Origin of the sequence: Streptomyces sp. NPDC093111, from assembly GCF_040683955.1 — a bacterium.
Taxonomy (GTDB): domain Bacteria; phylum Actinomycetota; class Actinomycetes; order Streptomycetales; family Streptomycetaceae; genus Streptomyces.
On record NZ_JBFBNW010000009.1, the window covers coordinates 282,412 to 338,206 of the forward strand.

Annotated in this window: 50 protein-coding genes and 2 pseudogenes (2 of these 52 running past the window's edge); 23 read left to right on the top strand and 29 right to left on the bottom strand. The window is 73.9% G+C overall.

Going from position 1 to position 55,795, the window contains the following annotated elements; all coding sequences use genetic code 11:
- Positions 1-456: the 5' portion of a TetR/AcrR family transcriptional regulator gene (locus AB0Q96_RS18180; RefSeq protein ID WP_365326522.1), read on the bottom strand. Its footprint begins 138 nt before the window's first position; 456 of the gene's 594 nt are visible here — the first part of the coding sequence; it begins with the start codon at positions 454-456; its stop codon lies beyond the left edge, outside the window.
- A 48-nt stretch (positions 457-504) separates the two neighbouring features.
- Here AB0Q96_RS18180 and AB0Q96_RS18185 point away from each other — a divergent pair, with 48 nt between their 5' ends.
- Positions 505-1,059, top strand: a complete 555-nt coding sequence (locus AB0Q96_RS18185; RefSeq protein ID WP_365326700.1) for a GNAT family protein — start codon at positions 505-507, stop codon at positions 1,057-1,059.
- A 22-nt stretch (positions 1,060-1,081) separates the two neighbouring features.
- Here AB0Q96_RS18185 and AB0Q96_RS18190 read toward each other — a convergent pair whose 3' ends face one another.
- The 6 genes and pseudogenes from AB0Q96_RS18190 to rpmG form a co-directional block, all read right to left on the bottom strand.
- Complete coding sequence (locus AB0Q96_RS18190) at positions 1,082-1,717, bottom strand: restriction endonuclease (protein ID WP_365326524.1); 636 nt, start codon at positions 1,715-1,717, stop codon at positions 1,082-1,084.
- A 167-nt stretch (positions 1,718-1,884) separates the two neighbouring features.
- Positions 1,885-2,094, bottom strand: a complete 210-nt coding sequence (locus AB0Q96_RS18195) for a hypothetical protein (protein WP_365326527.1) — start codon at positions 2,092-2,094, stop codon at positions 1,885-1,887.
- 269 nt (positions 2,095-2,363) lie between these two features.
- A pseudogene (locus AB0Q96_RS18200) lies at positions 2,364-3,056 on the bottom strand (chitosanase); the annotation flags it as partial.
- Between the two features lie 60 nt (positions 3,057-3,116).
- A pseudogene (locus AB0Q96_RS18205) lies at positions 3,117-3,587 on the bottom strand (discoidin domain-containing protein); the annotation flags it as partial.
- Between the two features lie 260 nt (positions 3,588-3,847).
- Positions 3,848-3,970: a type B 50S ribosomal protein L36 gene (gene ykgO / locus AB0Q96_RS18210; protein WP_365326529.1), complete on the bottom strand. Its 123-nt coding sequence runs from the start codon at positions 3,968-3,970 to the stop codon at positions 3,848-3,850.
- A 2-nt stretch (positions 3,971-3,972) separates the two neighbouring features.
- Positions 3,973-4,137, bottom strand: coding sequence for a 50S ribosomal protein L33 (rpmG, locus tag AB0Q96_RS18215; protein WP_046910080.1), 165 nt, complete (start codon positions 4,135-4,137; stop codon positions 3,973-3,975).
- 207 nt (positions 4,138-4,344) lie between these two features.
- Here rpmG and AB0Q96_RS18220 point away from each other — a divergent pair, with 207 nt between their 5' ends.
- On the top strand, positions 4,345-5,601 hold the full coding sequence (locus AB0Q96_RS18220) for an MFS transporter (RefSeq protein WP_365326531.1): 1,257 nt from the start codon (positions 4,345-4,347) through the stop codon (positions 5,599-5,601).
- Here the strand turns inward: AB0Q96_RS18220 and AB0Q96_RS18225 are convergent.
- Together AB0Q96_RS18225 and AB0Q96_RS18230 are read right to left on the bottom strand one after the other, a co-directional pair.
- Entirely contained in the window at positions 5,546-6,604 is a 1,059-nt protein-coding gene (locus AB0Q96_RS18225; protein ID WP_365326533.1) for a CU044_5270 family protein, read from the bottom strand. The two genes, AB0Q96_RS18220 and AB0Q96_RS18225, sit on opposite strands and share 56 nt — an antisense overlap.
- Positions 6,601-7,689, bottom strand: a complete 1,089-nt coding sequence (locus tag AB0Q96_RS18230) for a sigma-70 family RNA polymerase sigma factor (protein WP_365326534.1) — start codon at positions 7,687-7,689, stop codon at positions 6,601-6,603. The genes AB0Q96_RS18225 and AB0Q96_RS18230 overlap by 4 nt, the downstream gene beginning before the upstream one ends.
- A 133-nt stretch (positions 7,690-7,822) precedes the next feature.
- Here AB0Q96_RS18230 and AB0Q96_RS18235 point away from each other — a divergent pair, with 133 nt between their 5' ends.
- Positions 7,823-9,418, top strand: coding sequence for a serine protease (locus AB0Q96_RS18235; protein WP_365326536.1), 1,596 nt, complete (start codon positions 7,823-7,825; stop codon positions 9,416-9,418).
- A 123-nt stretch (positions 9,419-9,541) separates the two neighbouring features.
- On the opposite strand, the gene AB0Q96_RS18240 is transcribed toward AB0Q96_RS18235, so the two are convergent.
- Together AB0Q96_RS18240 and AB0Q96_RS18245 are read right to left on the bottom strand one after the other, a co-directional pair.
- Positions 9,542-10,450, bottom strand: coding sequence for a sigma-70 family RNA polymerase sigma factor (locus AB0Q96_RS18240; protein ID WP_365326538.1), 909 nt, complete (start codon positions 10,448-10,450; stop codon positions 9,542-9,544).
- Between the two features lie 79 nt (positions 10,451-10,529).
- Positions 10,530-10,964: a DUF4440 domain-containing protein gene (locus tag AB0Q96_RS18245; RefSeq protein ID WP_365326539.1), complete on the bottom strand. Its 435-nt coding sequence runs from the start codon at positions 10,962-10,964 to the stop codon at positions 10,530-10,532.
- A gap of 160 nt (positions 10,965-11,124) precedes the next feature.
- Between AB0Q96_RS18245 and AB0Q96_RS18250 the strand changes: the two genes are divergently transcribed.
- The 4 genes from AB0Q96_RS18250 to AB0Q96_RS18265 all read left to right on the top strand — a co-directional run bounded on the left by AB0Q96_RS18250 (position 11,125) and on the right by AB0Q96_RS18265 (position 15,401).
- Positions 11,125-12,069, top strand: coding sequence for a diiron oxygenase (locus AB0Q96_RS18250; RefSeq protein ID WP_365326541.1), 945 nt, complete (start codon positions 11,125-11,127; stop codon positions 12,067-12,069).
- 36 nt (positions 12,070-12,105) lie between these two features.
- Positions 12,106-13,752, top strand: coding sequence for an FAD-dependent oxidoreductase (locus tag AB0Q96_RS18255; RefSeq protein ID WP_365326543.1), 1,647 nt, complete (start codon positions 12,106-12,108; stop codon positions 13,750-13,752).
- Positions 13,753-13,896: 144 nt separating this feature from the next.
- Entirely contained in the window at positions 13,897-14,817 is a 921-nt protein-coding gene (locus AB0Q96_RS18260; protein WP_365326545.1) for a universal stress protein, read from the top strand.
- 170 nt (positions 14,818-14,987) lie between these two features.
- A complete protein-coding gene (locus AB0Q96_RS18265) occupies positions 14,988-15,401 on the top strand; it encodes an STAS domain-containing protein (protein WP_365326547.1) in 414 nt (137 codons plus the stop codon).
- 28 nt (positions 15,402-15,429) lie between these two features.
- Here AB0Q96_RS18265 and AB0Q96_RS18270 read toward each other — a convergent pair whose 3' ends face one another.
- The 8 genes from AB0Q96_RS18270 to AB0Q96_RS18305 all read right to left on the bottom strand — a co-directional run bounded on the left by AB0Q96_RS18270 (position 15,430) and on the right by AB0Q96_RS18305 (position 24,711).
- Complete coding sequence (locus tag AB0Q96_RS18270; RefSeq protein ID WP_365326549.1) at positions 15,430-16,164, bottom strand: GNAT family protein; 735 nt, start codon at positions 16,162-16,164, stop codon at positions 15,430-15,432.
- Between the two features lie 274 nt (positions 16,165-16,438).
- A complete protein-coding gene (locus AB0Q96_RS18275) occupies positions 16,439-17,131 on the bottom strand; it encodes a ribonuclease H (protein ID WP_365326551.1) in 693 nt (230 codons plus the stop codon).
- 56 nt (positions 17,132-17,187) lie between these two features.
- Positions 17,188-18,141, bottom strand: a complete 954-nt coding sequence (locus tag AB0Q96_RS18280) for a PfkB family carbohydrate kinase (protein WP_365326553.1) — start codon at positions 18,139-18,141, stop codon at positions 17,188-17,190.
- 121 nt (positions 18,142-18,262) lie between these two features.
- Complete coding sequence (locus AB0Q96_RS18285) at positions 18,263-19,600, bottom strand: radical SAM protein (RefSeq protein ID WP_365326555.1); 1,338 nt, start codon at positions 19,598-19,600, stop codon at positions 18,263-18,265.
- Positions 19,601-19,834: 234 nt separating this feature from the next.
- Complete coding sequence (locus AB0Q96_RS18290; RefSeq protein WP_365326557.1) at positions 19,835-20,749, bottom strand: AAA family ATPase; 915 nt, start codon at positions 20,747-20,749, stop codon at positions 19,835-19,837.
- Between the two features lie 2 nt (positions 20,750-20,751).
- The gene (locus tag AB0Q96_RS18295) at positions 20,752-21,969 is read right to left on the bottom strand and encodes an RNA ligase (RefSeq protein ID WP_365326558.1); all 1,218 of its coding nucleotides are present in this window, start codon (positions 21,967-21,969) and stop codon (positions 20,752-20,754) included.
- Between the two features lie 64 nt (positions 21,970-22,033).
- Positions 22,034-23,242, bottom strand: a complete 1,209-nt coding sequence (locus AB0Q96_RS18300; protein ID WP_365326560.1) for a M20 family metallopeptidase — start codon at positions 23,240-23,242, stop codon at positions 22,034-22,036.
- A complete protein-coding gene (locus tag AB0Q96_RS18305) occupies positions 23,239-24,711 on the bottom strand; it encodes an MFS transporter (protein ID WP_365326562.1) in 1,473 nt (490 codons plus the stop codon). The genes AB0Q96_RS18300 and AB0Q96_RS18305 overlap by 4 nt, the downstream gene beginning before the upstream one ends.
- A 373-nt stretch (positions 24,712-25,084) precedes the next feature.
- On the opposite strand from AB0Q96_RS18305, the gene AB0Q96_RS18310 reads away from it, so the two are divergent.
- The 4 genes from AB0Q96_RS18310 (at position 25,085) to AB0Q96_RS18325 (ending at position 28,714) form a co-directional block, all read left to right on the top strand.
- A complete protein-coding gene (locus tag AB0Q96_RS18310; RefSeq protein WP_365326563.1) occupies positions 25,085-26,077 on the top strand; it encodes an Lrp/AsnC family transcriptional regulator in 993 nt (330 codons plus the stop codon).
- Positions 26,078-26,232: 155 nt separating this feature from the next.
- Complete coding sequence (locus tag AB0Q96_RS18315; protein WP_365326566.1) at positions 26,233-26,559, top strand: hypothetical protein; 327 nt, start codon at positions 26,233-26,235, stop codon at positions 26,557-26,559.
- A 112-nt stretch (positions 26,560-26,671) separates the two neighbouring features.
- Positions 26,672-27,349: a class I SAM-dependent methyltransferase gene (locus AB0Q96_RS18320; protein WP_365326567.1), complete on the top strand. Its 678-nt coding sequence runs from the start codon at positions 26,672-26,674 to the stop codon at positions 27,347-27,349.
- A 123-nt stretch (positions 27,350-27,472) separates the two neighbouring features.
- Positions 27,473-28,714 carry an amidohydrolase gene (locus AB0Q96_RS18325; protein WP_365326569.1) on the top strand — a complete coding sequence of 414 codons (1,242 nt, stop codon included), beginning with the start codon at positions 27,473-27,475 and terminating at the stop codon, positions 28,712-28,714.
- Between the two features lie 111 nt (positions 28,715-28,825).
- On the opposite strand, the gene AB0Q96_RS18330 is transcribed toward AB0Q96_RS18325, so the two are convergent.
- Positions 28,826-30,862, bottom strand: a complete 2,037-nt coding sequence (locus tag AB0Q96_RS18330) for a prolyl oligopeptidase family serine peptidase (protein ID WP_365326571.1) — start codon at positions 30,860-30,862, stop codon at positions 28,826-28,828.
- Between the two features lie 255 nt (positions 30,863-31,117).
- Here AB0Q96_RS18330 and AB0Q96_RS18335 point away from each other — a divergent pair, with 255 nt between their 5' ends.
- A complete protein-coding gene (locus tag AB0Q96_RS18335) occupies positions 31,118-33,166 on the top strand; it encodes a phosphocholine-specific phospholipase C (protein ID WP_365326573.1) in 2,049 nt (682 codons plus the stop codon).
- Positions 33,167-33,235: 69 nt separating this feature from the next.
- Here the strand turns inward: AB0Q96_RS18335 and AB0Q96_RS18340 are convergent, their stop codons facing one another.
- Positions 33,236-34,816 carry a TrkA C-terminal domain-containing protein gene (locus tag AB0Q96_RS18340; RefSeq protein ID WP_365326575.1) on the bottom strand — a complete coding sequence of 527 codons (1,581 nt, stop codon included), beginning with the start codon at positions 34,814-34,816 and terminating at the stop codon, positions 33,236-33,238.
- A 198-nt stretch (positions 34,817-35,014) separates the two neighbouring features.
- On the opposite strand from AB0Q96_RS18340, the gene AB0Q96_RS18345 reads away from it, so the two are divergent.
- The gene (locus AB0Q96_RS18345; RefSeq protein WP_365326577.1) at positions 35,015-36,382 is read left to right on the top strand and encodes an NAD(P)/FAD-dependent oxidoreductase; all 1,368 of its coding nucleotides are present in this window, start codon (positions 35,015-35,017) and stop codon (positions 36,380-36,382) included.
- Between the two features lie 40 nt (positions 36,383-36,422).
- Positions 36,423-36,872, top strand: a complete 450-nt coding sequence (locus tag AB0Q96_RS18350) for a DUF523 domain-containing protein (RefSeq protein WP_365326579.1) — start codon at positions 36,423-36,425, stop codon at positions 36,870-36,872.
- Positions 36,873-37,031: 159 nt separating this feature from the next.
- Here the strand turns inward: AB0Q96_RS18350 and AB0Q96_RS18355 are convergent, their stop codons facing one another.
- Positions 37,032-37,823 (bottom strand): L,D-transpeptidase family protein, encoded by a 792-nt coding sequence (locus AB0Q96_RS18355; RefSeq protein ID WP_365326581.1) that lies wholly within the window; start codon positions 37,821-37,823, stop codon positions 37,032-37,034.
- 145 nt (positions 37,824-37,968) lie between these two features.
- Between AB0Q96_RS18355 and AB0Q96_RS18360 the strand changes: the two genes are divergently transcribed.
- The 4 genes from AB0Q96_RS18360 (at position 37,969) to AB0Q96_RS18375 (ending at position 42,200) form a co-directional block, all read left to right on the top strand.
- Positions 37,969-38,439: a GNAT family N-acetyltransferase gene (locus AB0Q96_RS18360; RefSeq protein ID WP_365326583.1), complete on the top strand. Its 471-nt coding sequence runs from the start codon at positions 37,969-37,971 to the stop codon at positions 38,437-38,439.
- Positions 38,440-38,667: 228 nt separating this feature from the next.
- Positions 38,668-40,545, top strand: coding sequence for a hypothetical protein (locus AB0Q96_RS18365; protein ID WP_365326584.1), 1,878 nt, complete (start codon positions 38,668-38,670; stop codon positions 40,543-40,545).
- A 99-nt stretch (positions 40,546-40,644) separates the two neighbouring features.
- Positions 40,645-41,724 carry a dihydrodipicolinate reductase gene (locus tag AB0Q96_RS18370; protein ID WP_365326586.1) on the top strand — a complete coding sequence of 360 codons (1,080 nt, stop codon included), beginning with the start codon at positions 40,645-40,647 and terminating at the stop codon, positions 41,722-41,724.
- A complete protein-coding gene (locus AB0Q96_RS18375; RefSeq protein ID WP_365326588.1) occupies positions 41,721-42,200 on the top strand; it encodes a carboxymuconolactone decarboxylase family protein in 480 nt (159 codons plus the stop codon). The genes AB0Q96_RS18370 and AB0Q96_RS18375 overlap by 4 nt, the downstream gene beginning before the upstream one ends.
- A 57-nt stretch (positions 42,201-42,257) precedes the next feature.
- Here the strand turns inward: AB0Q96_RS18375 and AB0Q96_RS18380 are convergent, their stop codons facing one another.
- Complete coding sequence (locus tag AB0Q96_RS18380; protein ID WP_365326590.1) at positions 42,258-43,922, bottom strand: GMC oxidoreductase; 1,665 nt, start codon at positions 43,920-43,922, stop codon at positions 42,258-42,260.
- A gap of 349 nt (positions 43,923-44,271) precedes the next feature.
- Between AB0Q96_RS18380 and AB0Q96_RS18385 the strand changes: the two genes are divergently transcribed.
- Complete coding sequence (locus AB0Q96_RS18385; RefSeq protein ID WP_365326592.1) at positions 44,272-47,289, top strand: protease pro-enzyme activation domain-containing protein; 3,018 nt, start codon at positions 44,272-44,274, stop codon at positions 47,287-47,289.
- Here AB0Q96_RS18385 and AB0Q96_RS18390 read toward each other — a convergent pair.
- Together AB0Q96_RS18390 and AB0Q96_RS18395 are read right to left on the bottom strand one after the other, a co-directional pair.
- Positions 47,280-47,594 carry a hypothetical protein gene (locus AB0Q96_RS18390; RefSeq protein WP_365326594.1) on the bottom strand — a complete coding sequence of 105 codons (315 nt, stop codon included), beginning with the start codon at positions 47,592-47,594 and terminating at the stop codon, positions 47,280-47,282. The genes AB0Q96_RS18385 and AB0Q96_RS18390 overlap by 10 nt on opposite strands.
- 81 nt (positions 47,595-47,675) lie before the next feature.
- Complete coding sequence (locus tag AB0Q96_RS18395) at positions 47,676-48,440, bottom strand: alpha/beta hydrolase (RefSeq protein ID WP_365326596.1); 765 nt, start codon at positions 48,438-48,440, stop codon at positions 47,676-47,678.
- A gap of 125 nt (positions 48,441-48,565) precedes the next feature.
- On the opposite strand from AB0Q96_RS18395, the gene AB0Q96_RS18400 reads away from it, so the two are divergent.
- From AB0Q96_RS18400 to AB0Q96_RS18410, 3 genes are all read left to right on the top strand, one after another.
- Positions 48,566-51,112: a SpoIIE family protein phosphatase gene (locus AB0Q96_RS18400; protein WP_365326599.1), complete on the top strand. Its 2,547-nt coding sequence runs from the start codon at positions 48,566-48,568 to the stop codon at positions 51,110-51,112.
- 117 nt (positions 51,113-51,229) lie between these two features.
- Positions 51,230-51,478 carry a type B 50S ribosomal protein L31 gene (locus AB0Q96_RS18405; protein ID WP_365326601.1) on the top strand — a complete coding sequence of 83 codons (249 nt, stop codon included), beginning with the start codon at positions 51,230-51,232 and terminating at the stop codon, positions 51,476-51,478.
- Positions 51,479-51,595: 117 nt separating this feature from the next.
- On the top strand, positions 51,596-52,432 hold the full coding sequence (locus AB0Q96_RS18410; RefSeq protein WP_365326603.1) for an NAD(P)H-binding protein: 837 nt from the start codon (positions 51,596-51,598) through the stop codon (positions 52,430-52,432).
- Positions 52,433-52,512: 80 nt separating this feature from the next.
- Here AB0Q96_RS18410 and AB0Q96_RS18415 read toward each other — a convergent pair whose 3' ends face one another.
- The 4 genes from AB0Q96_RS18415 to AB0Q96_RS18430 all read right to left on the bottom strand — a co-directional run bounded on the left by AB0Q96_RS18415 (position 52,513) and on the right by AB0Q96_RS18430 (position 55,372).
- Positions 52,513-53,664, bottom strand: coding sequence for an epoxide hydrolase family protein (locus AB0Q96_RS18415; protein ID WP_365326605.1), 1,152 nt, complete (start codon positions 53,662-53,664; stop codon positions 52,513-52,515).
- Between the two features lie 297 nt (positions 53,665-53,961).
- On the bottom strand, positions 53,962-54,459 hold the full coding sequence (locus tag AB0Q96_RS18420; RefSeq protein WP_365326607.1) for a peptidylprolyl isomerase: 498 nt from the start codon (positions 54,457-54,459) through the stop codon (positions 53,962-53,964).
- A gap of 73 nt (positions 54,460-54,532) precedes the next feature.
- Positions 54,533-54,769, bottom strand: coding sequence for a hypothetical protein (locus AB0Q96_RS18425; RefSeq protein WP_365326608.1), 237 nt, complete (start codon positions 54,767-54,769; stop codon positions 54,533-54,535).
- A 102-nt stretch (positions 54,770-54,871) separates the two neighbouring features.
- Positions 54,872-55,372, bottom strand: a complete 501-nt coding sequence (locus AB0Q96_RS18430; RefSeq protein ID WP_365326610.1) for an NUDIX domain-containing protein — start codon at positions 55,370-55,372, stop codon at positions 54,872-54,874.
- Positions 55,373-55,637: 265 nt separating this feature from the next.
- Between AB0Q96_RS18430 and AB0Q96_RS18435 the strand changes: the two genes are divergently transcribed.
- Positions 55,638-55,795: the start of an ATP-binding cassette domain-containing protein gene (locus AB0Q96_RS18435; protein ID WP_365326612.1), read on the top strand. The gene runs 754 nt beyond the window's last position; 158 of the gene's 912 nt are visible here — the first part of the coding sequence; the start codon lies at positions 55,638-55,640; its stop codon lies beyond the right edge, outside the window.

The window sequence follows — 55,795 nt, forward strand, 5'->3', positions numbered from 1 at the left end:
GCCCGGGTCGCCGGGCGGCAGTTCGCCGCGTTCCTGGGCCGCGGCGACGCGCTCGGCCAGGCGGACCCGGCTGCGGCCGTACTTCCCGGCGTAGTCCTCGGTGAGGGCCGGGTCGGCGAGGGCGGTGTCCCAGGAGGAGACCCAGATCCGGTTGCTCGCGGTGGCCTCGGCGGTCAGCGGCAGGATGTCGAGCAGAGCGCTCCGCAAGGCGGACAGCCCCTGCCCGGAGGCGCGCCGGGGCCGGGCGGCGGTCCGCTCGTCCAGGAGGTCGAGGGCGTGCACGACCAGGTCCCGCTTGGCCGGGAAGTAGTGGGTGAGCAGCCCCGTGGTGGCGCCGAGCTCGGCGGCGACGGCGCGCAGGGTGAGGCCGCTGAACCCGTGCGCGGCGAGGACGCGCCAGACGGCCTCCGAGACGTCGCGGCGGCGGGCTTCGTGGTCCCCCTTGGTGCGTGGCATGCTGCTACGGTACATAACCGTAACGCTTGTTGTGTGAATGGGGTCACCATGTTCTCCCTCCCGCTGCGGGACGGCGCCACCCTCCGCCCGCTCGAGATCCGGCACGCCGAGGAGTTCGCCGCCCACATGGCCCGGGCACGTGAGCACATTCGGCCGTGGGTCGGCGCGGGGTTCCTCTCGTCCGACATCGAGGGCGCGCGCGCCACCCTGCGCCGCTACGCCGACCGCCAGGCCGCGGACGGTGCGCGCCTGTTCGGCATCTGGCTCGACGGCACGCTGGTCGGTGGCGTGATGTTCACCGACTTCTCGACCGAGACGGAACTGTGCGAGGTCGGCTGCTGGCTGGAGCCTTCCGCGGAGGGCGCGGGCCTGATCACCCCGGCCTGCGAGATCCTCCTGGACTGGGCCCTCATAGAGCGCGGCGTCCACCGCGCGGAGTGGCACTGCCGCGCCGACAACAAGCGCAGCGCGGCGGTGGCCCAGCGCCTCGGCATGACCCTGGAGGGCGTGAACCGCGAGACCTGGGCGTACGGCGGCACCCGCCACGACAAGCAGGTGTGGGCGGTGCTCGCGCCGGAGTGGCGGGCCCACCGGGGCCGGTAGGAACGCTCAGGCCCGTCGACGCCTAGCCCTGCCCCGGCGGTGCACCGGCCGGCCGTGGCGCGGCTTCGGGGACGGGGCGACGCGGGGCGGGCACCGTCCCCAGCAGTTCCCACAGCGGGGCGGCGCCGGCGGCCCACTGGGCGAGCAGGTGGCGGTCCACCAGGTGGAGACGCTGGGAACGGGCGAAGGCCACGGCCTTGCTCGTGAACCGGCCGTTGGTCACCAGGACCACGACGTCGCCGTGGTGGACGGGGCGACCGGTGCCGTTGAGGACGTGCAGGTCCGGAGTCCCGACCGCGGCGCCGGCCAGACCGGCCCTGCGGTGCTTGCACTGGATGACCCACAGACGGCCGAACGGGTCGGTGGCCTTCACGTCCGCGCCGTCGTCCCCGGCCCCGCCGACCCTGATCGTCCGGGGGCAGCCGTCACGGCGCATGAGGTCCCGTACGGCCTCCTCGAACTGTTGGTGGTGCAGGGCGTCGATCTGCGGCAGCAGGAGACGCAGCCCCTGGTCGCGCACCCGGTTCCGCCGTGCGGTCTCCCTCTTCCGCCGCACCCGGGCTCCACCCGCCGTCGCGGCGGCGAGCAGGAGCAGGATCAGCACCCACGGATGAGCGGCCAGCCACCGCAGGGCACCGGCGACGAGGGTCCACACCACCGCGAGGAGCAGAAGAAGCAGAGCCGCCCGCTCCCACCCGGCAGCCCTGCGCGGGCGGCGGGTGGCCGTGCCGCGCCTGGAGACCGTGCGGGCGGGCCGACGGCGCGGCCGCGTCCGCGACGGGGTCCGCGAACGGGTCCGGCGACCGCTCGGACGGGGCCGCCCGCTCACGATCCGGCCTGCGAGACGCCGCGGACCAGCTGCCCGATCCCGTGGAAGACGCCCTGGCCGATCGGGGTCGGCGCGATCAGGATGCCCAGGGTCAGCACCAGGAACGCGGTGGTGCGTTCCTCCCGGCGGCTCCTCGCCTGGGTTCTGCGGCGCAGCCTCATCACCACGATGACCGCGAGCAGCACCGCCACGTTGATCGTCATCACGCGCAACCCACTCCTGCCCACCCGCACGGCCCATGCGCCGACCCGGCGCCCCGGACCAGTGCAGCCGACGTCCGTCGCGGACCGCAGGCGTTCACCGGGCAATGGCGAATCCGCACCGGACACTGTCCGGTTGCCGCCCGGACGCCCGTTCCCCGCTCGGCCCCCTGCACCAGGAGGCGCGGGCCACGACCGCTTGGCTCGGCAACGCGTACGGGGCCGCTCACCGGAGCGGCCCCGTACGGGTACCAACTGACTGACTGACCAGCCGATCAGCCGGTGATGGAGAAGGCTTCGCCGTAGACGCTCCAGTACAGCGGGGTGTTGAGGTCGAAGTTGCCCTCGTTGAGGAAGCGGCGCTGGGCCGTGCTGACACGGGTGGTGTCGCTGTGCGCCTCCTCCTTGCGCATCTCCTCCTCGCGGGCGTCGAGGAAGGCGTTCAGGTAGGCGCGCTCGTCGCCGCCCTTGGAGGGCGGGAGGGCGCGGGAGAGGGCGACCGAGCGGATGCTGCGGAAGCCGTCCTCTCCGTGCATCACGGCTGCGTCGTAGTAGGCGAACTGGCCGAGCGCCCGCAGACCGTCCTGCTTGGCCTGGGAGACCGCGGGGTTGAAGTAGACGCGGTCCCGCTCCTCCTCCTGGGTCTGCGTGAACACCGAGTCCTGGGCGGCCTGGCGCCAGGCGTTCGTGAAGCCGGGGTCGAGCCCCTGGTGGGAGTCGGTCCCGTTCACGGCGCGCAGCGCGTTCAGGTAGGGGGCGAGCGGGTTGGACGGCTTCTTGGCCGTGTAGCGCTCGACCAGATCGAGCATGTCGCCGGTGCCGGAGCAGAAGCCGATGATGCCGGCGGTGTAGCCGCGCCCGTCGTCGATGTCCTCGATGTACGAGAACTGGGCGCGCCAGTCGAGGGAGGAGTTCTCGAAGGTGGAGACCAGCTTCATGGCGACCTCCTTCTTGCGGGGGTCGTCGAGGTTGGTGCCGGGCGACGGCGGCGTGGTGCCGGAGCCGTACGCCTCCACCTCCCAGAGCGAGTAGCCGTACGTGGTGGCGCGCTTGGTGCCGAAGACGCGCAGGTAGCGGCCCGTGCCGTCGACGGCGAGGTCGTCGGTGCCGCCGTCGCCGGTGGTCGTGGCGTAGACCTGGCGCCAGGTGGAGCCGTCGTCGGACAGCTCGACGCGGTACGCCTTGGCGTAGGCGGCCTCCCACTTGAGGACGACGCGCTTCACCGTGGTCGAGGGACCGAGGTCGACCCGTATCCACTGGTTGTCCACGCCTTCGGCGCTGGCCCAGCGGGTCGAGGTGGAACCGTCGACGGCCTTGGCGCCGCCGAGCGTGCTGCTCTCGGTGGTCGAGGCGGTGACGGGACGGCCCTGGGCCAGGTTGCCGGCGGCCGCGGTGGCCGTGGTGAGGCCGGACACGGCGGGGAGCAGGACACCGGTGGCCGCGGCGACGACGAGTGCGGCCAGGCGGCGGCGCCGGAGTGCGTTGATCGTGGGGGGCATGTCGCTCCATCTGTGAGGTGGGAGGACTGAGGAAAACCTCGGCGACCCGCGACTAATAGGAAAGCTTCCTAACTTTCGGCGGGCGAGAGCGACAGTAGGGGGATGCCTCCGACGACGCAAGGGGGCGGACAGGAAGGGGAGTTGAGGATTCTTCGCGCGCGGCGTACGCGGGGCGTGTGACGTCCACCCGCACGCGGGCGCGTCTCACCCGTGACGACGGCCCCCGCCGCGCGGGGTGCGCGGGCGGGGGCCGGTGGGGGTCAGCCCTGGCGGGCCTTGAAGCGGGGGTCCTTCTTGTTGATGACGTAGGTCCTGCCGCGGCGGCGGACGACCTGGGCCCCGGGCTTCGCCTTCAGGGCGTGGAGGGAGTTGCGTACCTTCATCGTCAGCGGACCTCGCGGAACTCGACGTGTGCCGCCACGACCGGGTCGTACTTGCGCAGGACCAGACGGTCGGGGTCGTTCTGGCGGTTCTTCCTGGTCACGTAGGTGACGCCGGTGCCGGCGGTGGACCGGAGGGTGACCACCGGGCGCTGGGTGGTGCGGGCCATGCTGTGCTCCTTCCGGCCGACACGCCCCGAGATCCTTTTGAGTCGGGCATGCCAGCTTCGATCCGTGTAACAGGGCACCCCCGCGCCACATTCCCGCGTTCTCGCAAAACTCTTGCTCTTGCGAGTAATAAGCAAGAAGGTAGGCGAGTCCTTACGTCGCCTCGCCCTTCCCGCGCCTTCCCCCGCACCCAGGACCCGGAGCCCGCCATGCCCAGACTGCTGCCCGACGCCGGACCGCAGCGCGTCATCGCCGCCTCCAATCTCGTCAACACGATGGGCAGCGGGCTGTACCTCACCGCCGGTGTCCTGTACTTCACCCAGGCGGTGCACCTCCCGGCGGCCCAGGTCGGGCTCGGGCTCGGGGCCGCCGGGCTCGTGTCGCTGGCCGTCGGGATCGCCGTCGGGCACCTCGCGGACCGGCGCGAGGCCCGGAGCGTGTACGCCGTCACGCTCGTCGTGCGGGCCCTGGCGACCGGGGGCTTCCTGTTCGCCGACCGGCTGTGGCTCTTCGTCCTGACGATCTCCGCGGCCGGCGCCGCGCAGGCCGCCGGGCTCGCCGCGCGCAGTCCCCTCATCCGACGGTACGGCGGGGACCGGCCGCAGGAGTTCCGGGCCTATCTGCGGGCCGTCACCAACGTCGGCATCTCCCTGGGCGCGCTCGTCGCCGGCTGGGTGGTCCAGGTCGGCACCCTCACGGCGTACCAGCTCCTGATCGTCGGCACCACCGTCGCCTTCGCCGCCTCGGCGCTCGTGCTCCTCCCCCTCCCGCCGGTGCCGCCCCTGCCCGCGACCGGCGGGCCCCGCCGGCTCGCGCTCAAGGACCGGCCGTACCTCTTGATCACCGCGATCGACGGCGTCATGAGCGTCCAGTTCAAGGTGCTCACCGTGGCGATCCCGCTGTGGCTGGTCGAGGCGACGAGCACGCCGCGCTGGCTCATCGGCGGCACGATGCTGGTCAACACCCTCATCGTGATCGCCCTCCAGGTGCGGGCCAGCCGCGGCATCGACTCCCCCGCCGCCGGAGCGCGCGCCTACCGGCGTGCGGGGGTCGCCTTCCTGGTGTCCTGCGCGCTGGTCTCCCTCGCCGCCGGGACCCCCGCGTGGGCGGCGGCCACGCTCGTCCTGACCGCCGTGGTCATCCACACCGTGGGCGAACTGTGGCACGCCGCCGCGGGCTTCGAGCTCTCCTTCGCGCTCGCGCCCGAGCACGCCACCGGGCAGTACCTCGGCGTCTTCGGCCTCGGCGCCGGGCTCGCCGAGGGCTTCGGCCCGGCCCTGCTCATCGCGCTGTGCATCGGCTGGGGCCGCCCCGGCTGGTACGTCGCCGGGGCGATGTTCGCCCTCACCGGCCTCGCCGCCCCGCTCGCTGTGCGGTGGGCCCGGCGGACCCGGACCGGTGGCGGTGCGCTCAGGCCTGCGGGGTCGCCGAGGCCCCGAGCGGGTGTTCCCCAGGGCGGTTCGTGACGCCCCTGGTCAGAACGGCCGAGCTGCCGAGGACCGTGCCGGCCGGGCCCGCGTCCGTCGCGCGCGCCAGCACCGTGCGCTGCCCGAGGAACGCCGAGGTCTTCCGGTCGAAGATCCACTGGGTCTGTTCGCCCTCGGCGGTACGGGCCACGGCGACGCCCTCGCGGCCCGCCGCGTCCCTCGCGGACGGCAGCACGGTCGTCCCCGGGATCCGCGCCGCGGCCCCGTACAGCGCGGCCGTCACCTTCGGCGGCGCCCAGGTCTCGGTCAGCAGCGTGCCGATGGCGGTGAAGGCCCGCTGGTGCGCGTCGCCGCCACCGGTGGTGCGGGTCTGCGCGTAGACCAGGCTCAGCAGGGTCTCCGGGTCGGTCGGCAGAGAGGCGACGTAGGTGTGGGTCGGGTTCGTGACCGACGCCGTCGGGGCACCTCCCTCCGCCAGACGGGGCGTGGCGCCCCGGTGGTCGAGCGTGTAGACGGGCGCCCGGACACCGAGCGGGCTGTCCGGCGCGCCCTGCTCGCGCAGCAGGCCCTCGCGGCTGCCGTCGGCGGACAGCCAGACCTGACGCCGGTGCGCCGGCGGCAGCGCGGCGGATCCGCCGGCCGCGCTCCGGGCCGCGTACGCGACCAGGCTCTCGATGTACACGAACTGCTCGGGACGCGCCTCGGCCCGCGGACTCGCCGCCGCCACGAGCGCGGCCCGCGTCAGGATCTGGCCGGGTCCGGGCGCGGCGACCCCGGCGTGCGGGGCGGGTACGGGCGGCGCGGGCGACTCGCCCGCGACCACGGTCAGGGCGACGGCGCTCACGGCGACGGTGCAGGCCACCGCCGGGAGCGCGAAGCGCGGGACGCGGCGACGCGCACGGAGGGGACCGGGCGCCTCGGTCGCGTTGAGGATCCGGTGCTTGAGCGCCTGCCGGCGCACCGGGGGCAGGTCCGGCACCTCGGGAGGCGGCAGCAGAGCCGCGAGCTCGGCGCGGAGGGCTTCGTCGGCGGGGGTGTTCACAGCGAGTTCTCCGGGGCGGGTCGGCGCGCGAGCGCGGGGGCGGGGGCGGGGAGGGAGGAGCGGTCGGGGACGGGAACGGTGACCGCGATGGGGTGGGCAGCGGCGGGAGCGGTGGTCGCGACGGCGTGGGCGGGGCGAGCGGGGCGGGGGTCGGCGAGCACGGTTCGGGCGGAGGCGGGCTGCGGGGCCGCGCTGCCGCCGGAGCGTGCGTCGGCCAGAGCGGTCCGGGCAGAACCGGACTGCGGGGCCATGCCGCAGCCGGAAGGGACCTCGCCCGGCACGGCTCGGGCAGAGCCGGGCTCCGCGTACTCGCTGCCGCCGGAGCGGACGTCACCCGGCACGGCTCGTACGGAGCCCGACTGCGGGGCCATGCCGCCTACGGGGCAGGGTCCCGCGGGCACGGCTCGGGAAGAGCCCGGCTCCGCGTACTCGCTGCCGCCGGAGCGGGTGTCCCCCAGCCCGGTTCCGCCGGAGCGGACCTCGCCCGGCGTGGTCCGGGCGCCGGTGCCACCGGCCCCGTCTCCCCTCCGCGCCTTCCGTGCCTTCCGTACCGCCTTCAACTCCGCGTCCGCGAGCGCCCGCAGGCGGTCCCGGGCGCGGGAGAGGCGGGAGCGGACCGTGCCGGTGGGGATGCCCAGGGCCTCGCCGGCCGCGGCGTAGTCGAGGCCGGCCCACACCACGAGGGCGAAGACCTCGCGGTCGCGGCGGCGCAGGCGCTTCAGGGCGGCGCGGGCGGCGGTCAGTTGCTCCGTGTCGTACAGGCGGGTCACGACGTCGTCGGCGAAGTCCGGGAGCACGCCTCGGTCGGCGAGCCGGGCCAGGGCCGTGTCGCGGCGGCGGGCCTCGCGGGCGGTGCTGCGCAGGATGTTGGTCGCGATGCCGAGCAGCCAGGGGCGCAGGCCGTCGCCGTCGGGGCGCAGGCGTTCGCGGCAGCGCCATGCCTCCAGGAAGGTGGCGGAGACGACGTCCTCGGCTGCGGCCTGGTCGCCGCAGACGCGCATGGCGTACCGGAACAGGACCTGCGCGTGCTCGTCGTAGGCCTCGCCGAGTGCCGTGGTGTCCCCGGCACGGAAACGATTCCTCATAGGTGATTCCACATGGAGTACTGGGCGCTGGTTCGCCCGGGTTCCCGTGACCTGCGCCACATCCGCCCCGTCTCTGCCGTTGGTGTGGCGCAGGTCACGGGAACGGGGGCCGCCCTTCCGCCCAGTGCTGATCATGAACAACATCTCGCAGAAGCGCACGACCCGTCGGACCCTGCTGCGCGGGCTCACGCTCGCCGCCGCCGGTACCTGCCTCCCCGCCGCCGTCGCGCACGCCGCCACCCCGGCCGCCGCGGCGACCGCCCCCACCGAGACGTACACGCTGACGCTCACCCACCTGGGGCGCACCGGCGCGCCGACCACCGCCTACACCACCTACGTGGTCGGCGTCTCCGGCGCGGCGGCCGCGGTCAAGGAGAAGATCAGCGAATCGCCCGACGCGACCGTCACCCTCCAGGTCCCCAAGGGGCGTTATCTGCTGCACTCCTCGATCAACGTGTACGACCCGCGGATCGAGACGGACTGGATCGTCCAGCCGCGGCTGGACGTGGACGGCGACACGACCGTCGTCTTCGACGCGCGGACGGCCGAGCCGGTCGACATCTCGCCTCCGGAGGCCGGAACCGCGTACCGGCTGGGCGGCACGTACGTCCAGGTCTCCCACGAGGGCGGCACCGCGTTCGCGAGCATCGTCAACTCCACCCCGTATCTGCGGACGGCGCACCAGGGCCCCGCGGCCGAGCCGGGTTCGGTGCAGCAGTGGTTCGACGCGTACTGGAAGGGCGAGAAGCGGGGGTACGCCCTCGGCTACACCTTCACGTCCGACCGCGTGCTGACCGGCATCGTCCGGCAACCGAAGGTCTCCGAACTCGGCACCCTCACGGTCCGCACCGTCGCGCCGGAGACGGGTGGCGGGTACGGGTTCCTCGACCTGGTGCCGGCCGGTGACACCGCCGTGGCCCTGCCGCACCCGTTCCAGGTCCCGGGCGACACCACGTTCATGATCACACCCGACCGCGGCGCCTGGGAGCTGCTCTACAGCGCCCCCACCGCCACCGAGGAAGCCACGCCGAACCGGTACCACGTGTCCGGCGTACGCGTACGGGCCGGGGCCACCACCCTCGTCACCTTCGACACCCCGGTCTTCGGCCCCGCCCTGGATCCGACGCCGGGCGCCCGGCCCGCCGGCCTGCGCACCGGGAACACACTCGGCCTGGACCTGGCCCTGCTCGCGGACGGTGAAGGCCACCGGCCGAGCGCGCCCCTGTTCGAGGGGGCGAGCACCACCCTGCACCGCAACGGCCTGCTCGTCGGCACCCGGCGCGGGACGCCGGGACGGGCGGAGTTCACCGTGCCGTCCGCCCGGGGCGACTACCGTCTCTCCACCACGGCTGCCCGCCCCGGCGGCCGGGTCACGGCGGCCTGGACCTTCACCTCGGCGGCCACCGCCGCACCGGCCGAACTCCCGCTCAGCGTCGTCCGCTTCACACCGGAGCTGCGGCCTGACGGCACCGCCGCGCCGTACACCACCTCGCTCGTGCCGGTGACGGTGCAGGGCGCGGCCTCGGTGTCGGGCGTCCGGTGCCTGGCCGTCTCGGTGTCCACCGACGCGGGCACGACCTGGACCCGGGTGCCCATGGTCGGCGGCCGGGCCTCCGTCCGTACGCCGGGTGCGGGCGGCACGGTGTCCTTCCGCGCCGAGCTGACGGACGCCGTCGGCAACACCCTCACCCAGACGCAGATCGGCGCCTACCGCGTCACCGCCGGCTGATCCCTGGCGGCGGAGAGACAGAGAGCCCGGGCTCCCGGGAGAACGAGAGAACGAGAGAACGACGGGCCGGGCAGGTCGCTGACCTGCCCGGCCTCTCGGATCGCGCCTGTCGGGGCGTACGGCCTAGCCCCGGTCGCCCCCGAGGACGTCGAGCCGCATCGACGCGAGCCGCTCGGGCTCGGCGATCACCTCGATGCCGGTGATCAGACCGTCCGTCACGGCGAAGGTGAGCACCAGCTTCAGACGGCCCATCGGCGCCATCGCCAGGCCGACCGTGCCGTCGACGAGCACCACGCCGGTGAACCGGGCGCGGCCCATCGCGGCCATCGCGCCCCGCGCGACGGTGTGGCCGCCCGCGACGACGATCGGCTCGGGCGTCGGGACGACCCGGCGGTCGGCGTGGAGCACGACGTCCGGGTGGAGGAGGGAGACCAGGGCGGCGAAGTCGCCGCCCCGGGTCGCCGCCAGGAAGGCGTCGACGACGACACGCCGCCGCGCCAGGTCGGCGGCGGCCGACGGGGCCGGGGTGGCGCCGCCCTTGACCCGGCGGCGGGCGCGGCTGGCGAGCTGGCGCACGGCCGCCGCGTTGCGGTCGAGGAGGGGGGCGATGTCCTCGAAGGGGACGGCGAACATGTCGTGCAGGACGAAGGCGAGGCGTTCGGCGGGAGCGAGCGTGTCGAGGACGACGAGGAGGGCGACGCCGACGGAGTCGGCCATCAGCGCCTCCTCCTCCGGGTCGCGGCCGGGCCGGTCGGGCTCCGTCTCGCGCAGCAGGTCGTCGAGGGCGTCCTCGCGGCGCCGGTCCCGGGACCTGAGCATGTTCAGGCAGACCCGGGAGACGACGGTGGTGAGCCAGCCGCCGAGGTTGTCGACGCCCTCGATGCCGGCGGCGTCCGCCCGCAGCCAGGCTTCCTGGAGGGCGTCGTCGGCTTCGGCGAGCGAGCCGAGCATGCGGTAGGCCACCGCCCTCAGATGGCCGCGGTCCTCCTCGAACCGCCGGGTGAGCAGCTCGCCTTCGTCCCTCTTGTCCATGGTCCCCCGCTTCACGATGTCCCGTCGGCCGTTCATGATCACTGCCGATCGGCAGAACGCATCATGGCAGCCGGGGTGTTCACCCCTCCGCCACGGGGGTGCCCTGGTGGTAGTACATGCGCCAGCCCGTCCCGCTCGTGGCCTCCTCCGCCTCGCCTTCCCCCTCCGCCTTGCGCCAGAGGGAGCTGCGGAGCGCCCGCCGGCCGTCGATGAGCGTCTCGTAGGTGACGTGGACGAGGCCCGGCGCGAGAAGCACCCCGCGCAGGCCGGAGGGCTCGTAGCGCGGGCCGTCCGCCGTTCCGCCTTCGAGTCCGGGGAGCGCGGCGAGCATCTCCTCGTACGTCCAGCGGCGTCCGGAGGCGCCGACCTCGACGAACTCGGGGTCGAGAAGGCGGCGGGCCTCGGCGGCGGAGACGCGGGCGGCGGGGTCCATGAGGCGCAGCTCGCCGGCGAGGGCGGCGGCGATCGCCTCCTGCGCGCTGTCGCGGTACGGGCGTTCCTCTTCGTCGTTCATGCGGTCATCCTCCCCCGTCCAGGGGCCGGGCCCCAGGGTATTTCGTACCGATGGGTAGGCGGGCGGACGCTCTTGCTATACCTTCCGTCTAATAGCTTGCTAGACGCGATGTCTAACAAGCGAGCGTTCCTGCCCCCCGAGGTCACCAAGGAGCCGCACCATGGCAAGCAGCACCGTCCGGCCGGCGGACCAGGCCGGCCCCTCCCTGACCGCGACGCCCGCCCCGGACGCGCCCGAGCGCGAGGCGGCCCGGCGGCTGCTCGACTCCTCCGCCAGGCTGTCCTACGACCCCGCCACCGAGGTGGACTGGGACACCCCGCTCGACGAGGGCTTCCACGGCATGAGCCCCGAGTGGAGCACCCTCTACGGCACGCGCTACTGGCAGGAGTTGACCGAGGCACAGCGCCGGGAGCTCACCCGGCAGGAGTCCGCCTCGGTGGCCAGCACGGGCATCTGGTTCGAGATGATCCTGCAGCAGATGGTGCTGCGCGACATGTACGCGAAGGACCCGACGGACCCCCGGTTCCAGTGGGCCCTGACGGAGGTCGCCGACGAGTGCCGGCACTCGATCATGTTCGGGCGCGGCGCGGCCAAGCTGGGCGCCCCCGCCTACCGCCCGGCCCGCTTCGTGCGGGAGCTCGGCCGCGCCTTCAAGACGCTCGCGGTCGGCGAGGCCGCGTACGCCTCGATCCTCGTCGCCGAGGAGGTGCTCGACGTCATGCAGCGCGACTGGATGCGCGACGAGCGGGTCGCCCCGTTCGTGCGCACCATCAACAACATCCATGTCGTCGAGGAGTCGCGGCACATGAAGTTCGCCCGCGAGGAGACCCGCGCGCGGCTGCGCCACGCCGGCCCGGTGCGGCGGCACGTCCAGGCGCTGGTCGTCGCCGTCGCGTCGTACTTCATCGTCACGAGCATGGTGAACCGCGAGGTGTACGCGAACGCGGGCCTCGACACCGAGCGGGCGCTCGCCGAGGCCCGCGCCAACGAGCACCACAAGTCCCTGATGCGGTCGAGCTGTGCGGGCCTGATGGAGTTCCTGGCCTCCTGCCGCCTCCTCACCCGCCCCGCGCTCGCCTTCTACCAGCGCGCCCACCTCATCTGACCTGCCCGAGCGACGAGCGGACGAGCCGACGACGCCATGACGTACGCCATCACCCAGACCTGCTGCAACGACGCCACCTGCATCGCCGTCTGCCCGGTCAACTGCATCCATCCGACCCCGGACGAGCCGGACTTCGGCCGCACCGAGATGCTGTACATCGACCCCCGGTCCTGCATCGACTGCGGCGCCTGCGCCGACGCCTGCCCGGTCGACGCGATCTTCCCCGCGGACGCCCTCGCCCCCGGGCAGCGGGAGTACGCAGCGGTCAACGCCGCCTACTACGAGCAGCGCCCGGCGCGCCCCGAGCCCGTGACCGGACCGACCTTCCACCCCTGGGGCCAGCCGTCCTTCCCGCGCAGCCTGCCGTCCGACTTCGCGCCCATCCGGGTCGCGGTCGTCGGCACCGGGCCCGCCGGGATGTACGCCGCCGAGGACCTGCTCCTGCACACCGGCGCCGAGGTGACCCTGGTCGACCGGCTGCCGGTGGCCGGCGGACTCGTCCGGTACGGCGTGGCGCCCGACCACCCGGCGACCAAGCGGATCGGCGACGCCTTCGCCCGCTTCCACACCCATCCCCGGGTGCGCATGTACCTCGGCGTCGACGTCGGTACGGACGTCACGGCGGAGGAACTGGCCGCGCACCACGACGCCGTCGTGTACGCGGTGGGCGCCGCGACCGACCGGCGGCTCGGCGTCCCCGGCGAGGACCGGCCCGGCAGCCTCTCGGCGACCTCGTTCGTCGCCTGGTACAACGCGCACCCGGAGGTGGCGCCGGACGCCGTCGACCTGTCGGGCACCGAGCGGGTCGTGGTGGTCGGCACCGGCAACGTGGCCCTCGACGTCGCCCGCATCCTGGTGACCGACCCCGAGACCCTGGCCGCGACCGACATCGCCGACCACGCGCTGGCCGCGCTGCGGGCCTCCTCCGTGCGGGAGGTGGTGCTGCTCGCCCGGCGCGGCCCCGAGGACGCCTCCTGCACCGCCTCCGAGCTGCTCGCCCTCGGGAAGCTGCCCGGGGTACGGCTCGTCGTCGACGACGAGGACCCGCGGACCTGGGCCGCCGTCGAGGCCGCCGCGCCCCACGAGAAGGCGGCGCTGCTGCGCGGCGCGGACCGTGAGCGCGTCGACTGGTCCGGGGCGCCCGGACCGGAGCGGCGGATCGTCTTCCGGTTCCACTCCGCGCCCGAGGAGATCCTGGAGGGCGCGGTGCGGGTGACCGGCCCGGACCCCGCCGGGAGCGTCGAGATCCCCGCCGGCACGGTGCTGCGCGCCGTCGGCTACCGGGGCATGCCGGTGGCGGGACTGCCGTTCGACGAGGCGACGGGCACCGTGCCGCACGAGAACGGGCGGGTGGCGGGCCGGCCCGGCACCTACGTCGTCGGCTGGATCAAGCGCGGCCCCTCGGGCGGCATCGGCGCCAACCGGACCTGCGCCGCGGAGACCGTCGGCACCCTCCTCGCCGACGCCGTCGACGGGATCCTGCCCCTCCCGGCCGGCGGCGCCCGCGCCTTCGACCGGCTGGCCCGCGGCCGGGCGAGGACGGTCGTCGACGCCCGGGGGCTCGCCGCCATCGAACGCGCCGAGCTCGCCCGCGGCGGGGCGGCGGGCCGGCCCCGCGTGAAGCTGGGCACGGTACCCGAGCTGGTCGCCGCCGCCCGCGGCCGCCGCCGGCTGTCCCGCTGACCGCGGCCCGTCGCCGCCGCCACCCCTCCCCCATGGAGGTGGGGCGGCGACGGGCCGCGGGGGCGCGGAACGACGGGGAACGCGCGAGGCACTTCCGGCGTGGCATCCGAATACGGTCGGATGATCCCGATATGAGTGCGAAGCATGACTGAGAAGACAGCTGTCGTGGTGGGCGTGGACGGTTCCGAGCACAGCCTGCGGGCGCTCGAATGGGCCCTCGGGGTCGCGCACCACCTGGAGGCGCCGCTGACCGTGGCCCACGTCCGCTCCGAGGCCCTCCAGCTCGGCAGCGCCCGGATCTCCTCCCTCGGCCCCGCCCCCACGATCCCCGACACCGTCCTCGACGCGCTCGCCGACCGGATCGGGGCGAAGACCGAGGGGCTCGACGTGCGCTACGACTCGCTCGACGGCTCCGTCGTCGACGCCCTGACCGGGGCCGCGCGCGACGCCCGGCTGCTCGTGGTCGGCTCCCGCGGGCGGGGCGGCTTCAAGAGCCTGCTCCTCGGGTCGACGAGCCGCACCCTGGCCGCTTCCGCGCCCTGCCCGGTGGTGGTCGTCCCGCACGAGGCGCGGGCCGCGTCGCTGGAGGGCGGCGCCGGGGCGGGACGGGTCCTGCTCGGGCTGCACGTCGAGGAGACCCCGGACGAGGTCGTCGACTTCGCCTTCGAGGCGGCGCGACGGCGCGGGGTGTCGCTGGAGGTGGTGACGGCCTATCCCGTGCCCCCGTCCCCCGCCCTGCTCATCGGCGCCCCCGCGCCCGCCCTGCAGGTGCCGCCGCCGTTGCCCGACGAGACCCCCGAGGTGGTCGAGTCGACCACCCGACACCAGGACGAGCGGCTGCGCCCGTTCACCGATCGCTATCCCGGGGTGGAGGTCGTGCGCACCGTCACGCCCGTCGACGCGGCCGGACGGCTTGTGGAGGACTCCCAGGAGGCGGGACTCGTGGTCGTGGGGCGGCACCGGCGGCACCGGGTCGAGACCCTGCTCGTCGGCTCCGTCGCGCACGCGGTGCTGCACCACGCGGCCTGCCCGGTCGCCGTCGTCCCACCGGTCGACCGGCCCTGACCACGCCCCCGCGCGGCATGTGACGCCACCCGGCGCGCCGCCGGAGCGCAAGCGGGCAGAAATGCGCCGAATTCACCTCTTCGGGTGATGGCGGACATGGAGAAACGTGTCTGCCCGCGTGGGTGCCGGGAACCTCGTCCCACGGGGGGCCGATCCACTGGAGCGTGTCCATGCATCTGATCCGACGCCGCGAACCGCACCTCGCCGTCCGGTCGAGCGAGGGCCTGACCACCGTCGAGCTGTACGGCGAGCTCGACCTGGTGCTGGTGCAGCGCGTCCGGCCCGAACTCGACGACCTCACCCGCGAGGCCGCCGCGTTCACGGTCGATCTGCGCTCTCTCGCCTTCTGCGACGCCTCGGGGCTCGGGCTCCTGGTGCGGTGTGCCCAACGCGTACGAGGGCGGGGCGCGGCCTGGCGCCTGGTGTGCGACCAGCCGATGATCCTGCGGCTGATCCGGCTGGCCGGCCTCGACGACGTACTGCGCCCTGAGCCGTCCGCCCCGGAGCCCGGCGACGGGGCGCCCACCGGGGCGGCCCGGCCACCGGCGCCCCGCGTGGGACGCCCGGGCCGACTGCGGGTGTGAACCCGCCTCCTCGCGCGGTGCGCGGCCGCTACGCGGGCAGCAGCTCTCCCGCGCCCCCGTGTTCCCTGGTCTGGCCGCCCGCGCCGGGGAAGGCGCGTTCGAGCACGCCCTGCGGGCGCAGGCCCGACAGGCGGAGCTCGACGATGCCGCGCACGGCCGGCCACTCGTCGTCGAGGACGGAGTAGAACGCCGTGTCGCGGACGACCCCGTCCAGACCGCGGGAATGAGCCCGGCGCACGCCCTCGCAGGTGGCGCCGAGGCGTTCGATCGCGGCCCGGGAGCGGCTGTTGCGGGCGTCGGCGCGCATCGAGAGCCGGCGTACGCCCCAGGTCTCGAACGCGTGACGCAGCATGAGGTACTTGGCCTCGGTGTTGACGCCGGTCCCGCGCGCCTCGGTGGAGATCCAGGTGTTGCCGATCTCCACCGCGTCGGGCACGGCCGTCAGGGGGTCGCCGTGGGGCGTGCCGGTGGTCGGCGGCCACACGAGGGGCCCGCGCCAGTAGTCGAGTTCGAGGAACCTGGTGGATCCGAGAACCCGGCCGTTGCGGGGATTGACCAGGGCGAAGGGCAACGCCCTGCCCGCCGCCTGATCGGCGAGCGCGCGGGCGATGTAGTCGCAGGACGCGTCAAGGCCGTGGGGCACGGCGGTGTAGGCATAGGCCGCACGATCCAGTGCGCCCGCCCAGGCGATGCCCTCGGCGTGGCGCATGGCCAGCGGCTCCAGGCGCACGGTGCGCCCGGCAAGGACTACAGGTACTGGCACGGAACCTCGGGTCTTTCACGGGCAGGGGACATCCCACGCCGGATCACGGCGGGAATGACGGGGTGAGGTTCGCGCCGGATGCCGACCACTTCGCCTGATGGGCAAAACGGGCCATGAAACGGTTCGTCACCGGTGCGAGGAGGACAGTATGCAGCCCGCAGCGCGTCCTGAACAGAACCCCACACGAACCCGAGCGCACGGCTGGGTGAATGTCCGGTTCACCCCGATCCCTCACATGGCGCAAACCCCCTCCGAAGCCCCCTGCCGAGGGGCCCTAGGAAACCGTTTCCGCGCAGGTGGGATGCCCCCAGCCGTCGGGGTTCTTGGTGATCGTCTCGCCCTTGTCGTAGGGCTTTCCGCAGCGGCAGCGGCCGGGGAACCTGGCCTTGAGCGTGGGGCTCTTGGAGGAGCCCCCCTTGCGGGCCGTGCCCGCCGCCTTCGGGGCGCGCTTCGCGCCCGCCGGGCGGGTCGATCCGGGCTCCGGCGGCGGCAGCGGCGAGCCGGCGGCGGAACCCGCGGCCTCCTGGGTACGGGCGGAGTGGCTGGCGGCCCGGTCGGCGGCGTCGTTGAGGGGGTCGCCGTCGACCTGGTGGGCGGGGGTGTACACGAACTCGACGCGCCGGTCGGCGAGCAGCTCGTCGATCCGCACCACCAGGTCCTTGTTGGCGACCGGGGTGCCGGCCGAGGTCTTCCAGCCCTTGCGGCGCCAGCCCGGCAGCCAGGTGGTGACGGCCTTCATCGCGTACTGCGAGTCCATCCGCACCTCGGCGGGCACGGCGGGGTCGATGTGTTCGAGCAGCCTGAGCAGCGCGGTCAGTTCGGCGACGTTGTTGGTCGCCGTGCCGAGCGGCCCGGCCTCCCAGTGGGCGATCTCGCCGTCCCCGGCGCCGATGACCCAGGCCCAGGCCGCGGGACCCGGATTGCCCTTGGACGCGCCGTCGCACGCCGCGATGATCTTCTCTGTCATCCTCCGATCCTGACATGTCCCCCGACAGGTCAGTGACCACCCGGTCCCGTGACGGGTCAGTGACCACCCGGCGCGGCGCACAGCCGTGCCACCTCGGCGCGGAGCGCGTCCCGGCCGATGGCGTCGGCCCGGGTGGCCGGCACGGTGCAGGCGTACGCCCCGGCCACGGAGCCGTGCAGGGCGCAGGTGCGGACCGGCGCCCCGGCGAGCCAGGCCGCCAGGAAGCCCGCCGCGAAGGCGTCGCCGGCGCCGTTGCTGTCGACGACGGGGGCGGGCGGGGTGACGGCGGGCACGTGGACGAGCGGGGCGTCCGTGCCGTCCAGGAGGTACGCGCCCGCGGCGCCGGCGGTGGCGACGACGACGGACGCGCGGCCGTGGGCGGCGATGGCGCGCATGGTGCGTTCCGGGTCGTCCAGGGCGACGGCGGAGAGGAAGACGACGTCGGCCTCGTACGCGAACGCCTCGTGGTAGGCGGCGGATCCGTCCCAGTCGTGCAGGTCGGTCGAGAGGGTCAGCCCGGCGTCGCGCAGGGTGGGCAGGGCGTGGGCGCAGGGCTGGGTCAGGGAGACGTGGGCGTGGCCGCTGCGGGCGGCGAGCGCCTGCACCGTCTCCGGCGGCAGCCGGTCCTCGTCGTCGCCCCGGGTCGCGTCGTACAGCGAGAGCCGGCGTCCGTCCGGTCCGACCAGGTTGACGGCGCGCTTGGTCCCGGCGGGGTGGGGCACCTCGGTGAGCGGGATGCCCTGCTCCCGGTGGAAGCGTCGTACGAGCTCGCCCTCGGGGTCCGCGCCGACCAGGTCGAGGTGGTGGGTCCGCAGTCCCAGCCGGTGCAGCCCGAGGGCGACGAAGTCGCCGGTCTGACCGGCCCGGGTCTCGATGCCGGGCCGGATCATGTGGCTGTCGGCGAAGGGCAGGGGGAGTTCGGGGACGTACACGATGGTGTCGACGCCGGCACCGCCGAGGACGAGGACGTCGATGTCGGTCTCGGCATCACTGGTGCTGTCGCTGCTCATGCGCGCAGTCAAACAGCGCCCGCCGGAGCCCTGCAAGATCCTGCAAGAAATTTCCGCAAGACCGCCCCGGGCCGTCCGCGTCCTGCGGCGCGGTCCGGGAGCGGTCGGGCGGTGCCCCCCGTCAGTCCTGGGCCGGGAGGCCGTCCATGGTGGCCGGGAGGCTGTCCATGAAGGAGCTGACCGAGAAGACGGCGCGGCCGGGGCCCGCCGGGCCGTAGCCGGGGGGCGAGCTGAGGCCGTGGGACTCCATGGTCGCGCGGTAGGCCTCCAGGAGCCGGATGTGGTACTCCAGCGGGGCGCCCTCCGGGTTGGCCTTGCCGAGGGGGGTGGTGGGCTCGGGGCACCAGGTGGTGAAGCGGGGCGTGATGCCGCGCGACATGAAGTAGTCCAGGCCCTCCGTCGTGGAGGCGATGGCCTCGTCGACCGTGGTGAAGCCGAAGGGCTCGGCCATCTCGACGCCCGCCACGAAGTTGGGGATGACGTTGCGCGGCCCGAAGACCTCCGCCGAGTCCAGGATCCGGCGGTGCCACTCGTCGCGGCCGACGTAGCGCTCCTTGCCGGGGCAGTAGAGCTCGAACAGGCGCTTGTCCCACACCTCGTAGTTGGGGTGGTAGATCTGGATCCCGTAGTCCTTGAAGCGCTGGACGTCGGCCTTGGGCAGCGCCTGGGCGACGACCTTGCCGATCCAGCGGCCGGGGAAGCGCTCCTCGATGGCCTGCGCGTACTGGCCGTAGAAGTCCGCCTCGTCCTTGCCGCCGACCTGCGAGGTGACCGCGCCGCCGGTCAGGGTGTAGGCGGTCGAGGCGCCGGTCGTGTCGTACTTGTCGATGATCGCCAGCGCCTCCAGGACCTCCTCCACGTCCTTGACTCCGGTGTAGGGGCGTCCGGCGGCCTTGTGCTGGCGCCAGTTGTGGTTGATGTCGCAGTACTGGCACTCCTCCTTGGCGCCGAAGTACTGGCAGACGCGGAAGACGGTGAGGTAGATCAGATAGCCCCACTGGATCGTGGGGGCCACCTCCATCACGGACTTCCCGCTGGCGAGGGTGTGCCGGTAGTACTCCGGCATGGGCGGCAGGCCGACGTCCGCGATGCGGCGCCCGTCGAGGTACAGCCCGAGCATCCCGTCGTCACCCGCGGCGACGCGGTACGGCGAGGCCGGGTTGACGCGGACGGACACCACGGTGCGGCGCAGCTCGTACGGGCCGCCGGTGAGCACGATCTCCTCCGGCGGGCGGCGCAGGGCGGCCTCGCCGAGCTCCGGCAGCGTGCGGTGGTCGAAGGAGAAGATGAAGTACGACTTCGGCTTGACCTCGCCGGACGCCTCGTTGGAGCTGTCCGTGAGGGCCGAGTCGTCGAAGGCGATGCCGCCGCGCAGCAGATCCTCCTTGATCACCGCCTCCCTGGGGACGTGCGGGAAGCGGTGCATGAGGTCTTCGACCTCGTCGGTGCGGCGGATCATGCGCGGTTACATCTCCTCGGTCGGGCGGGTCATGAGCCGTGGTGGGCCCCCGCCACCCTAGGACGGCGGAGGGCGGTGCGGCATCCGGCTGGGGTCGCACCCGGCCTAGGTCGCGAGACCGAGGCCGGATACGACCGGGTGCCCCGGCCGGATCGCGTCCGTGCCGGCGCCGGAGGGCGGCCGTCCCCGTGCCGGATCGCGTCCGTCCCGACGCCGGAGGGCGGCCGTCGCGGATCAGAAGTTGCCGTAGTTGACCTGCCAGGTGGGCAGGCCCATCCGGCGCCACACCGCGACCACCCGGTCCCGGTCGTCCAGCGACACGCGGACCGCGTAGCGGTGGCGTACGTGCGCGTCGAAGAGCTCGGCCTTGACGATGTCGTCGGAGCGGCCGTCGTCGGAGGCCCGCATCCACAGCTCGTCGTACGGCACCTCGTACCGCTCCAGCCATGCCTCCGTCAGCGCCCGGTGGTCCTCGCTGCGGCCGGAGAGCAGCACGATCCGGTCCTGGTGGGAGCGCTGGAAGGCGCGCAGGGCCTCGCGGACCGACTCGTTGAGCAGGTCGAGGTCGCAGCGGCTGAAGTCGTACGGTCCGCGGTCGCCGCGCAGCGCCAGGGTGCCGTCGATGTCGCACATGACGGCGGAGGGCAGCGCGGGGTCGGCGACGTACGGGGTGACGGCCGGCCGGTCGTTGAGCCAGGCGTCGGTGAGCCGCCAGCCGCCGCGGGTGGCCTTGGCGTGCTTGTCGGCGAGGATGCGGATGATCTCCTCGCCGACGGGCCGCTCGCGGGCGGCGTCGCGGCGGACGCACTCGTCGACGGGCACGTCGGTGAAGTCGTGCACGACGAAGGTGGCTTCGCGGCCGGCGACGGCGGCCTTGAGGCGCTTGGGGATGTGCGGGGTGAGGTGGGTGTTGTCGACGACGACGTCGAATCCGTCGTCGACGGCGGCGCGGACGGCCGCGTCCTGGATCTCGAGGACGGTCAGCTCGTGGGCGTGCGAGCGGCGGTCGCCGCCCGGCACGTCGAGCATGGCGCGCAGGTCGTCGAGGTTGACCCGGCGCATTCGGCCCTCGGACCGCTCCTGGAGGGCGCGGGCGGCGGTCGTCTTGCCCGAGGCGGGCAGTCCGGTCATGACATGGACCACGGGCACGGTCAGTTCTCCTCGTCGGTGGTGAAGGGGTCGGCGGTCTCGGGACGCAGGGAACGCCAGGTGAGCAGGTCGGTGGGGCGCCCGTCGAGGCGCAGGAAGAGGGCCGAGCGCAGGCTCGGGTCGGGCAGTTCCCGCGCCGCGCGGGCGAACGCGCCCCGGTCGCCGCCGAGCGGGGCGAGCGCCGCGTACGCCGTGTCGATGGCGCGCTCCCGCGCGGCGAAGGCGTCCTCCAGTCCGGCGACGACGGACCGCACCCAGGTGTCGAACTCGTCCGGCACCTGCTCCAGGAGCGCGTCCAGCGGCCGACCGCCCTGGGAGCGCACGCCCCCGAGCTCGGCCATGGACAGGCCCAGGCCCTGGGCGAGTCGCTTGGCGGAGGTGCCGGCGAAGCGCTGGATGCCGTGGCCGCGCCAGATGTCCCGCTCGGTGACGCCGGTGAGGACCTTGTGGAGGCGCACGTACTCGGCGATCTTCGCCTTGGCGCGTGTCCCGGAGGCGAAGCGCAGCACGAAGCCCTCGGCGTCGGTGCCGGTCGCGGGGGCGCCGTCGGGCAGCGTGCTCGACTCCGTCAGCTTGACGAGTTCGTCGAGCGGCATCGGCGGGTGGACCGTGACGACGGAGCCGACGCCCGTCCAGTGGGCCGCCGCCTCGGCGAGGGCGAGTTCGGTGCCGTCCGGGCCGAAGGCGGCGAGCAGGACGAGGTCCCGGCGGTCGCCGTAGTCGACGACGATCCGGTTCTGCGGGTACAGGATCTCGGCGAGGTACGTCACGCCGGGCACCAGCGCCGAGGTGTCGGCGGCGTCGAGGCGGCGCTGCGCCCAGGTGGCCTGGGTGCTGATGAAGGAGCCCTTGGAGGCGACGTGCCAGCGGTCCGCGTAGTGGAAGAGGACGCCGAGGCTGCCGTCGACCTTCTCGTACACCTCGAAGGGCTCTTCGGGCAGCGCGGGCGCGTAGGGGCGGCCGGACTCGTGTTCGGAGACGTTGAAGAACTTCGGCAGGGGCAGGGCCACGACGCGGCCGGTGCTGTCGTCGGCGACGAGACCGCGGCAGCGGACCGTGACCTCGTTCCACACGCCTTCGTACTGACAGACCCGTGTGTACGTGTAGATGGACAGCGGCAGCTCGGGGTGCGACTTGCGGGTCACATGCCCGGCTTCGACGGCTGCCGCCAGTTCCTGCGCCGGCAGCAGCGCGTCGAGAGTCAGGTACGCCTGGCTCATGGGTTCCCTCCCGGTTTCAAGGAGGCCCATTGTTCCGGTCGGTGCCCCGCCCTGACCAGCCGTTTTAGGAGCGCCGCCCGGCCACCTGCGCGAGCAGGCGGCGGCGTCGGCCGGCGTCGGCCGCGAGCTCGATCGCGGTCCAGGCCATGGCGAGGCCGCCGTCGAGGACGGCGCGGTCGGCCGCGGGGGTGGTGCCGTAGCGGGTGAACTCCGGGTTGTGCATGATCGCGTCGCCGCAGTCGTAGCCGATCATCGGGTGGATGGTCGGCACGAGGTGGGAGACGTTGCCCATGTCGGTGGAGCCGCCGCGCAGGCTCGGGTCACAGGCGGGGACGGTGCGGCCGAGGGCCTGGGCCGCGGCCCGGTACGCCTCGCCCATGGCGAGGTCCTGGCGCAGGTCGGCGTAGTCGTTGCCGACGGTCTCCAGGGCGAGTTCGGCGCCGGTGGCGAGGGCGCCGGCCTCGAAGCAGGCGCGGATCCTGGCCTTGAGTTCGGCCAGTTCCTCGCTGGTGCCTGCGCGGCAGTCGTACGTGGCGGTGGCCCGGCCGGGGATGACGTTGGCGGCCTCGCCGGCGGAGGTGACGACGCCGGAGACGACGGCGCCGGGGATCATCTGCTGGCGGTGGGCCGCGATGGCGACCTGAGCGATCATCAGGGCGTCGGCGGCGTTGACGCCGCGGTGCGGCATCGCGGCGGCGTGCGCGGTGACGCCGGTGTAGGTGACGTCGAGGCTGGTGATGGCGAGCGAGGTCATGCCGACGGCGTCCTGCGGGGCGGCGTGGACCATCATCGCGGCGGCCAGGTCGTCGAAGGCTCCGGCGTTCAGCAGGTCGACCTTGCCGCCGCCGGCCTCCTCGGCGGGGGTGCCGAGGAGCGCGACGGTGATGCCGAGGTCGTCGGCGAGCGGGGCGAGGGCGAGCGCGGCGGCGACTGCGGCGGCGCCGTTGACGTTGTGCCCGCAGGCATGGCCGATGCCGGGCAGGGCGTCGTACTCGGCGCAGATGCCGAGGACGAGTTCGCCGCTGCCGGCGGTGGCGCGGAACGCGGTCGGCAGCCCGTACGCCTCGCGGGTCACGTCGAAGCCTGCGCCCTCGACGAGGTCGGTGATGCGGCGGGCCGCCCGGTGCTCCTCGTAGGCGAGTTCGGGGTCGGCGTGCAGCGCGTGGCTGAGGCCGAGGATGGCCTCCTGTCGACGGGTGAGGGCGCGGCGGGCGTGCTCGCGCCCCCGTTCGGCGGTCGGTACGAGGGCGGGGGCGGGAGTGGCGGTGCTCATCGGGCGTCCTTGGCGGCGGGGCGGGCGGAGGGGGCGCGCAGGAGGAGCGCGGCGGCGGCGCCCGCGAGGGAGACGCCCGTGCACACGGTCCAGGAGGTGGTGTAGGCGCCGATGTCGGGGAGGGTGTGGCCGGCGGGGGTGCGGGCGGCGAAGACGGTCAGGACGGCGGCGGCGCCGAGCGAGCCGCCGACGTTGATGAGGAGCTCGTTGATGCCGGAGCCGACGGAGGTGCGGTCGTGGGGGACGGATTCGACGGCGAGGGTGCGGGTGGAGTGCTGGAGCAGTCCGGTGCCGAAGCCGGCGAGGGCGGTGCCGAACAGGAAGAGCGGCGCCGTGCCGTACGCGAGGAGGTCGATCCCGTAGCCGGCCGCCATCAGGAGCGAGCCGCCGACCAGGGTGCGACGGTCCGAGAGCCGGGCGGCCACGGCGGGGGCGGCGAGCGCCCCGACGGCCAGGGACAGGAGGTTGGGGAGCATCGCGAGGCCGATCGCGACCGGTCCGAGGCCGAAGCCGTAGCCGGTCTCGGCGCGGGAGGTGCCGAGGAAGACGGGGTGGGCGATCTGGAGGCCGAGCATGCAGAAGCTGAAGGTGAGCGTGGTGACGGAGACGACGACCACGTTGCGGCGCCGGAACATGCGCACGTCGATCATCGGCTCGTCGGTGCGCAGTTCGACGAGGACCCAGAGCGCGGTGACGAGCACGCCGACGACGAGGACGCCCAGGGTGCGGGCCGAGGTCCACTCCCAGCCCGGGGTACCCCCGAGGCCGAGCGCGAGCATCAGGGCGACGAGTCCGGCGCAGAGCAGCAGTCCGCCCGCCCAGTCGACGGTGCCGCCGGGCCGGTCGGCGGACTCGGGCAGGAAGGGCCAGGTGGCGGCGAGGGCGAGGGTGGCGCCGACCGCGGGGACCCAGAGGGCGGCGGTCGGGCTGTCGACCGAGGCCGCGACGAAGCCGCTGGCGAGCAGCCCCAGGGTGAGTCCGCCGACGAGTGCGGCGACCATGTAGCTGATGCCCCGGCGGCTCTCGGCGTCACCGCCGGCGCCAGCGCGGTTGCGCAGGATGCCGACGAGCAGCGGGAAGAAGCCGGCGATGGCGCCCTGCAGGATCTGCCCGGCGAGCAGGACCGGGAAGGAGCGGCTGAGCCCGACGAGCACCGAGCCGAGGATCACCAGGACGAGGTTCCAGCGGAGCATGCACCGGTGGCCGTACAGGTCGCCCATGCGGGAGAGCACGGGGGTGAAGGCGACGCTGGCCAGGAGGTTGGCGATGCTGATCCAGTTGAGGTCGGCGGCCGTGACGCCGAGCGTCTCGGTCAGCCCCTTGAGGAGCGGGGAGAGGAATCCCTGGGTGACGCCGCTGGAGAGCTCGACGAGGGCGACCGAGGCGATCACCACCGCGGTGGGGGTCGCACGGGGTGCGGGGTGTCTGTGGACGGGTGTGGTGCGGGTGCTGCCTGGGGAGAGGGTCATACGTACAACCTGTCCGGGAGAGCCGCGGGGATCGGCAGGAGTCGAGGGAGAGCGGAAGGCCGCCGGTGAACGCGTCGGGACGCGCACCACAATGTGGCGAGCGGGCCCCCCTTCGGGCAAGACTTGAAGGTCAACACGGCCGATTGCGGCAGCGGGGCGGGGTCGCGCGGTGGATTCCGGCAGGACCGGGGTCCTCGGTACGGGTTCGGGCGGACCCCGGGCCGGGCGGTGCGGCACCGGAAGGCGCGGCACGGCAGGGCACGGCAGGGCACGGCAGGGCACAGGAGGGCCGGGCACGCGGCAGGGCAGAACGGCACACCACGGCACAACAGGACATAGCAAGGCACGGCACGACGAGTCTCCGGGAGGAGCGATGGTGGACAGGACGACCCCGGGGCCGCGTGCCCCGCTGGTCCTCGACGAGCTGGACCATGCCGTGCTGCGGGTCCTGCACCGCTCCCCGAGGGCCGCGTTCGCCGATGTCGCGGCGACGGTGGGAGTGCACGAGCGGACCGTCGCGCGCCGTCTGGAGCGCATGACGGCGAGCGGGCGGGTCGCCTTCGTCGCGGCCCTGGTCCCGGAGTACCTGCACGAGGGCGTGACGGCCGAGCTGGCCGTACGGTGCGCCCCGGGCCGGGTGCACGAGGTGGCGCTCGCCCTCGCGGCGCTGGAGGAGGCCCGGTCCGTGGAGGTCGCCACCGGTGCGCTGGACGTGTTCGTCGAGGTGAACCTCCCCGATCACGGCGCGCTGCTCTCCCTGCTCGACTCGGGCGTGGGCCGCCTGGACGGCGTGGTGGACGTGCACTCGGCGCTGGTGCTGCGGCTGCTGCTCACGGCGAGCGACTGGGCGCCGTACGCCGACGCGCCGACCGAGGTGCGGCGGCACGCCGTGGAGGGCCGGGTGCTGCCGGAGCCCCCGGTGATCGACGAGCTGGACCGGCGGCTCGTCGAGCTGCTGCGCCGGGACGCCCGCATGTCGACGACCCGGCTCGCGCGCGAGCTGCGGACGGGCGAGACCACGGCCCGCCGGCGGCTGGCCCGGCTCATGGACTCGCACGTCCTGCACCTGCGGCTGCGGGCCGATCCGGCCGTGCTGGGATATCCGGTCGAGGCCCGGTTCCGGCTGGGTCTGCCGTACCGGGCGCTCGATCCGGCGATCCGGCTGCTGGCCCAGGAGCAGGCCGTCCGGCACCTCGTGGTGACCTCGGGGACGACGAATCTGCTGGGCTACTCCAGCCATCGGGACGTCCGTGACGTCCACGACTTCGCGGCCCGGGTCCTGGGCCGTCTGGACGGGGTGACGTCCACCGAGACGGCACTGCTGATGCGGACCTACAAGAGGGCCGGGTTCACGGCGGAGGGATGAGCCGGTGCCCCCGCGCGCGGGCCCGGCCCCGTAGACTCGCCGTCTTGTGGCCGCCCTCGGGGCCCCGGCACCGCCCGGCCGGCCACACGTGTACCTCCCCGCACGACTCCCCAGCACGCCCGAGAACGCCCGAGAACACCGAGGATGCGAACCCGATGAATCACGCGGACACCACCGCCCCCATCTACTCCGAACTGATACGCGAGCAGGGGGACGTGCCCGGTGACGTGCGCCGGACCGCCGAAGAGGTGCTGCGCGACCTCAGCCGTGTGATCCAGATGCCGCCGGCCGGAATGCCGCCCGCCGGGATGGCTCCGGCGGGGATGGCACCCACCGGGATGGCCCCGGCCGGGATGGCTCCGTCGCGTGCCCCGATGCAGCAGCCCATGCAGCAGCTGCCCCCGGGCGTCCAGCAGCTCCCCCCGGGCATGCCGCAGCTTCCGCAGGGTGTCCAGCAGCCGATGCAGCACCCCATGCAGTAGTCGGGGCGCGGTCATCGCCGTGCGGTGATCACGATGCCGCGATCGCGCCGCGGTGATCGCGGTGGACAGGGCAGTCGCAGGAGCCGAGGACCGTACGACGGAGGGGGCCGGAGTGACGACGGGGACGGACAGGGCGGCGGGGGCGGGGCGGCCCGGCCATGAGCGGGTGCGGCGCAGTTACGACACGGTGGCCGGCGAGTACCTCGCCCGCATCGGCGACGAGCTCGACGGCAAGCCGCTCGACCGGGCGCTGATCGGCGCGGTCGTGGAGCAGGCGGGCGAGGGCGCGGTGATCGCCGACCTCGGCTGCGGGCCGGGGCACGTGGCCGCCTGGATCGCCGGGCTGGACGGGGCCGGGAGCGTGGTGGGCGTGGACCTGTCCCCCGCCATGGTGGCCCTGGGCCGCGAGCGGCACCCCGAAGTCGAGTTCCGTGAGGGCGACCTGCTGGGGCTGCCGGCGGGCGACGGCGAGTTCGGGGCGGCCGTCGCGCTCTACTCGCTGATCCATCTCGCGCCCGGGGAGCTGGCCCCCGCCCTCACCGAGATCCGGCGCACGCTGCGGCCGGGCGGCCTGCTCCTGGTCTCCTTCCACATCGGCACCGAGGTGCGGACCCTGACCGAGTGGTGGGGGCACGACGTGGACGTCGACTTCCACTTCCTGCGGCCGGCCGACGTCGCCGAGGCGCTGCGCGGGGCCGGTTTCCGCATCGAGGCCGAGCTGGAGCGGGGTCCGTATCCACACGAGGCCGAGACCCGGCGGTGCTGCCTGCTGGCGCGCCGCGAGGACTGACGCCGACCCGGCTCCACGCGCTCCGAAGGCCCCGCGGCCCCACGGACACGCCTTGGTATACAAACCCGTGGTATACCAAACGGCGTCCCTTCGTCCCGCCGCCGCAGCCCAGGAGACCTCGCCGTGTCCTCACCGCACTCCGTCCCGTCCGCCGCTCCCGCCGCCCCCTCCTCGGTCTCGGCGACCGTCTTCCGGGACGTCCGCCCGTTCGGCGGGGCCGTGACCGAACTGGTCGCCGTGGACGGGGTCCTGGTCGACGCCGTACCGGAGGGCGCGGCGGTCGAGGTGGTCGAGGGCGGCGGCAGGATGGCACTGCCGACCCTGGTCGACGCGCACATCCACCCGGACAAGACCTCCTGGGGCGAGCCCTGGCACAGCCGGCGGGCGGCGGAGGGCATCGGGGAGTACGTCGAGGGCGACGTGGAGCTCGCCCGGGCGCTGCCCACCCCGGTGGGCGAGCGGGCGCTGCGGCTGATGGCGCACGCGGCGGCGCAGGGCACCCGGGCGATGCGGGCGCACGCGGACGTGGCCCCCGCCTTCGGGCTCGCGGGCCTGGAGGGGCTGGCCGAGGCGCGGGAGAAGCTGCGCGGGATCGTGGACGTGGAGCTGGTCGCGTTCCCGCAGCACGGGGTCGTCCGGACCCCCGGTGTCACCGCGCTCCTGGAGGAGGCGGCGGCGAGCGGGCTGATCACGCACGTCGGCGGGATCGACCCGGCCGGTTTCGACGCCGAGCGCGGCGCGGCCGACGGGGAGCAGCTCGGGACGGTGTTCGCGCTGGCGGAGCGCCACGGCCTCGGGCTCGACATCCATCTGCACGACCGGGGCGAGACCGGCCTGGCGCCGCTGCGGGACATCGCCGCGCGGACCCGGGCCCTCGGGCTCCAGGGCCGGGTGACCGTCTCGCACGCCTTCGCGGTCGCCCAGCTGTCCGGGCACGAGCTCGACGCGATGGCGGACGAGCTGTCCGGGGCCGGGGTCGCGCTCACCACGGTCGCCCTGTCGGCGGCCACGATCCTGCCGTTCCGGCGCCTGGCCGAGCGGGGGGTGCGGGTCGGGCTGGGGTCGGACGGCGTACGGGACAGCTGGAGCCCGTTCGGCAACGCGGACATGCTGCACCGGGCCTGGCTGGCCGGCTGGGCGCTGCGCGCGCGGCGCGACGAGGAGCTGGCGGCCTGCTTCGAGCTCGCCGCCCACGGGGGTGCCGAGCTCCTGGGCCTGGACCGGGCCGACCTGCGCCCGGGTGCGCCCGCCGACTTCATGCTGGTCGACGGCGAGTGCGTACCGCAGGCCGTGGTCGACGTGCCGCGCCGTGACCTGGTGGTCCGGGCGGGCCGGGTCGTGGCCCGCGACGGCGCCCTGGTCTGAGCCGTCCGCCCGGCCCCCGGCCCGCCCGGCCCGCCCGGCCCGCCCGTGGGGGCGCCGCCGGGGCCGGCCGGTCCCGGAGCCCCAGGGCGTGCCGCCGGGGCCCGTGGGCGCTCAGGAGCCGAGGGTCCGCCACAGGAAGGTGTGCTCAAGGGCGCTGTTGTGGGCGGTCTGCTCGTGGTCGGTGGCGCCCGCGTGGCCGCCGGCGAGGGTCTCGTGGAGCAGCACCCGGTGCCCGAGCTCCCGCAGCCGGGCGGCGGCCTTGCGGGCGTGCCCGGGGTGGACGCGGTCGTCCCGGGTCGAGGTGGTGAGCAGCACCGGCGGGTAGGGCCGGCCGGCTTCGAGACGGTGGTACGGGGAGAGCGCGGCCAGGTGCGGCCGGTCGGCCGGGTCGTCGGGGTCGCCGTACTCCGCGATCCAGCTGGCGCCGGCCAGCAGCGTGTGGAAGCGGAGCATGTCGAGCAGCGGGACGTGGCCGACGATCGCGCCGAACAGTTCGGGGCTGCGGACCAGCATCGCGCCCATGAGCAGGCCGCCGTTGCTGCCGCCGGTGATGCCGAGCCGGTCGGGGGTGGTGATGCCGCGCGCGACCAGGTCGCGGGCGACGGCCTCGAAGTCCTCGTAGGCGCGGGGCCGGTCGGCCTTGAGGGCGCTGCGGTGCCAGCGCGGCCCGTACTCGCCGCCGCCGCGGATGCCGGCGACGACGTACGTACCGCCGCGGGCGAGCCAGGCGCGGCCGCGCACGGAGTCGTACGAGGGGGTCAGGGAGATCTCGAAGCCGCCGTAGCCGGTGAGGAGGGTGGGGCCGGGGAGCTCGCCGTGGCGGCCGACGACGGTGTACGGGACGCGGGTGCCGTCGGCGGAGACCGCGAAGTACTGGCGGACGTCGAGGCCGGTGGCGTCGAAGCGCGCGGGGGCCTGCTTGATCAGCTCCCCCGGGCCGCCGATCTCGCCGCGGTGCAGGGAGGGCGGGACGAGGTGGCCGGTGACGGAGAGGAAGTACTCGTCGCCGGAGTCGGGGTCGGTGTCGGTGAGGCCGGCCGAGGTCAGCGGCGGGATGTCGGCGAGTTCCTGCCGCTTCCAGTCGCCCGGACCGGTGGGCGGGGTGAGGACGTACATCCGGCTGGCGACGTCCTGGAGGGTCTCGACGACGAGGTGGTTGCGGGTCCAGGAGTGGCCCGCGAGGGAGGTGCGCTCGTCGGGCGTGAACAGGACCTCGGGCTCCCGCCGTCCGGCCAGGAAGGCGTCGAGACGGAAGGCGAGGAGGGCGCCCGCGGGCTGTCCGAGCCAGGGCGCCTTGGGGGTGACGAGGAGCCATTCGCGGTGGACGGAGCTGTCGGCGTCGTCGGGGACCTCGATCCGGCGCAGCTCGCCGCCCTCGGTGACGAGGTGGGTCTCCTGGTGCCAGAAGTCCCGGTAGCGGGTGACGAAGTCGCGCGCGTACCCCTCGGTCGGGTCGTGCCAGGCGGACACCGCGAGGTCGGACTCGGCGCCCTCGTACACGAGCGCCGCCGCGTCGAGCGGGGTGCCGCGCCGCCAGCGGCGCACGGTGCGCGGGTAGCCGGAGGCGGTCATGGAGCCGGGGCCCTGGTCGGTGCCGACGTAGACGTGGTCCTCGTCGATCCAGCCGATGTCGGTCTTGGCCTCGGGCAGCCGGAAGCCGTCCTCGACGAAGGCCCGCTCCTCCAGGTCGTACTCCCGCACCACGACGGCGTCGCCGCCGCCGCGCGCCAGGCTCACGAGGGCGCGCCGGAAGGCGGGCCGCAGGACCTGTGCCCCGGCCCACGTCCAGTCCTCGCCCTCGGCGGCGGCCACCGCGTCGAGGTCGAGCAGGACGTCCCAGCGGGGCTCGTCGGCGCGGTACTCGTCCAGGGTGGTGCGGCGCCACACGCCGCGGGTGTGCTCGGCGCTCTGCCAGAAGTTGTAGAGGTGGTCGCCGCGCCTGCGGGTGTACGGGATGCGGTCGGGGGCGTCGAGCACCTCGCGCAGCTCGGCGACGAGGGCGCCGAAGGCCGCGCCGTCGGTGTCGGCGAGCTCCGCCTTGGTCTCGGCGTTCCGCTCGCGCACCCAGGCGAGCGCCCGCTCGCCCTCGACCTCCTCCAGCCACAGGTAGGGGTCGGTGCTGCCGGTGTCCGCGCTCGTCTCGGTCATGCCGACGATTGTGTACCACGCGCCCGGGAGCGCGCCGCCGCACCCCGGACCGGGGTGCGCCCCGTGCTCTCCTTCCCGCAGCACACCGCATTGGTTCGAATCCGGACCAATCACCGAGGCCCGCTACCGCAACACCTGAGCGTCCCCCGGAAGTTAACCAATCGATTACTGCACGGCCGTATACCTTTGGGTCTCGGTCCCCCATCCTGTCCTCGGCGCGCCACCGGGGCAGCCGAGTGACACGAGGGGCGGGGCATGCTTCCCATCAGCCGCAGAGGGTTCGTCGGGATCGGGGCGGGGCTCGCCGCCGGGGCCGCGTTGCCGGCCGGACGGGCCGCGGCCGCCGCCGGGGAGGCCGTCTCGGCCGCCGCGGCCGGGGCCACCGGGACCATCACCGACGTCAAGCACGTGGTGATCCTGATGCAGGAGAACCGCAGCTTCGACCACTACTTCGGGCGGCTGCGCGGCGTGCGTGGCTTCGGCGACCGGGCCGCGGGGAACATCCCGGGCGGCTGGGGCACCTTCAACCAGCCCAACTGGGGCGGCCGGCAGTACCCGTGGAAGCTCAGCTCCACTCCCCCGGCCGGTGGCGTCGACGGCGAGACCCTGGCCCAGTGCAACGGCGACCTCCCGCACAGCTGGTCCTCGCAGCACGCGGCCTGGAACAAGGGGCGCATGGACAACTGGGTCACCGGCGTCGGCAACACCCGCACCCTGGGCCACCTGGACCGCGGCGACATCCCGTTCCACTACGCGCTGGCCGACTCGTACACCATCTGCGACGCCTACTTCTGCTCGACGCTCAGCGCCACCGGCCCCAACCGCACCTTCCTGTGGAGCGGCAAGGTCGACCCGTCCAGCAAGGACGGCGGCGACGAGTCCGGGCTGACCTGGGAGACGTACGCGGAGGCCCTCCAGCGGGCCGGGATGAGCTGGAAGGTCTACCAGAACGCCCAGGACAACTACGGCGACAACGGGCTCGCGTACTTCAAGAGGTTCACCGACGCCAAGCCCGGCGACCCGCTGTACGACCGGGGCATGGGCTCGGTGCCCAAGGTCACCGGCTCGACCCCGGACGACATCGCCGCCGCGATCCGCGCGGACGTCGTCGCGGGGACGCTCCCACAGGTCTCCTGGGTGGTCGCCAACGAGGCGTTCTCCGAGCACCCCTACGCCCCGCCCGGTGACGGCGCGCACTTCGTGGACCTGGTGTACCGCGCGCTGGCCGCGAACCCCGAGGTCTTCGACTCGACCGTGCTGTTCCTCAACTACGACGAGAACGACGGCTTCTTCGACCACGTCCCGCCGCCGGTCGCGCCGCCCGGCACCGCCGGCGAGTACATCGACGGGGTGCCGATCGGCCTCGGCTTCCGCGTCCCGATGATCGTCATGTCGCCGTGGACCCGCGGCGGCTGGGTCAGCTCCGAGGTCTTCGACCACACCTCCGTGCTGCGCTTCATGGAGACCTGGACGGCGGCCCTCGGCACCCCGGCCGCCTGCCCCAACATCAGCGCCTGGCGGCGGAAGGTGGTGGGCGACCTGACCGGCGTCTTCGACTTCGCCAGTCCGGTGTACGGCGTCCCGGCGAACCTGCCGTCCACCGCGAAGGTCATCGGCCAGTCCACCTGCGGCCCGCTGCCCAACCCGGCCCCCCAGGACAACGCCCTGCCCCCGCAGGAGACGGGCACCCGCCCCGCGCGCGCCGTGCCCTACCAGGTGAACGGCAACCTGGACCGCTTCGAGTTCGGCGCCGCCGGGAAGATCCTCGCCTGGTTCTCCATGACCAACCAGGGCACCGAGGCGCGGCGCCCGGCGCACTTCTCGATCCACCCGCACCAGCACCGGGACACCGCCGCCTGGCAGTACACGGTCGACCCGGGCGGCACCGCCACCGACTACTTCAACATCGGGCTCGGCTCCGGCTCCGGGAAGTACGACATCTCGATGATGGGCCCGAACCGCTTCCTGCGCCGCTACATCGGCGACGCCTCCAAGGCGGGCAAGGACATCGAGGTGGCGGCCCGGTTCGCGACGGAGTCCGGCACCGGGAAGACCGCGATCTGGTTCAAGATGACCAACGCCTCGTCCTCCGCCGTGACCTTCACCGTCCGCCCCAACGCGTACCGCACGGACGGCCCCTGGACGTACACGGTCCCGGCGCACTCCTCCCGCGAGGACTACTTCAACGCGGTGGCGTACAGCGACGGCTGGTACGACTTCACCGTCCTGGCCGACTCCGACGGCACCTGGTCGCGGCGGTACACCGGCCACATCGAGACGGGGGCGCCCAGCGTCACCGGCTGACGGACCGAGGGCCCGGAGGCGGGTCCGGCCTCTGACGGCGGGCCCGGGATCCGCCGCCGGAGCCCGGTGTCAGAGGCCGACGATGAGCTGGATGCAGACGATCTTCACCAGGATGGCCAGGGCGAAGAGCGTCGCGTAGCCGGTGTTCACCCTGCTGTCGGAGACCCTGCTGTTCGCGTACGCCGTGATGGCGGGGTTTCCGACGTAGCCGGCCAGCAGCCCCATGGTCCGGGGGCGGCTCTGGCCCAGGAGCCGGGCCACCAGGACCATCAGGGCGTAGCTGAGGACGGCGCTCACCAGGAGGACGAGGAGCAGCTTCAGGCCGAAGACGGAGAAGGCGTCGCGGCGGAAGGCGTAGCCGGAGGTGAGCCCGACGCAGGCCAGGAAGACGAGCAGGCCGATCTGGCGCAGGGTCAGGTTGGCGCGGGTCGGCAGCACCCAGACCAGCGGGCCCGTGCGGCGCAGCCGGCCGAGGACCATCGCCATCACGAGGGGGCCCGCGGCGGTGCCGAGCGAGAGGGTGGTGGCGCCGAGGGTGATCTTGGGGATGCCGATGAGGAAGCCCGCGGCCAGGCCGAGGCCCATGCTGACGGCGCTGACCTCGCTCACCTTGGCCTCGGTGTCCCCGAGGTAGGCGGTGACCTCGGCGGTACGGGCGCGGGGCATGACCACGCGGACCCGGTCGTCGAGCTGGAGCACCAGGTCGTCGTGGGCGAGGAGGTCCTGGTCGCCGCGGCGGACCCGGGTGGCCATGGCCCCGTAGCCGTCGGCGAGGGCGAGCTCGCCGACGGTGCGCCCGGCCAGGTCGGGGTTGGTGAGCAGGATGCGGCGGTAGTCGACGGTGTCGCGGCGGTCGAGCAGGTGCTCGGCGTCCTCCTGGCCGAGTACGGCGACGCCCTCGGCGACGGCTTCGGGGCCGCCGACCAGGACGACCCGGTCACCGGGGGCGAGGGTGCCGATGCCGCGGGCGACCCGTGGGGAGGCGCCGACGGCCTGGTGGACGCTGGCGAGGAGCCGCCCGTCGGCGACGCCGGGGACCTCGCCCCACTTCTGGGCCCGGTCGACGGTCACGGTGCGGGTGATCAGCCGGTCGGGCAGGCCGGTGCCGGGGTCGCGGCGGGACGGCCAGGCCCGGACGGCGGCGATGGCCGAGACGAAGAGGATCGTGAGGACGACGGCGAGCGGGTAGCCGATGGCGTAACCGGTGGCCGGTTCCGTGGGCTGGGCCGAGGATGCCTGGGCCGCGGCGAGGCCGGGGGTGGTGGTGCCGATGCCGGCGTAGCCGCCGGCCAGGTAGCTGCCGGGGATGCCGAAGACCTTGTTGCCGAGGACGCCGACCACCACGGCGGTGACGACGAGCGCGACGACGGCTCCGATCATCACGCCGAGCTGCGGGCGCAGTTCGCGGAAGAAGGCGGGTCCGGCCTCCAGGCCGACCGTGTAGACGTACAGGGCGAGACCGAAGACGGCGAGCCCGGCGGGGACGGCCGGGCCGATGTCCGGGTCGAGGGCGCCGAGCAGCAGCCCGATGAACAGCACGCCCGCCGCGCCCAGTTTCACCGGCCCGAAGCGGACCATGCCGAAGAGGGAGCCGGCGGCGATGACGACGAACAGGGTGAACCAGGGGTTGTCCGCGAAGAACTGCCACATGATCCCACTCAGCCACAGGTCCGGCCCGGCCGCACCCGCACCCGTCGCCCGCCCGCTCGACACCCCGCCGTCCGCCGCCCGTTCCTCACCTGTTCATCACCCGATCAGCGGATATAAATGATTTCAGGATGGTGTGCACGGTTAGTCAGCCTTCAAGGGCCTTCGACGGCCAGGAACGTGGAAGGGCGGGCTGACACCGTGTCTCGACCGAGGATCCTCGTGGTGGGCGCCGGTTTCGCAGGGGTCGGGTGCGTGCGGCGCCTGGAACGGCGGCTGACGCCGAGGGAGGCGACGATCTCGCTCCTGTCGCCCTTCTCGTACCAGCTGTACCTGCCGCTGCTGCCGCAGGTCGCCTCCGGGGTGCTGACCCCTCAGTCGGTGGCGCTGTCGCTGCGCCGCAGCGAGCGGCACCGCACCCGGATCATCCCGGGCGGCGCGATCGGCGTCGACACGGCGGCGAAGATCTGCGTGGCGCGCACCATCTCCGGCGAACTGGTGACCGAGCCGTACGACCAGCTCGTCCTCGCCCCGGGCAGCGTCACCCGCACCTTCGACATCCCCGGGCTCGCCGAGCACGCCCGGGGCATGAAGACGCTCGCCGAGGCCGCGTACATCCGCGACCACGTGATCGCCCAGCTCGACCTCGCCGACGCCAGCCAGGACGAGGCCGAGCGGACGGCGCGGCTGCAGTTCGTGGTGGTCGGCGGCGGCTACGCGGGGACGGAGACGGCGGCCTGCCTCCAGTTGCTCACCCGCACCGCCGTCAAGCGCTATCCGCGTCTCGACCCCGGGCTCATCAAGTGGCACCTGGTCGACATCGCGCCCACGCTCATGCCCGAACTCGGCCCCAAGCTGGGCGGGGCCGCCCTGGAAGTGCTGCGCAAGCGCGGCATCGAGGTCTCCCTCGGGGTGTCGGTGGCCTCCGTGGACGACGAGAACGTGACCCTCACCGACGGGCGGGTGCTGCCCTGCCGCACCCTCATCTGGACGGCGGGCGTGGCCGCCAGCCCGCTCATCGGCACCCTGGGCGCCGAGACGCTGCGCGGGCGGTTGGTCGTCGGCTCGGACATGTCGGTGCCCGGCCTGGACGGGGTGTGGGGCCTGGGCGACGCGGCCGCGGTGCCGGACCTCGCCAAGGGCGAGGCCGACGCGGTCTGCCCGCCCACCGCCCAGCACGCGATGCGCCAGGGCAAGGCGCTGGCCGACAACCTCGTGGCGACCCTGCGGGGCGAGCGGACCCGCCCGTACGTCCACAAGGACCTGGGCCTGGTGGTGGACCTGGGTGGCCTGGACGGGGTGTCGAAGCCCCTCGGCGTCGAGCTGCACGGCATGCCGGCCCAGGCGGTGGCCCGCGCCTACCACTGGGCGGCGCTGCGCACGAACGTGGCGAAGACCCGGGTGATGACCAACTGGCTGCTCAACGCGCTGGCGGGCGACGACTTCGTCCGTACCGGCTTCCTGGCCTCGAAGTCCGGCACCCTGCGGGACTTCGAGTACACGGACGCCTATCTCACCCCGGAGCAGGTCCGCTCCCACACGGCCTCGCTGCGGGCCGCCGGTTCCTGAGCCGCCGCACCGGTCCGACCGGACTCGCTAGCCTGGCCGGATGGATTCCGTACTGGTCAGCGCCTGCCTGCGGGGCGTTCCGTGCCGTTACGACGCGCGCGACAAACCGTCCGCCGCGCTCGACGCGCGGCTCGCGGGCCGCGTCGTGGTCCCCTTCTGCCCGGAACGCGCGGGCGGACTGCCGACCCCGCGCAGGCCCGCCGAGCTGGTGGGCGGCGACGGGCACGACGTCCTGGACGGCACGGCGAAGGTCGTCGACGACCGGGGCGGGGACGTGACCGCGGAGTTCCTCTCCGGAGCCCGCCTCGCGCTCGCCCTGGCCCGGGAGACGGGCTGCGCGGAGGCGGTCCTGATGCCGCGCAGCCCCTCCTGCGGGCGGGGCCGGGTCTACGACGGGACGTTCGGCGGCGGTCTCGTACCGGGCGACGGCGTCACGGCGGCGCTCCTGGAGCGGCACGGCATCACGGTGACGGCCGCGCCGGGGGTCTGACACCACGCCCGCGCGCGGCTTCCGGTCCGCGCGCGGCTTCCGGTCCGCGTTCGGCTTCCGGTCCGCGTTCGGCTTCCGGCACCCCGTGCGCGCCCGACGCCCGGAGTCCGGCACCACATCCCGCACGGCTCCGTCCGGGCCCGCGGCTCAGAGGGCGATTCAGAGGGCGATCTCGCCCGCCGGGCCCATCACGATCACGGGCTCGCGGGCCGGGTCGAGGGCCCGGAGCAGCTCCGCCATGTGCTCGCGGGGCAGGGAGACGCAGGCCTGGGTGGGGCCGCCGTGGTCGACGTGGATCCAGACGCCGCCGCCCTTCTCGTCCCCCAGCGGGCGTTCCTTGTTCAGCGGGGTCGTCCCGGCGACGCGGTTGTAGTCGATGGCGACGACGTAGTCGAAGGAGCCCTCCAGGGGCTCGCCGAGGAAGCCGGTGCCCGACACCGCGAACTCCTCGTCCTGGTCGTACGGGATCCGCGCGCCCGGGTCGGGCAGGCGCCCGCCCGCGTCGCCGATCCGGAACACCCCGGTGGGCGAGCGCAGGTCGCCGGCCACGTGGGCGTCCGTCCAGCCGCGCAGGGCGTTGTGGCCGCGCCAGGGTCCGGCGACGGGGTGCCAGCGGCCGGCCGGGTCCCGCTCGTGGAGGACGGCGGTCACCACGTTGTCGTCGGCGCTCCCGCCGCTCACCACGAGCGCCTGGGTGGTGCCGTCGGGCACGCCGCTCTGCGTGACCGGGCCGACGCCGGGAATGCGCCCGGGCGTGCGGCGCTCCTGCCGCGGGACGGGGGGCGCCGGTTGCGGCCCGGCTCCCCCGTCCCGCCCGTCGTGCGCGTCCCGGGCGGAGGGTGCCGGGGGCGTCGGGGAGGCCGGGGAGCGGCCGGCGGTGCAGCCGGTCAGCACCAGGGCCGCGGACAGGGCACAGGTCAGCACCGTTGCGGTGCCCTTGCGGACGGGCATGGGTCGGCCACCTCCGAGGCTCGGGGCAATGCGGGGATCCGTACCCGGTCGGGTGCGGGCCTGTCGCGCGTCCCCGCCTCCTCACCCGTCCGGGTCAGGTGGCAAAGGAGTTGACGGGGCGGAACCCGCGCGGTTTCCTGCGGCCATGAACGATCTTCGTATCGAGACGGCCGGTCCCGTGGGCCCCGCCGGCTCCGCCGCCGGACTCGCGCTCCTGGAGGACTGGCGGCTGATCCACAACGCGATCATCCCCACCGCCCCGCTCTCCCCCGAGGACGTCCGCGAGCGCGCGGGCCGCAACCGGCTGGACGTCGCCTACGCGGACGGTGTCGCCGTCGGCTGCTCCACGGTGCGTCCGCCCGACGAGGAGACCCCCGCCGCCACGGTCATCGCCCGCGTCCTGCCCGGACACCGGGGCCAGGGGTACGGGACGGCGCTGTACGCGCGCGGTCTCGCCCACGCCCGGACGCTGAGCGACGAGGGCGTGGAGACCGTGGTGCTCGCCAGCAACACGGAGGGGCTGCGGTTCGCGCTGGCCCGGGGCTTCGTGGAGACCGAGCGGTACGTCCTGCCGGGCGACACCGTGCCGTTCGTGACGCTGCGGCTCGCCGACTAGCCCGACGGGCCCGACGGCGCCATCAGGCCCATCAGGCCCATCAGGCCCGTCGGGCCCGTCGGCTGCACCGCCCCTACGGGCACCACCAGCCCCGCAGGCCCTGCGCGCCCTGGTCGGCGACACCAGCCCCACCGGCCCCGCCGCCTCGATCGCAAAACGCTGGACGGGCCGGCCCGGGTGCGGCAGCATCGGGGGCATGATCAACGGAATCGAGTACGCCTCCGCCCGGTGAGCGCCCCGGACGAGCGCGAGACGCTCAGCTCCCGGCCCTCCATCCCTTCCTTCCCCTCCCGTCCCTCCCTCCACGCCTACGCCCGTGCCCGGCTCGACGCCGAGCCGGACGGGCGACTGCCCGCGGGCTGCTATCCGCTGCCGGAGTACGCCCGCCCCCCGGACGACGCCGGACCGGCCGCCGCCTCGCCGGACGACACGCCGCCGCTGACGCACCGTGAGGCCGTCGCCGCCGCCCAGGAGGCCCTGGGCCCGCTCCTCGGGTCGCCCGGCGCCGCCTCGGGCGCCGACCCGGTGACGGCCGCCGAGGCGGTCCGACGCCGGCTCGCCGAAGAGCCCGTCTGGGGCCGGGCGCTGGCCGCCGCCGTCGCCGACCTGCCCGTCGCCGACGAACCGGCCGCCCGCGCGATCGGCCGCCGACTGGCCCGTACGGCGCCAGACCTGACCTCCGCCCGCCTCGGCGTCCTGCTGCTGCAACGGTTCGGGGAACCGGCCGACGTGCCGTGCCTCCGGGTGCTCGGCCTGGTGCGGGGGCTCACCCGGCCCGCCGTACGCGCCCTGCGGCGCCTGGACGTCCGGGCCGCCGCCCTGCTCCACCTCACCCGCTACGCCGGCCGACCCGAGCTGCGCGCCCTCGCGGAGGCATTCGCCTCCGGCGACCGGCGGGCGGCGGCCACCGCCTTGATCGACGACCCGCTCGCCCTCGACACCGTCTCGCCGTCCCTGGCCCGGCTGCTCGCGGAGGGTGCGGACCTGGCCGGGCTGTTGCGCGCCGGGCGGGTCGCCCCGCGGCTCCTGGTGCAGGCGGGGCGGCTGCTCGTCCGGATGGCGAGCCAGCGGGACTACCGGACGGAGATACTCCGTTACCGGGACGCGGTGGAGGTCTTCGAGACCGTGGTCCGGCGGACCTGCGGGCTGCCGCCGACGGTGGAGCGCGCGGCGGTGCTGCTGTCGCTCGCCCAGGACGTGGACAGCGGCCCTTCCCACCTCCTGCCCTGGCGTCAGGGACAGCGCGAGCAGCTCCTGGACGCGCTGGGGGCGCTGCTCACCTCGCCCGGGTGGGCCGCACTCCCCGACCGGGCCGACGGGGCCGCGCCACCCGCTGTGCGGCACCGGGCGGCGTGGCTGCGCGGCGCGACGGAGCGCCTGTTCGCGCCTCGGCCGGTGGTGCCGGGGCGGTTGCGGATCGAGGTGGTCGCGTACGACCCCGTGGAACGGGAGCCGGTCGAGACGCGGTTCCTGATCGACGGGCGCCCCCTCGTCCCGGAGGCGTTCGGGCGCGGCCGGGGCCACTCCCCCGAGCATCTGTTCGACGGAGGCGACCTGGCCGCCACGGAGGAACCCCGCGAGGTGCGCCTCGCGGAGGCCTGGTGCACCGAGGGCTGCTGCGGGGCGCTGGCGGCGACCGTCGTGCGGGAGGGCGACGAGGTGGTGTGGCGGGACTGGAGGCTTCCGGCCCTGCTGCCCGACGGCTCGCCCGCGCCGTCGCTCCCCGCGTACCGCTTCGACGCCGCCGCGTACGACGCGGAGCTCGCCCGCGCGGTCCGTGCGGGCGGCTGGTCCTGGCCGGCCAGGGACACCGGGCGGCTGCTCGCCGCAGGGCTGCGCGCGCGGCCGGAGCTGCTGGCCCGCTGGGACGCGCGGCCGGTGCACACCGGGGTCGACACCCGCGACCCGTACACGACGGTGCTGTGGTTCGAGTACCGGCCGGGGACCTTCGAGGGCGAGGACGACGAGCGGGGGCCGTGGCTCCGGTTCGTCTGGCGGCTCCCCGACGACGGCACCGAGCCGCGCGAGCGGGCGGCGGCGGCCTTGCGCCGGCTCGCCGAGGAGGATCCGCGCGGGTACGCCGAGTGCCGAGAGGGCGGTCGCTGAGCGGCGGCTCCTCCCGGCCCGGCACCCGGATCTGAAAGACCGTCAGCAAACGGTGTCACGGCTCTGGGAACCTCGCATCCCCGGCGCTACCCTCCGCGCATGATTCCGACGGTGGTGTGGGGAACCGGAAATGTCGGGCGCGCGGCCATCCGTGCCGTCGCGGCCCATCCGGAGCTCGAACTCTCGGCCGTCCTCGTCGCCAACCCGGACAAGGTCGGCCGTGACGCCGGCCGGCTCGCCGGGCTCGGGCACGACCTGGGTGTCACCGCCCGGGACGACGTCGAGGCGGTCCTCGCGCAGGCACCGGGCGCCGTGGTGTACGCGGCCTCCGGCGACCTGCGCCCCGACGAGGCGCTCGCCGATGTCGTACGGGCGGTGCGCGCGGGCGCGGTGGTCGTCACGCCCGCGCTGTACCCGCTGTACGACCAGCGGGGCGCGCCCGACGAGTTCCGCGAGCCGGTGCTCGCGGCGGTCAAGGAGGGCGGCGGCTCGCTGTTCGCGTCCGGTGTCGACCCGGGCTGGGGCAACGACGTGCTGCCGCTGCTGGTCAGCGGGCTCGGCAGCACGGTGGACGCGATCCGCTGCCAGGAGATCTTCGACTACTCGACGTACGAGCAGGAGGAGTCGGTCCGCTACCTCGTCGGCATGGGGCAGCCCATGGAGTACGAGCCGCCGATGCTGCTGCCCTCGGTGCCCACGATGGTGTGGGGCGGGCAGCTGCGGCTGATGGCCCGGGCGCTCGGGGTCGAGCTGGACGAGATCCGCGAGACGCTCCAGCGGCGCCCCCTGGAGGCGACGGTGCGGACCCGGACGATGGGCGAGTTCGCGGCCGGCACGCAGGGCGCGGTGCGCTTCGAGGTGCAGGGCATCGTCGACGGCGAGCCGCGCCTGGTCATCGAGCACGTGACCCGGATCCACCCGGACTGCGCACCGGACTGGCCGGTCCCGCCGGACGGTTCGGGGGCGCACCGGGTCATCGTCGAGGGCCGGCCGCGGATCGAGGTCACGGTCGAGGCGACGGACGAGGGCGAGAACCGGTCCGCGGGCGGCAACGCCACCGCGGTGGGCCGTCTGGTGGGGGCGATCGACTGGCTCGTGGCGGCCGAGCCGGGACTGTACGACGCGCTGGACGTGCCGCTCAGGCCGGCGGTCGGGAGACTGGGAAGGAGACTGCGGTGATCATCGACATTCCCGAGGGGCAGGAGCCGATCGGGTACGTGTGGGGCGACATGGTGCCCGGGATCGGGATGGCGGCGGCGAACTTCTCGCTGTCCGTCTACGCGCACACGACGCTCGGACTGCGCGAGTTCGAGGCGGCGCGGCTGCGGATCGCGCAGATCAACGGGTGCCGGTTCTGTCTGGACTGGCGGACCGACCGGGACGGGGAGAAGGTCGAGGACACGTTCCCCGAGGCCGTCCTGGCCTGGCGGACGACGGACGCCTTCGACGAGCGCACCCGGCTCGCCGCGGAGTACGCGGAGCGGTACGCGCTGGACCACCACCACCTGGACGAGGAGTTCTGGGCGCGGATGACCGGCGCGTACAGCCAGGTGGAGATCGTGGAGCTGACGATGAGCCTGGGCTCGTGGCTGGCCTTCGGGCGGCTCAACCGGGTGCTGGGCCTCGACACGGTGTGCGTGCTGCCGACCCACTGAACGCCGAGGGGGCCGGCCGGGCGATCCGCCCGGCCGGCCCCCTCGCGTCCGGCCGCGTCACAGGTCGGTGGCGATGATCTTCTCGATGTTGCGTTCGGCGAGCGCGGTGATGGTGACGAACGGGTTGACGGTGGTGCTGCCCGGGATGAGGGCGCCGTCGATGACGTACAGGCCGTCGTAGCCGTGGAGGCGGCCGTAGTTGTCGGTGGCCTCGCCGAGGACGGCGCCGCCGAGCGGGTGGTACGTCAGGTGGTCGCCCCAGATCTTGTAGGCGCCGAAGAGGTCGGTGCGGTAGATCGTCCCCTCCTTGGAGTTGATCTTGTCGAAGATGGTCTTCGCCGCGTCGATGGAGGTCTGCTTCCAGGCCCGGTCCCAGTTGAGGTCGACTCTTCCGGTGGCCGCGTTCCAGCTGAACTCGGCGCGGTGCGGGGTCTTGGTGATGGAGAGGTAGAAGGACGCGTAGGTCTCGATGCCGGTGGGCAGCGGCGCGACCTCGGCGAAGGCACCGCCGGCGTCCCAGTTGTCGATGCCGGCGGTGGGCATCGAGGACTGCAGCTTCCCGGTGGGGTCCCACATGTGGTTGGCGCGCCCGCACATGACGTTGCCGTTGTCGCCCCAGTTCTTGCCGACCCGGTCGTTGAGGGCGGGCAGGGCTCCGGTGGCCTTGAGGCGGGTGAGGAGCTTGCTGGTGCCGACGCTGCCGGCGGCGAAGAACACCCGGTCGGCGGTGACCGTCTTGGTCTCGACGGTGTTCCCCGCGTTGTCGAGCCGCTCCATGACGACGGTGTAGCCGCCGCCGGTCGCGGGGGTGACGGTGGTGACCTTGTGCAGCGGGGAGATGCAGACCCGGCCGGTCTCGGCGGCCCGGGCCAGATACGACTTCTGGAGGCTCTTCTTGCCGTGGTTGTTGCCGTAGATGACCTCGCCCGTGAGCGCGGACTTGGGGACGGTGCCGATGGCCTCCTGCTTCATGTAGTCCCAGTCGTAGACGTTGGGCACGAAGACGAAGGGGAAGCCGGAGCGTTCGGCGTGCTTGCGGCCGACGCGCGCGTACTGGTAGCAGTCGGCGCTCTCCCACCAGGACCGGTCCACCTCGGTGACGCCCAGTCCGGCGTTGGCGCGCGGGTAGTAGGTTCCGTACATCTCGGCCGCGTCGACGGTGGGGAGGATGCCCGGGAACAGCTCCCGGCGCGGGGTGACGGCCATGCCGCCGTTGACGAGGGAACCGCCGCCGACGCCGCGGCCCTGGTAGACGGTGATGCCGGCGAAGTCCTCGGCGTCGAGGATGCCGGTGTAACAGGGGACGTCCTTGTCGAGCGGGAAGCCCAGGAAGTTGCTGAGGGGCTGCTTGGTCCGGGTGCGCAGCCAGTAGGAACGGTAGTCCGGCTTGGTGGTGTTGGCGAAGATGTTCCCGTCGGGTCCCGCGGTGTCCCAGGCCATGCCCATTTCGACCATGTGGACGTCGACCCCGGCGAGGGCGAGCCGGAGCGCGGCGACGGAGCCGCCGTAGCCGGTGCCGACGACGAGGGCGGGGACGTGGGCGCCGGGCGGGATCGACGTGGAGGCGGACGCGACCTCGGCGGCGCTCGCCGGGGTCGCGGCGCCGACCGCCGCGACCTGTCCGGCGAGGGCGAGACCGCCAAGAATAGAACTGGTTCCACTGACGAACCGGCGACGGCTGATGCCTCCGGAGGGGGAGGCCGGAACGGGTGTACCACTCACGTGACGTTCCTCACTCTTGAGCGAATGGGAACATGTTCTACTGGCGGGTTCCTGGGAAGTCACGAGAAACCGCCGGGTAACTTACGTCCGGAAACCGCCCCCATGATCACGGTCCGGTAAAGAACCCCACCCCGCCGCATCGAACGCGAGTACGGGGCTGATACATCTTCACCTCTGGTCGTCGCTCTGCCGCCTGTACGGACGCGGGGACGGCACCGGGGGGGATTTCACGCATATCGGGCTGCGACGTCAGCGCGCCGCGCCCGAGGAACTGCCTTGCCACCTCTCCTTCCCGGCTGCTCCCTGCCCGCTCGGCCGCGCGACGCGGAACGTGAAAGGGAGCGTGTGCATGGGCCGAACCGCCCGTGAGAAGGCATTCAGATGGGGTGCGGCCACCGTTGCCGCCCTGGCGGTCGCCACGGCCGTCGTCCCGGCCACCGCCGTCGCGGCGCCGGTCTCCGACGACCCGGGCCCGCAGCGGGTCGGCGCCGCGCCGAGGGTCCCGCAGGGCGCCGTCCGCACGGCCGACCCGGCCCCCGGCAAGGCGCTCGAACTGAGCGTCGTCCTGGAGCCCCGGGACGCGGACGCGCTGAAGCGCTTCGTCGCCGAGGTCTCCACGCCGGGATCGCCGCGCTACCGCCAGTACCTCGGTACCGGTGAGTTCGCGAAGGTCTTCGGCGCCGAGCCGGCGACGGTCGCGCGCGTGCGCGCCGAGCTGGAGGCGAAGGGTCTGACCGTCGGCGCGCTGGAGGCCGACGGCCTCACGCTGCCGGTGACGACGACCGTCGCGAAGGCGGGCGAGGCGTTCAGCACCCAGTTCGACGGCTACCGCCTGACGGACGGCACCACCGGTCTCGTCAACACCACCGCTCCCGCCCTCGACGGCCGGATCGCGGACGAGGTCCGCACGGTCGGCGGCCTGAGCACGCTGGGTTCGTACAAGCCGCTCAACACCGGCGCCAAGGCGAAGCCCCGCAAGAAGGGCGCCGAGGAAACCGGTGCGGCCCAGACCGGCCCCCAGCCGCGTCTGACCGGGACCACCCCGGCGATGTGCGGCGACATCTCGACGCTGTTCGCGACGGCGACCCCCGGCTACCCGGCGATGCTCGACACCCGGGACTACTGGGCGCCGCGCTCGCTGGCCACGCAGTACAACATGGCGAACCAGCCGAACGTGCAGACCGGCACCACCATCGCCGTCTACTCGCTCGAGAACTACGACGCCCGGGACAACGCCGAGTTCCAGCGCTGCTTCCGCACCAAGGTGCCGGTCACCTCGGTACGGGTCAACGGCGGCCCGAGCGGAGCCGCCACCGACGGCGTCGGCCTGGAGACCGCGCTGGACGTCCAGACCATCATCGGTCAGGCCCCGCAGTCCAAGATCCTGGTCTACCAGGGCAAGAACACCTGGAACGACGGCACGGCCGTCTACCGCCAGATCGTCAACGAGAACCGCGCCAAGGTCATCTCGGTCAGCTGGGGTCTGTGCGAACTGAACACGCCGACCTCGGCGCAGGACGCCGAGAACCTGATCTTCCAGCAGGCCGCGGCCCAGGGCCAGACCGTCGTCGTCGCCTCCGGTGACAACGGCTCGACCGGCTGCTTCGTCCCGGACGACAACGGCAACCCGACCTCGGGCGTTCCGAACCAGAACCAGCTCGCGGTCGACTTCCCGTCCGCCTCGCCGTACGTCCTCGCCGTCGGCGGCACCACGATGAAGGGCTCCGTCTCCGCGCAGACCACCTGGGTCGGCTCGGGCGGCGGCGTGTCCCGTCGTTACACCGTGCCCGCCGGCGGCTTCCAGTCCGCCGTCAGCGGTGCCGGCTACACCAACGCCTGCGCCACGGCGTCGGGCACCTGCCGTCAGGTCCCGGACGTCGCGGGCCTCGCCGACTACAACACGGGCTACCCGGTCGCCTACGGCGCCGGTCAGTACTGGAACATCATCGGCGGCACCAGCGGCGCCGCCCCGGTGTGGGCCGCGCTCATCGGCCAGGCCAACCAGGACCTCGCCTGCCAGGCCAACGGTGCCGTGGGCTACGTCCACCCGGCGCTGTACAAGCTGTCGGCGTCCGCCTTCCGCGACGTCACCACCGGCCACAACAACGTGACCCAGTCGGGCAACTACAGCGGCCTGTACAAGGCCGGCGCCGGTTACGACCTCGCCACCGGCCTCGGCGCGCCGAACGGGCGCGAGATAGTCGCCGGCCTGTGCAAGGCCGTGGCGCCCTCCCCGGCCGCCACGTTCAACGCGCTCACCCCGGCCCGTGTCCTCGACACGCGCTACGGCATCGGCCGCGCCGGCACCACTCCGGTCGCCGCGAACGGCACGGTCAAGCTGAAGGTGTCCGGCGTGGGCGGTGTCCCGGCGACCGGCGTGACCTCCGTGGTCATGAACGTCACCGCGGTCTCGCCGAGCGCGCCCGGCTTCCTCATCGCGTACCCGAGCGGCACCACCCGCCCGTCCTCGTCGAACATGAACTGGCTGAAGGGCCAGATCGTCCCGAACCTGGTGACCGTCCCGGTCGGCAAGGACGGCACGGTCTCCCTGTACAACGCCGGTGGCGGCACGACGCACTTCATCGCCGACATCTCGGGCTACTTCTCCACCGCGACCGGCGGCGGCACCTACCTGCCGACCGGCCCGGCCCGCATCCTCGACACCCGCTACGGCATCGGCCGCGCCGGCAACACGCCGGTCGACGGCAAGGGCACCGTCGCCCTGACCGTCGCGGGCAGCGGCGGCGTCCCGGCCACGGGCGCCACCTCCGTCGTGCTCAACGTGACGGCGACCGCGCCGAAGTCGACCGGTCACCTCATCGCGTACCCGGGCGGCGCGACCCGTCCGACCGCGTCGAACATCAACTGGCTGACCGGCCAGACCCGGCCGAACATGGTCGTCCTGCCGATCGGCCCCGACGGCACGGTGAACCTGTACAACGCCGGTCTCGGCTCCGTGCACTTCATCGCCGACGTCTTCGGCTACTACACGGCCGGCGCGGAGGGCGCGTCCTTCCACTCGGCCGGTCCGGCGCGTCTCCTCGACACCCGGTACGCCCTCGGCGCGGCCTCGGCCACCCCGATGAAGGGCGGCGTCACCCAGGTCCTGAACCTGAACGACGGCCACACCCTCGCGAACGCCAAGGCGGTCGTGCTCAACGTCACCGTCACGGCCCCGTCCTCGGGCGGCTTCCTGACGGTCTGGCCGGACGGCACCACGCTGCCCAACGCGTCCAACATCAACTGGACCGCCGGTCAGACGGTGGCCAACCTCGTGACCGTGCCCGTCGTCAACGGAAAGATCGACTTCCGTCCGAACGCCGGAAACGTGCACGTCATCGCCGACCTGTTCGGCTACTACTCCTGATCCCGGGAGCCCTCGGGCCCCGTCTTCCGCGCCTGGGCGCGGAGGGCGGGGCCCTTCCCGTTCCCGGAGAGCGTCGCCACCAGGACGCCCACGAGCACCGCCCAGGCGAGGGCGCCGGGTCCGGCGGCCCGCCAGCCGGGCACGGCGAGCAGCACCGCCGCCACGAGCCCGGCCGCCAGCGCGCGCCGGTCCCGGGTGAAGGCGAGCGTGCGCCGGGCGGTCCCGGGGGCGCGCAGCTCCCGGACGGCCAGGGCGCAGACCAGGGCGGCGGCCGCGACCGCCGCCGTCAGGAACATCGAGGTCACGTCCGCCTCCGAGCCGCGCGGGTCGTCCGTCGTCCGCCGGACGACCCCATCGTCTCCCGGCGGGCGGCGGTCCGCGCCCTGTCAGGCCGCCAGGAATGCCTCGATGGCGTCGGCGAGGGCCTTCGGGGTCTCCTCCGGGGCGTAGTGGCCGGCGTCGGGCAGCACTTCGAGGCGGGCGTTGGGGTACCAGCGCAGCCAGGTGGCCTCCATCGCCTCCTTGCCGAGCGCCGGGTCGTGGGCGCCGACGACGAGCAGGACGGGGGCCGGGTTGTCGCGGACCCGCTCGTGGAAGTCGGTGCGGGACCAGGAGTCCAGGTAGGCGCGGAAGGCGGTCGCCGAGGAGCGCCGCACCGAGCGGTCGACGAGGCCGCCGAGCCAGTCGTCGCCGTACCGGCCGCCGGTGGTGTTGTCGATGATGGCCCGGCGGTTGCCGTGGTGCTCGGCGGCCCCGGCGAAGAGCTCCCAGGTCTCCGGGTCGAGCGGGAAGCCGGCCGCGGAGACCGGGGAGATCCCCACGATGGAGCGCACCCTGTCCGGCGCGTCGAGCAGCATCAGCTGGGCCGCCTTGCCGCCCATGGAGTGCCCGATGACCGAGAAGGAGTCCCAGCCGAGGTCGTCGGCGACGGCGAGGGCGTCCGCGGCGACCTCCTCCATGGTGTACGCACCGTCGGCGTCGATCGCCTCCCCGTAACCGCGGCAGTCGAGGAAGGCGTAGGATCCGGCGCCGTCGTCGAGCTCGGCCCGCAGCGGGGCGAAGCTGGTGCGGTCGCCGAACCAGTTGTGCAGCACGAGCGCGCGGTGCGGACCGCTGCCCTGTACGTCGTACGGAAGAACCCGGCCGGTCATCAAGCCCCCTGGTCGCGAGGTGGTGGGGCTGCGCGCCCGCCGCGGCAGCCGAGGACCGAGTCTGGCGAGCCCCCGGAAGGCGGGTCAATGGGTCCGGTGCACGGTTCACACGTTCGTACCTCCGGATGCGTGGGCCGTGCGGGCCGGAGCATCCTGGCTGTGTGACGTCGTACGGCGCGGCCGGTCCCGCCCCGTCGGCCGAGGCCGGCCCCCCGTCCCGGGGCGCCGGCGTCGACGGGCGGGTGCCCGACGCCCTGGCGCTGGTCCTCACGGAGGCGGCGCTGCGGGCGGTGGAGGCGGTCGGCGGCTACGCGGGCGGGGTCTATCTCCAGTCCGGTACGCCGGGGCTGCTGCGGCTCGCGATGCTGGCGGGGCTGCCGGGGCCGCTGTTCCGCCCATGGTGGCGGATGCACGTGAACCGGCCGTTCCCGGTGGCGGAGGCGCACCGGTCCGGGCAGCCGGTGCACCTGGGGGACGTGGAGGAGGCCATGCGGCTCTTCCCGCAGATGGTGGCGAGCCTGCCGTTCGCCTTCGCCTCCCTGTACGCGCCGGTCATCGGCGGCCGGGAACGGTACGGGGTGCTGGTGGTGCTGCGGGCCCCGACGCCGGGGGTGCCGGTGCCCGCGCGGGACCGGGGCCGGATGCTCCAGGAGGCGCGGCTGCTGGGGGCGGAGCTCGCGGCCCTGGAGGCGGCCGGGACGAAGGTGGAGTGGCCCGGCGAGCCGGTCGGGGTCCAGCTGCCGACCCGGACGTCGCCGCCGGTACGGATCGGCTACTTCGACTGGAACCTGGACACGGGGACGGTCACGGCCGACGCGGGACTGCGGGCGATCCTGGGTGAGACGATCCCGTTCCCCTGGACCGTCGACGCGCTGACCTCCCGGCTCATGCCGGAGGACTCGTACGCGCTGTGGGCGCTGGCCCGGCAGGCGGCGGGCTCGGGCGGTCCGGCGGCGCGCCGGATCCGGCTGAAGGGGCCGGACGGCGGGCTGCACCTGCTGGAGGTGACCGCGCGCACGGTGCCGGGCGCCGGCGGGGGGAAGGTCCTGACCGGGTCGCTGGTCGACCTCGGGACCGGGCTCGTCGGCTCGGACGCGACCGACCGGCTGCCCCGCGCGATCCTGGCGATCGACCGGCTCGGCCGGATCACCTACGTCAACGACCGGACGGAGTCGCTGCTCGGCATGCCGCGCCGCGCCCTCGCCGGGCGTCCGCTGTGGGACGCCCTGCCGTGGTTCGCGCACCCGTACCACGAGGAGCAGTTGCGCGGGGCGCTGCTCTCGGACCGGCCGACGCACTTCCTGGCCCACCCGGGGCACGGCGAGTGGCTGTCGGTGTCGCTGTATCCGGGGCACGACGGGGTGACGATGGTGCTGGTGCCGGAGAGCGATCCCGCCCACCGGCCGGCGGGCGCCCAGGCCGACGGGCTCGCCTCCCTGGAGGGGCGGGCCGAGGCCCTCTACCGTCCGGTGGCGCTCGCCATCGCGCTCTCGGAGGCGGTGACGGCCCGGCAGGTGTCGGCGGTGGTCACCGAGGAGCTCCTGCCGGCCTTCGGCGGCCGGCAGCTCGCCATCTACCTGCTGAGCGAGCGGCATCTCTACCTGGCCTGGGAGACGGGATTCCCGAAGGGTTTCCTGGAGCCCTTCGACGGGGTGCGGCTGGACGCGCGGGTGCCGGGGGTGGAGACGCTGACGACGGGCCGCCCGCTGTTCTTCGAGTCGATGGAACAGCTGGGCGCGGCCTATCCGGGGCTGCCGATGGACACGAACACGGGTGCGCGGGCCTTCCTGCCGCTGATCGCCTCGGGGCGGCCGGTGGGTTCGTGCATCCTCGGCTTCGACCGTCCGAGGGGCTTCACCGCCGAGGAGCGGACGGTGCTCACGGCGCTGGCCGGTCTGATCGCCCAGGCCCTCGAACGGGCCCAGCGTCACGACTCCGAGGCGGCCCTCGCCCGCGGACTGCAGGACGCGCTGCTCCCCCACCGGCTGCCTGTGTACGAGGGCGTGGACACGGTGGGCCGCTATCTGCCGGGCACCGAGGGCATGGAGGTGGGCGGGGACTGGTACGACGTGATCGAGACGGGCCGCCAGGGACACCTGGCCCTGGTCATCGGCGACGTGCAGGGCCACGGGGTGGCCGCCGCCGCCACGATGGGGCAGCTGCGCAGCGCGGTACGGGCGTTCGCCCTGGGCGGGCACCGGCCGCAGGACGTGATGCGGGGCACCAACCGGCTCCTGATCGACCTGGACCCGGGCCAGTTCGCGAGCTGCTGCTACGTGGTGCTCGACGCGGAGACCGGCGCCGCGCAAGCGGTCCGGGCGGGCCACCCGCAGCCGCTGGTCCGGCGGGCCGACGGCGTCACCGAGATGGTGGAGCTCGCGGGCGGTGTGGTGCTGGGGGTGGACAGCACCGCCACCTATCCGGTGACGCGGCTGCACCTCGATCCGGGCGAGGTGCTGGCGCTGTTCACGGACGGTCTGGTGGAGCGTCCGGGCACCGACATCGACGAGGGCATCGAGCGCCTGCGCCGCACCTTCGCCGCCACGGGCACCGCCGCGCTCCCCGACACCGCCGACCGTCTGATCCGCGAGGCCCGCCAGTCCGCGGACCGCCCGGACGACATCGCCCTGCTCCTGGCGGCCCGCTGGCGGCCGCACGAGCACCACGCCTGAGCACGCCACGGGGCGGCCGGTGTCACCCGCTCGGGCGTGCGGCGCTGGTCGTGGCGGCCGTGCCCGGAGAGGCTGGGACCACCGGGGGAACCGTGTCAGGCCGTCCGAGGAGGACTAGTGCAGCAGGACAAGCAGCCGGAGTACGGGCCCGTGGTCTTCCGGGACCGCTCCGCCGGGTTCGCCTTCCTGACCCGTTCCACGGCGAGCAGCGACCAGACCATCGAATGGGACGACGGCGAGACGTACCCGGTGGTGGACGTCGAGATCTCCTCCGAGAGCCACCCCTTCTACACGGGCAAGGCGCGGACGGTGGACAGCGAGGGGCGGATCGCGAAGTTCGAGCGCCGCTACGGCGAGGAGGGCTGAACCCCCTCCCATAACTGGCCAGAGGATGGCCGGTTCGCCTTCCAGGATGGGTGACACGACCGCGGCGGGGCCCTCCCGACCAGGTCGTCCCTGCTCTCCCCTCGGAAGGAATCGATCATGATCGTTGTCACCGGAGCCACCGGGAACGTCGGCCGCGCGCTGGTGGAGGCGCTGGCCGCGGCCGGCGAGGACGTCACCGCGGTGAGCCGCCGCGCCCCGGAGGTCCTGCCCGCCGGAGTGCGGCACCGGGTGGCCGACCTGGGCCGCCCGGAGGGACTGAAGGCGGTGTTCGACGGCGCCGACGCGGTGTACCTGATGGTCGCCGGGGTCGGCGAGGAGCTGCGCCCGGGCGCGATCGTGGACGCGGCGGTCGCCGCGGGGGTGCGCCGGCTCGTCCTCCAGTCCTCGCAGCTCCTCGGCACCCGGCCGGAGTCGGTGTCGCACCGCCCGCTGAGGGAGTTCGAGGCGGCGGTGCGCGGGTCCGGTCTGGAGTGGACGGTGCTGCGCCCCTCCGGCTTCGCCTCCAACGCCTTCCTGTGGGCGGAGTCCGTGCGGACCGCGCGGAGCGTCGCCGCGCCCTTCGCCGACGTGGCCATGCCGGTGGTCGACCCGGCGGACATCGCCGACGTGGCGGCGGCCGCCCTGCGCGAGGACCTCCACCACGGGCGTACGTACGTGCTGACGGGCCCGGCCGCCGTCACCCCGCGGGAGCAGGCGGAGGCGCTGGCGGGCGCGGTGGGCGCGCCGGTGCGGTTCGTGGCGCGGTCCCGGGCGGAGGCGCGGGCGGAGCTGGTGCGGTTCCTGCCGGAGGTGGCCGTGGACGGGATGCTGGACGTGATGGGCGAGCCGCTCGCCGACGAGCTGCGGGTGAGCCCGGACGTGGAGCGGGTGCTCGGGCGCCCCGGACGCCCCTTCTCGGCCTGGGCGGAGCGCAATGCCTTCGCCTTCGCGTGAGGCGGCCGCTGGGCGGCCCCGGGCCGGCGTCGGTGGCCATCGACGGTCCGGGCGGCTCCGCCCGGGCCCCGGCCCGCCCTTCAGCTGAGCGGCCGGAAGAACGCGCGCAGTTCCACGGCTACCTGATCGGGTTCCTCGAAGGCCATGAAGTGGCCGCCGCGGCCCGGGGTGCTCCAGTGCCTCAGGTCGTGGAAGACCCGTTCGGCGAGGCTGCGCGGGTAGTCGGCGTAGGCCGGTTCGTGGCTGAGGGTGACGCCGGCCGGGACCCGGACGGGCGGCACGGTCCGGTTGTGGTGGTAGTCGTAGTACTGCCGGAAGGAGGAGCCGATCGTGCCCGTCGCCCAGTAGAGGGTGGCCACGGTCAGCAGGGTCTCGCGGTCCCAGCGCTTCTCCAGGTCGCCGCCGCAGTCGCTCCAGTCCCGGTACTTGTCGGCGATCCAGGCGAGCAGCCCCGCCGGTGAGTCCCGCAGGGCCGCCGCGAGGGTGTCGGGCCGGGTGCACATGATCTCGCTGTACCCCTGGTCCCCCTCCTCGTAGGCGGCGAGGGCGTCCAGGTAGGTGCGCTCGCGGGCGGTCGGCGGCTGGACGGCGAAGTCCGCGGAGACGACGGCGGAGGTGATGTGCACGCCCGCGACCGCCTCGGGGTGCAGGGCGCCGAGCCACTGGGTGACACCGCCCCCGATGTCGCCGCCGAACGCGCCGTAGCGTGGGTAGCCGAGGGTGTCGGTCATCAGGGCGTGCCAGGTCTCGGCGGTGCCCCGGCGGGTGAACGGGCCGTCGGGGAGGTCCGAGTAGAGGAATCCGGGCAGCGAGGGGACGACGACGTCGACGGCGTCGGCGGGGTCGCCGCCGTGCGCGGCCGGGTCGGCGAGCCGTTCGGCGAGCGGCAGCATCTCGACGAAGCTGCTCGGCCAGCCGTGGGTGAGGACGAGCGGCAGCGGGGCGGGTCCCTCGGGGGCGGCCCCTCGCCGGGCGCGCAGGTGGACGAAGTGCACGGCGCGGCCCGCGATGTCGGCGCGGAACTGCGGGAAGGCGTTCAGCCGCGCCTCGGCCTCGGCCCAGTCGAAGCCGTCGGCCCAGTGGGCGACGAGTGCGCGCAGCCATCCGGGGTCGGTGCCGGCGGCCCAGTAGGTGGAGTCGGACGGCTCGGTGAAGAGCGTACGGGTGAGCCGGGCGCGCAGATCGCGCAGGACGTCCTCGGACACGGAGATCCGGAAGGGAGTGGTGTTCATGGTTCCTTCGCTGGGGAGTGCTCGACGGTGCGGGCGCTCCCTGCGCGGGTCAGCGTGACGCGGCGGTGGGGAGGGCCCGTGCGGGGTGCTGCTCGTCCATGTGGGGCTCACCTCCCGGTGCGACGTGGGTCGACGCGGCGCGTGCCGCGGACCGCTCTGTGTCCCGAACCTACCGGCCGTGGCGGCGCGGCGCATCCCGACGGGCGCCGGCGCGCGCACGGGTCACGCTCGACCGCCCCCGGGCCTGGGGCACGGGGGCGGGTCGGTGGACTGCTCGGCCGGAGCCGTGCTGTCGGGTCAGGCCTTGACGATGCCGGACGCGGCGACCTTGATCTTGGCCTTGGTGGCGCCGGACTGGGAGCCGAGGCCCTCGATCTTCTTGACGAGGTCCGAGCCCTCGACGACCTCGCCGAAGACGACGTGCTTGCCGTCGAGCCAGTCGGTCACGATCGTGGTGATGAAGAACTGCGAGCCGTTGGTGTTGCGGCCGGCGTTCGCCATCGACAGCAGGAACGGGCGGTCGTGCTTGAGGGTGAAGTTCTCGTCCGCGAACTTCTCGCCGTAGATGCTCTTGCCGCCGGTGCCGTTCTCGTTGGTGAAGTCACCGCCCTGGAGCATGAAGGAGGGGATGACACGGTGGAACGGGGAGCCCGCGTAGCCGAAGCCGTGCTCGCCGGTGGCCAGCTCGCGGAAGTTGCGCGCCGTCTTCGGGACGACGTCGTCGAACAGCTGGAAGACGATCCGGCCGGCCGGCTCGTCGTTGATGGTGATGTCGAAGTAAACGTTCTCGCTCATGAGGACATCCTGTCATTCCTCCGGCACTCCTCGCGCACGGGCCACCCCCGGCCGGGTGGTGGACCGCCCGTCGTCAGATGAGGCCGCCGGCCTCCGGAGCCTGGACGGCACCGCCGGCGCCCTGGACGGTGTCGCCGAGGAGGGAGCCGACGCCCTGGTCGTCCTGGAGGACCTGGTCCTCCTGGAGGAGGCCGGTGACGGCCTCGCCGGGGCCGGGCGCCGCGGCGTCGGCGTGCGGGGCCGGGGAGACGAGGGCGGTGACGACACCGGCGGCGAGGGAGGCGATGGCGAGCATGCTGCGCTTCTTCATGGCCTGGTCAACTGCCGAGCGGCGCCGAGGTTACGGCTCCGGTGCCCTTTCTCTCGCGCACCCGCGGCGGCGGCCCCGCCCCCGTCCCCGTACCGCGGCCGGTCAGAGGTCCTCGGCCGTCTCCACGTACACCGTCGTGCCCGTCCTGCGGGCCCGGTCGATCTCGGCGAGCCGCCGGAAGTTCCGCGGGCGCATCTCCCGCTCCCACTCGGCGAGCGTCCGGAGCCGGTACGCGCTGTGTTCCCCGGGGTCGAGGACGACGGCGGCGATCTGCTCGTCGGTCAGTTCGCCGCCGTCGAAGATGAAGCCGATGTGGTTGGCGGGCCACTGCTCTCCCCGGTCGCAGGTGAAGTGCGTGCCGAGGAGCCGCGGTTCACCCTCGTAGACCAGTCCGGTCTCCTCGCGGCACTCCCGCACCGCCGTCTCCCAGGGGGTCTCCCCCGGGTCCATGTTCCCGCCGGGCCACTGCCACAGCTCGGTCTCGTAGGTGGCGCGCAGTTGGAACGGGCGGCCCTGGGTGTCGGTGAAGTAGAGGCATGCGTACGCGGTCGCCCGCGGCAGCGTCGCGATGTACTCGGCGGGCGGCAGCCAGGTGTTCGCCATGGGCGGCTCTCTCTCGACGGAGCGATGGGATCGCCTCCATCCAAGCGGTCCGGGCGGCCCGGCCGGGCCGCGCGGGGCGGCGTCACCGGATCGTGTGATCACTTCGGCTCAGGAGGGGGGAGACCGGCCCCGTCCCGTACGCGTGGACGCGGGCACCGGTCCGGCACCGTGACCCTGAGGGGTACCCCCTGAGGTGACACCGGCCGGCGGGATTGTCGTCCGTGGTCCGATGCGGGAGGCGGGGTCCGGGCGGCACGGTGGTGTCATGATCGAAGTCAGGGACCTCACCAAGCGGTACGGCGTCACGACCGCCGTCGACTCGCTCACGTTCACCGTCCACCCGGGCCGGGTGACGGGCTTCCTCGGGCCGAACGGGGCGGGCAAGAGCACCACGCTGCGGATGATCCTGGGGCTGCACGCGCC

Bases quoted from the DNA above. Each gene is read 5' to 3' on its own strand.
- AB0Q96_RS18385 (WP_365326592.1), top strand. From the start codon at position 44,272: ATGGGCCGAACCGCCCGTGAGAAGGCATTCAGATGGGGTGCGGCCACC.
- AB0Q96_RS18280 (WP_365326553.1), bottom strand. From the start codon at position 18,141: ATGAGCAGCGACAGCACCAGTGATGCCGAGACCGACATCGACGTCCTC.
- AB0Q96_RS18420 (WP_365326607.1), bottom strand. From the start codon at position 54,459: ATGAGCGAGAACGTTTACTTCGACATCACCATCAACGACGAGCCGGCC.
- AB0Q96_RS18315 (WP_365326566.1), top strand. From the start codon at position 26,233: ATGAATCACGCGGACACCACCGCCCCCATCTACTCCGAACTGATACGC.
- AB0Q96_RS18245 (WP_365326539.1), bottom strand. From the start codon at position 10,964: ATGAACGACGAAGAGGAACGCCCGTACCGCGACAGCGCGCAGGAGGCG.
- AB0Q96_RS18275 (WP_365326551.1), bottom strand. From the start codon at position 17,131: ATGACAGAGAAGATCATCGCGGCGTGCGACGGCGCGTCCAAGGGCAAT.
- AB0Q96_RS18335 (WP_365326573.1), top strand. From the start codon at position 31,118: ATGCTTCCCATCAGCCGCAGAGGGTTCGTCGGGATCGGGGCGGGGCTC.
- AB0Q96_RS18330 (WP_365326571.1), bottom strand. From the start codon at position 30,862: ATGACCGAGACGAGCGCGGACACCGGCAGCACCGACCCCTACCTGTGG.
- AB0Q96_RS18255 (WP_365326543.1), top strand. From the start codon at position 12,106: ATGACGTACGCCATCACCCAGACCTGCTGCAACGACGCCACCTGCATC.
- AB0Q96_RS18340 (WP_365326575.1), bottom strand. From the start codon at position 34,816: ATGTGGCAGTTCTTCGCGGACAACCCCTGGTTCACCCTGTTCGTCGTC.
- AB0Q96_RS18305 (WP_365326562.1), bottom strand. From the start codon at position 24,711: ATGACCCTCTCCCCAGGCAGCACCCGCACCACACCCGTCCACAGACAC.
- ykgO (WP_365326529.1), bottom strand. From the start codon at position 3,970: ATGAAGGTACGCAACTCCCTCCACGCCCTGAAGGCGAAGCCCGGGGCC.
- AB0Q96_RS18260 (WP_365326545.1), top strand. From the start codon at position 13,897: ATGACTGAGAAGACAGCTGTCGTGGTGGGCGTGGACGGTTCCGAGCAC.
- AB0Q96_RS18425 (WP_365326608.1), bottom strand. From the start codon at position 54,769: ATGAAGAAGCGCAGCATGCTCGCCATCGCCTCCCTCGCCGCCGGTGTC.
- rpmG (WP_046910080.1), bottom strand. From the start codon at position 4,137: ATGGCCCGCACCACCCAGCGCCCGGTGGTCACCCTCCGGTCCACCGCC.
- AB0Q96_RS18240 (WP_365326538.1), bottom strand. From the start codon at position 10,450: ATGGACAAGAGGGACGAAGGCGAGCTGCTCACCCGGCGGTTCGAGGAG.
- AB0Q96_RS18285 (WP_365326555.1), bottom strand. From the start codon at position 19,600: ATGATCCGCCGCACCGACGAGGTCGAAGACCTCATGCACCGCTTCCCG.
- AB0Q96_RS18265 (WP_365326547.1), top strand. From the start codon at position 14,988: ATGCATCTGATCCGACGCCGCGAACCGCACCTCGCCGTCCGGTCGAGC.
- AB0Q96_RS18355 (WP_365326581.1), bottom strand. From the start codon at position 37,823: ATGCCCGTCCGCAAGGGCACCGCAACGGTGCTGACCTGTGCCCTGTCC.
- AB0Q96_RS18350 (WP_365326579.1), top strand. From the start codon at position 36,423: ATGGATTCCGTACTGGTCAGCGCCTGCCTGCGGGGCGTTCCGTGCCGT.
- AB0Q96_RS18395 (WP_365326596.1), bottom strand. From the start codon at position 48,440: ATGACCGGCCGGGTTCTTCCGTACGACGTACAGGGCAGCGGTCCGCAC.
- AB0Q96_RS18250 (WP_365326541.1), top strand. From the start codon at position 11,125: ATGGCAAGCAGCACCGTCCGGCCGGCGGACCAGGCCGGCCCCTCCCTG.
- AB0Q96_RS18415 (WP_365326605.1), bottom strand. From the start codon at position 53,664: ATGAACACCACTCCCTTCCGGATCTCCGTGTCCGAGGACGTCCTGCGC.
- AB0Q96_RS18310 (WP_365326563.1), top strand. From the start codon at position 25,085: ATGGTGGACAGGACGACCCCGGGGCCGCGTGCCCCGCTGGTCCTCGAC.
- AB0Q96_RS18235 (WP_365326536.1), top strand. From the start codon at position 7,823: ATGAACAACATCTCGCAGAAGCGCACGACCCGTCGGACCCTGCTGCGC.
- AB0Q96_RS18400 (WP_365326599.1), top strand. From the start codon at position 48,566: ATGCGTGGGCCGTGCGGGCCGGAGCATCCTGGCTGTGTGACGTCGTAC.
- AB0Q96_RS18185 (WP_365326700.1), top strand. From the start codon at position 505: ATGTTCTCCCTCCCGCTGCGGGACGGCGCCACCCTCCGCCCGCTCGAG.
- AB0Q96_RS18360 (WP_365326583.1), top strand. From the start codon at position 37,969: ATGAACGATCTTCGTATCGAGACGGCCGGTCCCGTGGGCCCCGCCGGC.
- AB0Q96_RS18220 (WP_365326531.1), top strand. From the start codon at position 4,345: ATGCCCAGACTGCTGCCCGACGCCGGACCGCAGCGCGTCATCGCCGCC.
- AB0Q96_RS18430 (WP_365326610.1), bottom strand. From the start codon at position 55,372: ATGGCGAACACCTGGCTGCCGCCCGCCGAGTACATCGCGACGCTGCCG.
- AB0Q96_RS18295 (WP_365326558.1), bottom strand. From the start codon at position 21,969: ATGAGCCAGGCGTACCTGACTCTCGACGCGCTGCTGCCGGCGCAGGAA.
- AB0Q96_RS18230 (WP_365326534.1), bottom strand. From the start codon at position 7,689: ATGAGGAATCGTTTCCGTGCCGGGGACACCACGGCACTCGGCGAGGCC.
- AB0Q96_RS18410 (WP_365326603.1), top strand. From the start codon at position 51,596: ATGATCGTTGTCACCGGAGCCACCGGGAACGTCGGCCGCGCGCTGGTG.
- AB0Q96_RS18300 (WP_365326560.1), bottom strand. From the start codon at position 23,242: ATGAGCACCGCCACTCCCGCCCCCGCCCTCGTACCGACCGCCGAACGG.
- AB0Q96_RS18370 (WP_365326586.1), top strand. From the start codon at position 40,645: ATGATTCCGACGGTGGTGTGGGGAACCGGAAATGTCGGGCGCGCGGCC.